54 protein-coding genes (1 of these 54 only partly in view) are annotated in these 57,176 nt (G+C 68.3%); 29 read left to right on the forward strand and 25 right to left on the reverse strand.

From position 1 onward, the window contains the following. Window positions 1-204: 204 nt before the first annotated feature. Entirely contained in the window at window positions 205-399 is a 195-nt protein-coding gene (locus tag ACFYY8_RS38455; RefSeq protein WP_352015137.1) for a ferredoxin, read from the forward strand. Window positions 400-412: 13 nt separating this feature from the next. Then, window positions 413-1,498, forward strand: coding sequence for an alcohol dehydrogenase catalytic domain-containing protein (locus tag ACFYY8_RS38460; RefSeq protein ID WP_390049865.1), 1,086 nt, complete (start codon window positions 413-415; stop codon window positions 1,496-1,498). Window positions 1,499-2,146: 648 nt separating this feature from the next. Here ACFYY8_RS38460 and ACFYY8_RS38465 read toward each other — a convergent pair. Next, on the reverse strand, window positions 2,147-3,136 hold the full coding sequence (locus tag ACFYY8_RS38465) for a helix-turn-helix domain-containing protein (RefSeq protein WP_390049867.1): 990 nt from the start codon (window positions 3,134-3,136) through the stop codon (window positions 2,147-2,149). Between the two features lie 218 nt (window positions 3,137-3,354). On the opposite strand from ACFYY8_RS38465, the gene ACFYY8_RS38470 reads away from it, so the two are divergent. Beyond that, window positions 3,355-3,996: a dioxygenase gene (locus ACFYY8_RS38470; protein WP_362780464.1), complete on the forward strand. Its 642-nt coding sequence runs from the start codon at window positions 3,355-3,357 to the stop codon at window positions 3,994-3,996. A 469-nt stretch (window positions 3,997-4,465) separates the two neighbouring features. Continuing rightward, the gene (locus ACFYY8_RS38475) at window positions 4,466-5,524 is read left to right on the forward strand and encodes a dihydrodipicolinate reductase (RefSeq protein ID WP_390049869.1); all 1,059 of its coding nucleotides are present in this window, start codon (window positions 4,466-4,468) and stop codon (window positions 5,522-5,524) included. Between the two features lie 37 nt (window positions 5,525-5,561). Here ACFYY8_RS38475 and ACFYY8_RS38480 read toward each other — a convergent pair whose 3' ends face one another. From ACFYY8_RS38480 to ACFYY8_RS38505, 6 genes are all read right to left on the reverse strand, one after another. Beyond that, a complete protein-coding gene (locus ACFYY8_RS38480) occupies window positions 5,562-6,068 on the reverse strand; it encodes a flavin reductase family protein (protein ID WP_390049871.1) in 507 nt (168 codons plus the stop codon). Window positions 6,069-6,245: 177 nt separating this feature from the next. Continuing rightward, entirely contained in the window at window positions 6,246-6,800 is a 555-nt protein-coding gene (locus ACFYY8_RS38485) for an NADPH-dependent FMN reductase (RefSeq protein WP_390049873.1), read from the reverse strand. Next, entirely contained in the window at window positions 6,797-8,134 is a 1,338-nt protein-coding gene (locus ACFYY8_RS38490; protein WP_390049875.1) for an LLM class flavin-dependent oxidoreductase, read from the reverse strand. The genes ACFYY8_RS38485 and ACFYY8_RS38490 overlap by 4 nt, the downstream gene beginning before the upstream one ends. Continuing rightward, window positions 8,131-9,021: an ABC transporter permease gene (locus ACFYY8_RS38495; protein ID WP_390049877.1), complete on the reverse strand. Its 891-nt coding sequence runs from the start codon at window positions 9,019-9,021 to the stop codon at window positions 8,131-8,133. The genes ACFYY8_RS38490 and ACFYY8_RS38495 overlap by 4 nt, the downstream gene beginning before the upstream one ends. Beyond that, window positions 9,014-9,823: an ABC transporter ATP-binding protein gene (locus ACFYY8_RS38500; protein WP_390049879.1), complete on the reverse strand. Its 810-nt coding sequence runs from the start codon at window positions 9,821-9,823 to the stop codon at window positions 9,014-9,016. The genes ACFYY8_RS38495 and ACFYY8_RS38500 overlap by 8 nt, the downstream gene beginning before the upstream one ends. Beyond that, entirely contained in the window at window positions 9,820-10,830 is a 1,011-nt protein-coding gene (locus ACFYY8_RS38505; protein WP_390049881.1) for an ABC transporter substrate-binding protein, read from the reverse strand. Before ACFYY8_RS38505 ends, ACFYY8_RS38500 begins: the two co-directional genes overlap by 4 nt. A 224-nt stretch (window positions 10,831-11,054) precedes the next feature. Here ACFYY8_RS38505 and ACFYY8_RS38510 point away from each other — a divergent pair, with 224 nt between their 5' ends. The 5 genes from ACFYY8_RS38510 to ACFYY8_RS38530 all read left to right on the forward strand — a co-directional run bounded on the left by ACFYY8_RS38510 (window position 11,055) and on the right by ACFYY8_RS38530 (window position 17,415). Then, window positions 11,055-11,720, forward strand: coding sequence for a B3/4 domain-containing protein (locus ACFYY8_RS38510; protein ID WP_390049883.1), 666 nt, complete (start codon window positions 11,055-11,057; stop codon window positions 11,718-11,720). A gap of 170 nt (window positions 11,721-11,890) precedes the next feature. Beyond that, window positions 11,891-15,559 carry a multifunctional oxoglutarate decarboxylase/oxoglutarate dehydrogenase thiamine pyrophosphate-binding subunit/dihydrolipoyllysine-residue succinyltransferase subunit gene (locus tag ACFYY8_RS38515; RefSeq protein ID WP_390049885.1) on the forward strand — a complete coding sequence of 1,223 codons (3,669 nt, stop codon included), beginning with the start codon at window positions 11,891-11,893 and terminating at the stop codon, window positions 15,557-15,559. Between the two features lie 99 nt (window positions 15,560-15,658). Then, window positions 15,659-15,841, forward strand: a complete 183-nt coding sequence (locus ACFYY8_RS38520; RefSeq protein ID WP_390049887.1) for a DUF6104 family protein — start codon at window positions 15,659-15,661, stop codon at window positions 15,839-15,841. Between the two features lie 69 nt (window positions 15,842-15,910). After that, window positions 15,911-16,708, forward strand: a complete 798-nt coding sequence (locus ACFYY8_RS38525) for a DUF4097 domain-containing protein (RefSeq protein WP_390049889.1) — start codon at window positions 15,911-15,913, stop codon at window positions 16,706-16,708. Continuing rightward, entirely contained in the window at window positions 16,705-17,415 is a 711-nt protein-coding gene (locus ACFYY8_RS38530; RefSeq protein ID WP_390049890.1) for a helix-turn-helix transcriptional regulator, read from the forward strand. Before ACFYY8_RS38525 ends, ACFYY8_RS38530 begins: the two co-directional genes overlap by 4 nt. A gap of 50 nt (window positions 17,416-17,465) precedes the next feature. On the opposite strand, the gene ACFYY8_RS38535 is transcribed toward ACFYY8_RS38530, so the two are convergent. The 3 genes from ACFYY8_RS38535 to ACFYY8_RS38545 all read right to left on the reverse strand — a co-directional run bounded on the left by ACFYY8_RS38535 (window position 17,466) and on the right by ACFYY8_RS38545 (window position 20,245). Next, window positions 17,466-18,428, reverse strand: coding sequence for a zinc-binding dehydrogenase (locus ACFYY8_RS38535; protein WP_390049892.1), 963 nt, complete (start codon window positions 18,426-18,428; stop codon window positions 17,466-17,468). Window positions 18,429-18,437: 9 nt separating this feature from the next. After that, a complete protein-coding gene (locus ACFYY8_RS38540) occupies window positions 18,438-19,331 on the reverse strand; it encodes a hypothetical protein (protein ID WP_390049894.1) in 894 nt (297 codons plus the stop codon). A 380-nt stretch (window positions 19,332-19,711) separates the two neighbouring features. Then, window positions 19,712-20,245 (reverse strand): SSI family serine proteinase inhibitor, encoded by a 534-nt coding sequence (locus tag ACFYY8_RS38545; protein WP_390049896.1) that lies wholly within the window; start codon window positions 20,243-20,245, stop codon window positions 19,712-19,714. Between the two features lie 318 nt (window positions 20,246-20,563). Here ACFYY8_RS38545 and ACFYY8_RS38550 point away from each other — a divergent pair, with 318 nt between their 5' ends. The 5 genes from ACFYY8_RS38550 to ACFYY8_RS38570 all read left to right on the forward strand — a co-directional run bounded on the left by ACFYY8_RS38550 (window position 20,564) and on the right by ACFYY8_RS38570 (window position 29,070). Beyond that, window positions 20,564-22,144, forward strand: a complete 1,581-nt coding sequence (locus ACFYY8_RS38550) for a hypothetical protein (RefSeq protein ID WP_390049898.1) — start codon at window positions 20,564-20,566, stop codon at window positions 22,142-22,144. 245 nt (window positions 22,145-22,389) lie between these two features. Continuing rightward, the gene (locus ACFYY8_RS38555) at window positions 22,390-23,526 is read left to right on the forward strand and encodes a trypsin-like serine peptidase (RefSeq protein ID WP_390049900.1); all 1,137 of its coding nucleotides are present in this window, start codon (window positions 22,390-22,392) and stop codon (window positions 23,524-23,526) included. 135 nt (window positions 23,527-23,661) lie between these two features. After that, window positions 23,662-24,831 carry a trypsin-like serine peptidase gene (locus ACFYY8_RS38560; protein WP_390049902.1) on the forward strand — a complete coding sequence of 390 codons (1,170 nt, stop codon included), beginning with the start codon at window positions 23,662-23,664 and terminating at the stop codon, window positions 24,829-24,831. Window positions 24,832-25,280: 449 nt separating this feature from the next. Further along, window positions 25,281-26,900, forward strand: coding sequence for a trypsin-like serine peptidase (locus ACFYY8_RS38565; protein WP_390049904.1), 1,620 nt, complete (start codon window positions 25,281-25,283; stop codon window positions 26,898-26,900). A 559-nt stretch (window positions 26,901-27,459) separates the two neighbouring features. After that, on the forward strand, window positions 27,460-29,070 hold the full coding sequence (locus ACFYY8_RS38570; protein ID WP_390049906.1) for a trypsin-like serine peptidase: 1,611 nt from the start codon (window positions 27,460-27,462) through the stop codon (window positions 29,068-29,070). A 171-nt stretch (window positions 29,071-29,241) separates the two neighbouring features. Here the strand turns inward: ACFYY8_RS38570 and ACFYY8_RS38575 are convergent, their stop codons facing one another. Beyond that, on the reverse strand, window positions 29,242-30,603 hold the full coding sequence (locus ACFYY8_RS38575) for a hypothetical protein (RefSeq protein ID WP_390049908.1): 1,362 nt from the start codon (window positions 30,601-30,603) through the stop codon (window positions 29,242-29,244). Between the two features lie 297 nt (window positions 30,604-30,900). Continuing rightward, window positions 30,901-32,091 carry an NADP-dependent malic enzyme gene (locus ACFYY8_RS38580; protein WP_390049910.1) on the reverse strand — a complete coding sequence of 397 codons (1,191 nt, stop codon included), beginning with the start codon at window positions 32,089-32,091 and terminating at the stop codon, window positions 30,901-30,903. Window positions 32,092-32,401: 310 nt separating this feature from the next. On the opposite strand from ACFYY8_RS38580, the gene ACFYY8_RS38585 reads away from it, so the two are divergent. Continuing rightward, window positions 32,402-32,935, forward strand: a complete 534-nt coding sequence (locus ACFYY8_RS38585) for a CGNR zinc finger domain-containing protein (RefSeq protein WP_390049912.1) — start codon at window positions 32,402-32,404, stop codon at window positions 32,933-32,935. Here the strand turns inward: ACFYY8_RS38585 and ACFYY8_RS38590 are convergent. Further along, entirely contained in the window at window positions 32,902-33,234 is a 333-nt protein-coding gene (locus tag ACFYY8_RS38590; protein ID WP_390049914.1) for a S24 family peptidase, read from the reverse strand. The two genes, ACFYY8_RS38585 and ACFYY8_RS38590, sit on opposite strands and share 34 nt — an antisense overlap. Before the next feature lie 62 nt (window positions 33,235-33,296). On the opposite strand from ACFYY8_RS38590, the gene sodN reads away from it, so the two are divergent. The 3 genes from sodN to ACFYY8_RS38605 all read left to right on the forward strand — a co-directional run bounded on the left by sodN (window position 33,297) and on the right by ACFYY8_RS38605 (window position 35,113). Beyond that, window positions 33,297-33,698 (forward strand): superoxide dismutase, Ni, encoded by a 402-nt coding sequence (sodN, locus tag ACFYY8_RS38595; RefSeq protein WP_390049916.1) that lies wholly within the window; start codon window positions 33,297-33,299, stop codon window positions 33,696-33,698. A 192-nt stretch (window positions 33,699-33,890) separates the two neighbouring features. Beyond that, window positions 33,891-34,316: an anti-sigma factor gene (locus ACFYY8_RS38600; RefSeq protein ID WP_386192473.1), complete on the forward strand. Its 426-nt coding sequence runs from the start codon at window positions 33,891-33,893 to the stop codon at window positions 34,314-34,316. Window positions 34,317-34,333: 17 nt separating this feature from the next. After that, entirely contained in the window at window positions 34,334-35,113 is a 780-nt protein-coding gene (locus ACFYY8_RS38605; protein WP_352015107.1) for an RNA polymerase sigma factor SigF, read from the forward strand. Here ACFYY8_RS38605 and ACFYY8_RS38610 read toward each other — a convergent pair. Further along, window positions 35,110-35,517 carry a hypothetical protein gene (locus ACFYY8_RS38610; protein ID WP_390049918.1) on the reverse strand — a complete coding sequence of 136 codons (408 nt, stop codon included), beginning with the start codon at window positions 35,515-35,517 and terminating at the stop codon, window positions 35,110-35,112. The two genes, ACFYY8_RS38605 and ACFYY8_RS38610, sit on opposite strands and share 4 nt — an antisense overlap. A gap of 75 nt (window positions 35,518-35,592) precedes the next feature. Here ACFYY8_RS38610 and ACFYY8_RS38615 point away from each other — a divergent pair, with 75 nt between their 5' ends. Both ACFYY8_RS38615 and ACFYY8_RS38620 read left to right on the forward strand, forming a co-directional pair. Continuing rightward, window positions 35,593-36,624 carry a diacylglycerol/lipid kinase family protein gene (locus ACFYY8_RS38615; RefSeq protein ID WP_390049920.1) on the forward strand — a complete coding sequence of 344 codons (1,032 nt, stop codon included), beginning with the start codon at window positions 35,593-35,595 and terminating at the stop codon, window positions 36,622-36,624. A gap of 281 nt (window positions 36,625-36,905) precedes the next feature. Then, the gene (locus ACFYY8_RS38620; protein ID WP_352015104.1) at window positions 36,906-37,160 is read left to right on the forward strand and encodes a WhiB family transcriptional regulator; all 255 of its coding nucleotides are present in this window, start codon (window positions 36,906-36,908) and stop codon (window positions 37,158-37,160) included. A 92-nt stretch (window positions 37,161-37,252) separates the two neighbouring features. Here ACFYY8_RS38620 and ACFYY8_RS38625 read toward each other — a convergent pair whose 3' ends face one another. Next, window positions 37,253-38,716 (reverse strand): sensor histidine kinase, encoded by a 1,464-nt coding sequence (locus ACFYY8_RS38625; protein WP_390049923.1) that lies wholly within the window; start codon window positions 38,714-38,716, stop codon window positions 37,253-37,255. A 67-nt stretch (window positions 38,717-38,783) separates the two neighbouring features. Between ACFYY8_RS38625 and ACFYY8_RS38630 the strand changes: the two genes are divergently transcribed. From ACFYY8_RS38630 to ACFYY8_RS38650, 5 genes are all read left to right on the forward strand, one after another. Further along, entirely contained in the window at window positions 38,784-39,941 is a 1,158-nt protein-coding gene (locus ACFYY8_RS38630) for an 8-amino-7-oxononanoate synthase (RefSeq protein WP_390049925.1), read from the forward strand. A 73-nt stretch (window positions 39,942-40,014) separates the two neighbouring features. Beyond that, window positions 40,015-40,734, forward strand: coding sequence for a GntR family transcriptional regulator (locus tag ACFYY8_RS38635; RefSeq protein ID WP_352015101.1), 720 nt, complete (start codon window positions 40,015-40,017; stop codon window positions 40,732-40,734). Window positions 40,735-40,753: 19 nt separating this feature from the next. After that, the gene (gene bioD, locus ACFYY8_RS38640; protein ID WP_390049927.1) at window positions 40,754-41,470 is read left to right on the forward strand and encodes a dethiobiotin synthase; all 717 of its coding nucleotides are present in this window, start codon (window positions 40,754-40,756) and stop codon (window positions 41,468-41,470) included. Between the two features lie 31 nt (window positions 41,471-41,501). Then, window positions 41,502-42,497 (forward strand): biotin synthase BioB, encoded by a 996-nt coding sequence (gene bioB, locus ACFYY8_RS38645; RefSeq protein WP_390049930.1) that lies wholly within the window; start codon window positions 41,502-41,504, stop codon window positions 42,495-42,497. Window positions 42,498-42,635: 138 nt separating this feature from the next. Next, entirely contained in the window at window positions 42,636-44,288 is a 1,653-nt protein-coding gene (locus ACFYY8_RS38650) for an acetolactate synthase (RefSeq protein ID WP_390049932.1), read from the forward strand. A 29-nt stretch (window positions 44,289-44,317) separates the two neighbouring features. Here the strand turns inward: ACFYY8_RS38650 and ACFYY8_RS38655 are convergent, their stop codons facing one another. Continuing rightward, window positions 44,318-45,964 carry a protein kinase gene (locus tag ACFYY8_RS38655; protein WP_390049934.1) on the reverse strand — a complete coding sequence of 549 codons (1,647 nt, stop codon included), beginning with the start codon at window positions 45,962-45,964 and terminating at the stop codon, window positions 44,318-44,320. A 455-nt stretch (window positions 45,965-46,419) separates the two neighbouring features. On the opposite strand from ACFYY8_RS38655, the gene ACFYY8_RS38660 reads away from it, so the two are divergent. Then, on the forward strand, window positions 46,420-46,800 hold the full coding sequence (locus tag ACFYY8_RS38660; protein ID WP_390049936.1) for a thioesterase family protein: 381 nt from the start codon (window positions 46,420-46,422) through the stop codon (window positions 46,798-46,800). A 29-nt stretch (window positions 46,801-46,829) separates the two neighbouring features. Here the strand turns inward: ACFYY8_RS38660 and ACFYY8_RS38665 are convergent, their stop codons facing one another. The 7 genes from ACFYY8_RS38665 to ACFYY8_RS38695 form a co-directional block, all read right to left on the reverse strand. Further along, entirely contained in the window at window positions 46,830-47,042 is a 213-nt protein-coding gene (locus ACFYY8_RS38665) for a biotin/lipoyl-binding carrier protein (RefSeq protein WP_352015095.1), read from the reverse strand. A gap of 49 nt (window positions 47,043-47,091) precedes the next feature. Next, window positions 47,092-48,423: an acetyl/propionyl/methylcrotonyl-CoA carboxylase subunit alpha gene (locus ACFYY8_RS38670; RefSeq protein ID WP_390049938.1), complete on the reverse strand. Its 1,332-nt coding sequence runs from the start codon at window positions 48,421-48,423 to the stop codon at window positions 47,092-47,094. 126 nt (window positions 48,424-48,549) lie between these two features. Continuing rightward, a complete protein-coding gene (locus tag ACFYY8_RS38675; RefSeq protein ID WP_352015093.1) occupies window positions 48,550-49,842 on the reverse strand; it encodes an HD domain-containing phosphohydrolase in 1,293 nt (430 codons plus the stop codon). Beyond that, window positions 49,839-51,146 (reverse strand): HD-GYP domain-containing protein, encoded by a 1,308-nt coding sequence (locus ACFYY8_RS38680; RefSeq protein ID WP_352015092.1) that lies wholly within the window; start codon window positions 51,144-51,146, stop codon window positions 49,839-49,841. The genes ACFYY8_RS38675 and ACFYY8_RS38680 overlap by 4 nt, the downstream gene beginning before the upstream one ends. Before the next feature lie 265 nt (window positions 51,147-51,411). Then, window positions 51,412-52,356 (reverse strand): NAD-dependent epimerase/dehydratase family protein, encoded by a 945-nt coding sequence (locus tag ACFYY8_RS38685; protein ID WP_390049941.1) that lies wholly within the window; start codon window positions 52,354-52,356, stop codon window positions 51,412-51,414. Between the two features lie 53 nt (window positions 52,357-52,409). Next, the gene (rsrA, locus tag ACFYY8_RS38690; RefSeq protein WP_352015090.1) at window positions 52,410-52,676 is read right to left on the reverse strand and encodes a mycothiol system anti-sigma-R factor; all 267 of its coding nucleotides are present in this window, start codon (window positions 52,674-52,676) and stop codon (window positions 52,410-52,412) included. 34 nt (window positions 52,677-52,710) lie between these two features. Continuing rightward, window positions 52,711-53,316: a sigma-70 family RNA polymerase sigma factor gene (locus tag ACFYY8_RS38695; protein WP_184720417.1), complete on the reverse strand. Its 606-nt coding sequence runs from the start codon at window positions 53,314-53,316 to the stop codon at window positions 52,711-52,713. A 280-nt stretch (window positions 53,317-53,596) separates the two neighbouring features. On the opposite strand from ACFYY8_RS38695, the gene ACFYY8_RS38700 reads away from it, so the two are divergent. Next, complete coding sequence (locus ACFYY8_RS38700; RefSeq protein WP_390049943.1) at window positions 53,597-54,334, forward strand: class I SAM-dependent methyltransferase; 738 nt, start codon at window positions 53,597-53,599, stop codon at window positions 54,332-54,334. A 7-nt stretch (window positions 54,335-54,341) separates the two neighbouring features. Here the strand turns inward: ACFYY8_RS38700 and ACFYY8_RS38705 are convergent, their stop codons facing one another. Further along, window positions 54,342-54,674, reverse strand: coding sequence for a TraR/DksA family transcriptional regulator (locus ACFYY8_RS38705; protein ID WP_390049945.1), 333 nt, complete (start codon window positions 54,672-54,674; stop codon window positions 54,342-54,344). 191 nt (window positions 54,675-54,865) lie between these two features. Further along, window positions 54,866-55,627 (reverse strand): SOS response-associated peptidase, encoded by a 762-nt coding sequence (locus ACFYY8_RS38710; protein ID WP_390049947.1) that lies wholly within the window; start codon window positions 55,625-55,627, stop codon window positions 54,866-54,868. 60 nt (window positions 55,628-55,687) lie between these two features. Here ACFYY8_RS38710 and aroA point away from each other — a divergent pair, with 60 nt between their 5' ends. Both aroA and rsgA read left to right on the forward strand, forming a co-directional pair. Further along, window positions 55,688-56,965 (forward strand): 3-phosphoshikimate 1-carboxyvinyltransferase, encoded by a 1,278-nt coding sequence (gene aroA / locus ACFYY8_RS38715; RefSeq protein WP_390049949.1) that lies wholly within the window; start codon window positions 55,688-55,690, stop codon window positions 56,963-56,965. A gap of 49 nt (window positions 56,966-57,014) precedes the next feature. Then, window positions 57,015-57,176, forward strand: partial view of a ribosome small subunit-dependent GTPase A gene (rsgA, locus tag ACFYY8_RS38720; RefSeq protein ID WP_390049976.1) — the 5' portion only. The gene runs 846 nt beyond the window's last position; 162 of the gene's 1,008 nt are visible here — the first part of the coding sequence; the start codon lies at window positions 57,015-57,017; its stop codon lies beyond the right edge, outside the window.

The raw sequence follows: 57,176 nt of genomic DNA on the forward strand, positions 1-57,176 counted from the left end.
GGGGACCGATCAGCGTTCCGCACGGTCCTTGCCCCGTTATGCAACGTGTTCCACTTCCCCCGCGAACCGGCGCGCCCGCCGTCACGCCCAGGAACGAGCCGCGAAGAACCCCCCTGCGGCAGACCACACGCGACGTCCGTGCCCTACGGTCTGACCCAGGGGCGGGTTCCCTCATCTGACCTGTCCCCCGCGTAGGAGGTTCACATGAAGGTCAAAGTCGACCACATGGTGTGCGAGGCCAACGCCGTCTGCACCGGACTCGCCCCCGAGGTCTTCGAACTCGACGACGACGACCAGCTCCACGTGCTGCTGCCCGAACCGCCGCCGGAGGCACAGGACCGCGTCCGGCACGCCGTACGGTCCTGCCCGAAGGCCGCCCTCTCCATCGAGGGCAACTAGGAAGGCTTCCCCCATGCGTGGTGCGTTGCTGCACGCCGTCGGCGACGACCGTCTCGACATCCGTGACGACCTCACCCTCGCCCCCGTCGGGCCCGCCGACGTCCGCATCAGAATCAGGGCGACCGGCGTCTGCCACTCCGACCTCTCGGCGATCAGCGGAGTGCTGCCCATGCCGCTGCCGGTCGTACTGGGGCACGAGGGCGCGGGCGTGGTCGTCGAGACCGGGGAGCGCGTGACCTCGGTCTCCCCCGGCGACCACGTGGTCGTCAACTGGACCCCGGCCTGTGACACCTGCTCGAACTGCCTGGCGGGCCAGCCCTTCCTGTGCATGAAGTACATGAAGGACGCCTTCGTCAACGCCCGTTTCCGCTACGACGGCGGGACCCCGGCGTACGGCATGGCCGGGTGCGGCACCTGGGCGGAGGAGATCGTCGTCCCCTGGCAGGGCGCGGTCAGGATAGACCCCGAGCTGCCCTTCGAGATCGCGGCGCTGATCGGCTGCGGCGTCACGACAGGTGTCGGCGCGGCGCTCAACACCGCCCGCGTCAGGCCCGGCTCGACCGTGGCCGTGGTCGGTTGCGGCGGCGTCGGGCTGTCCGTGGTGCAGGGCGCCCGTGTCTGCGGGGCCACGACGATCCTGGCGATCGACCCCCTGGAGTCCAAGCACGAACCGGCCCTCAAGCTCGGCGCCACCCACGCCGTCACCCCCGACCGGCTCTCCGACGCCGTCCGCACGATCACCGGAGGACGGGGCTTCGACTACGGCTTCGAGGCCGTGGGCGGCTCCGCGACCATCATGACCGCCTGGAAGGCGACCCGCCGCGGCGGCGACGTCATCGTGGTCGGCGCGGGCGCCTCCGACGACCTCGTCCCGCTGAGCGCCTTCAACCTGCTGTTCGAGGGCAAGAACATCCTCAGTTCCCTGTACGGCGGCGCGGACGTCCGCAGGGACTTCCCGCTCCTCGCCGAGCTCTACAAAGCAGGCAAACTTGACTTGGAAAGCATGATTACCACTCGCCTTCCACTCTCAAACCTTAATGGAGCCATAAATGCACTGAAAACCGGCGAACCCCTCCGCCAGATCATTCTCATGGACTGACTCACCCCGCCCCAGAAAACCTCCTGATTCGGCCTCTCCCCACCCCGGTTTTTGCCGTGGCCCCCGACACCAAGCGTGAAGGATTTCGGCTCGCGCCTTACCAAGGCCAAACGCGAGGAGCGTCGGCTCATGCCTTACCGGCACCAAGTGCGAAGAGTGTCCGAATCACGCTTTATCGGCCCTCAGCATGAGGAGTGTCCGGCTTGGGCGCGTCGGTGCTTGGACTGAGGAACGCAGGAGCGCAGCGACGGAGAGACGAGGGAAAGCACCGACCCGAAAGCGCCCAAGCCCGCGACGCCGCAGGCGGAGCAAAGAGACACAGAGACGAGGGAAGACACCGACCCGAAGGCGCCCAAGCCCGCGACGCCGCAGGCGGAGCAAAGAGACCCGGCTTGGACGCGTCGGTGTCTGGACTGAGGAACGCAGGAGCGAAGCGACGGAGTGACGAGGGAAGACACCGACTCAGGGCGCCCAAGCCCGCGACGCCGAAGGCGTCGCAAAGAGACAGGGCACGGCCTGCGTTCACTCTCAGGTGAACGCAGGCCGTACCGTCGCATCCGCCCCCCACCGGGTGGATGCGGGTTCTCGGGCCACCGGCCGCCCGCCTTGTGGGCGGGGGCGCCGGTGCCCGAGTGGTCGTGCCGCCGGTCAGGCGGGCTGTCGATGTGCCGTACCGTCCTCGACGTCCTCGTCGGCGAGGGCGGCGCGGTAGTCGCTGGGCGCGCAGCCGTAGATCCGCCGGAAGGCCCGGCTGAAGGAGGCCGCGTCGGAGAAACCCCAGCGCGCCGCGATGGAGCTGACCCGGTCGGCGCGCAGGTGGGCCGTGGACAGTTCCCTGCGGCAGCGGTCCATTCTGCGGGTTCGCACGTGGGCGGCGACGGTCATGCCGGCCGCGTGGAAGATCCGGTGAAGCTGGCGCACCGAGACGTGGTGGGCGTGCGCGATGACGGCGGGCGACAGGTCCGGGCGGTGCAGGTTGCGCTCGATCCAGTCGGTGATGCACTGCAGCAGCTCGGCGCCGGCGCCGGGTACCGGCGATTCGCCGCTGAGCCGCTCGCTCAGGGCGGAGGTCACCATGTTGACGATGGCCTCCCCGAGATACTGGCCGTGTGGCCCGTCGACGGCGTCTCCCTCGGCGGCCAGGGAGGTCAGGAAGGAGACGGTCAGTCTCCCCGGTCCCTGCCTGCTGGCCAGCAAGGTGCCCGCCAGGTCGGCCACGTGGGCCGCGGGCAGCGGGATGGCCGAGCGCGGCACCGTGAGGGCGAGCAGGTGGTGGGCGTCGAGGACGAGCTCCATCGGACGGCTGAGGTCGTAGAAGACCAGGTCTCCGGCGCTTGCCACGACGCGGCGCCCCGCCTGCTCGATGACTCCGGAGCCCCGCAACAGCAGGCAGAACTTGTAGTTCTCCCTGCCTCCCCTGGTGGTCATGTGCCGTGCGGCACGGCTGACCACATGCGCGGGGGCGCGTACGTCGCTGACTTGGACGGGGCCGAGGGTACGGCTCGCGATGCGGCCGGCGAACCCCCCGGTGTCCCCGGCCCGCAGCTGTAGCGGGCCGAAGGCGTCCGACACGACATTACGCCAGAACTCGACCTGCTCCCTTGGGGGCAGGCCGGCCGTACTGACGAGTGTGGGCATGACGCTCTCCTCGGCGTTAATGAGGCGATGACCCTAGCTTCACCCCTGGTTTCTACTTGGCGGCAATCCCATTCAGATCCAACATCGCGTTATGCCCGGCACGCCCTGACAACAGACTGGCACTTAGAGTCAACCTTGCAAGTCAGGTGAATGGATATACACATCTGGAGCCGTGCGCACCCCCAGCACGGCCACCACCTCGCTGAAGGAGAACCTCGATGTCCGAGATTCCTCTCACCCCAGAAGAGGAAATGGAGTCCGGCCTGAGCCGCAAGCAGTTCGTCGCGGCGGTTGGCCTGGGCGCGATCGCGGCCCCGGTGGTCGCGGGCGCGATTGCGGGTCCCGCCTCCGCGCTTCAGGGACAGGACCTGCCCCTGGCCTGCACCCCCGGCGGCTCGACCACCATCGCGCAGACGGAGGGGCCGTACTTCAAGCCCAACTCCCCGCTGACCGGCAACATCGTCCCGGCGGGAGCCGGCGGCACCAAGCTGACGGTGACCGGCCGTGTTTACAGCCGTTCGTGCAAGCCGCTGGCGAACGTGCTGCTGGACTTCTGGCAGGCGGACAACGCCGGCAACTACGACAACTACGGCTTCAGGTTCCGTGGCCACCAGTTCACCGACGCCAACGGCGCCTTCTCCCTGACCACGATCGTCCCGGGCCTCTACCCGGGGCGGACCCGGCACATCCACGTCAAGCTGCAGGCGCCCAACAGGCCGATCCTGACCACGCAGCTCTACTTCCCGGGTGAGCCGCGCAACCAGACCGACACGATCTACGACCGGCGCCTGCTCATGACCGTGCAGTCCGTGCCCGGCGGGCGTGCCGCCTCCTACGAGTTCGTGCTCAACGTCCCCTGACGGGCCGCCTGATCTCCTGACGGCCTCCTTGGACCGGCCGGGCCGTCGTTCCGCCTATCCCGTAGCCAGGCGGAGCGGCGGCCCGGCCTCCTCTTCTCCGCCATAACTCCGGCGTTCACCGACCATGACTTCGGGCCGTTCCAAAACGACCTGACACATCTTCTGTCAAGGCCGTTGTCAAGCATGACGTTTGTCGCAAATGTCGCATCAAGGGTGTTTTGTCGGGCATCACAGCACTTCACAGAGTATGTCGCTGCCCTTCCGGGGTGTCTTCCCGGGCGCCCGGTGAGCCATGATGTTCACATCCGCGCCCTCCCGAACACGGAGGAAACGACAGGATGTCAGACCGTCGCGGATAGTGATCGAGCGTGTGAATTTCTGCTAAAGTTTCTGCACTTACCGGGCGAGGGTAATCAATGCAACTCCTCCCAGTACGGCCTTGCCCAAAGACCCCGGGCTGGAGGCCCCCATGCCCCCACCGCCGCCCCTCCGCGTGGTCCAGTGGGCCACGGGCGCCGTTGGCAGATACTCCCTGCGCACCCTGATCCGCCGTCCCGAGTTCGAACTCGCCGGAGTGTTCGTCTACGACCCCGGCAAAGTCGGTCTCGACGCCGGTCCGCTCGTCGGACTGCCGGAGACCGGCGTCCTGTGCACCGACGACGTCGAGCGCATCCTCGCCCTCGACGCCGACTGCGTGCTGCACATGCCGTTGCCCTCGGCCGCCTTCGACGGGGATCCGACACCCGACGTGGAGACGTTCTGCGCCCTGCTCGCCTCGGGCAAGAACGTCGTCACCACGACGGGGTTCGTCTACCCGTGGTGTTACGGCCCGGCGGTCGTCGGACGGATCGAGGCCGCCTGCGCGGCGGGCGGTTCCTCCCTGCACGGCACCGGCATCAACCCGGGCTTCGTGAGCGACATGCTCCCGCTCGCGCTGAGTGGCCTGTCCAGCAGGATCGACCACGTCTACGTCCGTGAGTGCTCCGACTTCAAGGGGCATCCGTCCCGCAGGCTGGTGGTCGACCTGTTCGGCTTCACCCGCTCGGCCAGGGACTACGCGACCGCGGTGCGCCCGTTCCGTGCGTACCAGCGCGGCCTGTTCGCCGAGAGTGTCCAGCTCGTGGCGAGCACCCTCGGCGTGGCCCTCGACGAGGTCGACGAGAGCGACGAGTTCGACCTGGCCTCGGAGGAGTTCGAGATCGCCGCCGGCCTGGTCAGGAAGGGCACGGTCTGCGCCTCCCGCTGGACGTTCAGCGGGCTGGTCAGAGGCCGTCCCTTCATGACCGTCGAGTGCGTCTACAAGGCGGACGCCAACAGGGTCGACCGCTGGTCGGCCCCCGGTTTCGTCGTCCACATCGAGGGTGTGCCGCAGATGACGGTCTCCCTCGACGCGATCTCCCACGGCCTGGCCGGGGCCGCGGCCCACGCGGTCAACTCGGTGGCCGCCCTGTGCGCGGCGCCGCCCGGCATCCGCACCCTCCTCGACCTGCCTCCCCCCACCGGGCGGGGCACCGTACGGCTGGCCTGACCTGCGGGGACGTCCTTCGGGCGTCCCCTCAGGACGGTCAGGTGTGCGGGGTGAAGCGGCCGAACCTGCCCCGGTGATAGAGCAGGGGGCGGTCGTCGGAGACGAGGTTGGTCTCGGTGACCAGGCCGACGACGAGGACGTGGTCGCCGATGTCGACGGTCGAGTGGGGGACGCACACCAGCTGGGCGGAGACACCTCCGAGGATCGGGACTCCCTGAGGGCCCGGCCACCACTCGGTCGGGGCGGCGAAGCGGTCGACGCCTTTGCGGGCGAACCTTGAGGCCAGTTCCGCCTGGTCGCTGGCCAGGACGTTCACCGCGAAGTGCTCCGCGAGCCTGAGCGAGGGCCAGGTGGTCGAGGACTGGTCGACGTAGAAGGAGACCAGCGGGGGTGTGAGGCTGACCGAGGAGAACGATGTGGCCGTCAGACCGACGGGAACCCCGCGCGCCTGCGCGGTGATCACCACGACACCGGCCGCGTGTACGGCCAGCGCCTGCCGGAAACGGTCGGCGTCCACGGCCCGGCCGGAGAGGGTCTCGGTCACGAGTCCTCCCCCGCGAGCCGTTCCACGCCGGGAAGGCCGGAGAGGATCTCGGAACCGGTTGCGTCGTTCCGCTCGGTCACTTCTCCTCCTCCAGGGCGTAAACCACGCTTATGATTCGCAACCTATTCATAACGCCTTCTCTTCCCGATCTCATCGGGGGCTCCCTCCTTGCCGCGTTCACGCCCGGGTCACCGAGTCCACCGAGTGCTTCGCCGTGAGCGCCGCCCTGACCTGAGGGGCGACCCTGTCGGCCCAGGGACCGAGGACCTCGTCCAGGGTGGGGATCTGCGACTCGACCACCGCCAGGCCGGGGGTCGGTACGCTCGCGCCCAGCTCGACCAGGAGAGGACGCAGGTGGACCTCCACGGCCAGGGCGTGCCTGGCGTCGCCCAGCACCAGCAGCGGGAGCGCGACGACCGAGGCGAGCGCACCTCCGGGAAGACGGTCCAGGAAGACCTTGAGCAGGCCGGTGTAGGTCCCCTTGTAGGTCGGGCTCGCGACCACCAGTACGTCGGCCCGCCGTACCAGGTCGAGGGCCGCCTCCACCTCGGGTGAGGCCTGGGGGGAGAGCAGCGAGGGGGCCAGGACCGACAGGTCGACGACCTCCTCCTCGGCCTCCCGCCCCGACCACTCGTCGCCGAGCCGCCCGGCCACGGCCCGCGCCGCCTGGACGGCCACTGTGTACGTGCGCGACCCGGTCCGCGGGTTGCCCACCACTGTCACGATGCTCATGAGGCCACCGACACCTTCTGCTCAAACTGCTCAAAACTGGACACCGGTCGCGCCAACCCGTAGTTCTGGCGCAGGGTGCGGCCTTCGTACTCGGTTCTGAACAGGCCACGGGCCTGCAGCTCGGGTACGACGTGATCGACGAAGTCCGCCAGGCCGCTCGGCAGGACAGGCGGCATGATGTTGAAGCCGTCCGCCGCGCCGCTGGTGAACCACTCCTGGATCTGGTCGGCGATCAGTTCCGGGGTACCGGCGACCACCCGGTGTCCCCTACCCCCCGCGAGCCGGCCGATCAGCTGACGCAGGGTCAGCCGCTCACGCCTGGCGAGATCGGTGACGAGTTTGAACCTGCTCTGCTGACCGTCGCTCGGCTCGGGAAGCTCGGGCAGCGGCGCGTCCAGCGGGTGGCCGGTCAGGTCGGCGCCGAGCATGGTGGACAGCTGCTGCACGCCGTACTCGGGGATGATCAGGTCCTGGAGCTCCCGTTCCAGCCTGAGGGCCTCCTCCTGGGTCGAGCCGATGATCGGTGAGATGCCGGGCAGGACCAGCAGCTCGTCGGGGCGCCTGCCGTACCGGGCGAGGCGGGACTTGAGGTCGGTGTAGAACCCCTGTCCCTCGGCGAGGGTCTGCTGGGCGGTGAACACGGCCTCGGCGAACCGGGCGGCGAACTCCTTGCCGTCCTCCGAGGAGCCCGCCTGCACCAGCAGGGGATGGCCCTGCGGGGGACGGGAGGTGTTCAGCGGGCCCCTGACCCTGAAGTGGGTCCCGACGTGGTCGAGGGCGTGGATCCTGCCGGTGTCGGCGTAGCGGCCCGCGGCGCGGTCGTTGAGGATCGCCCCGTCCTCCCAGCTGTCCCAGAGCTTGGTGACGACCTCGAGGAACTCCGTGGCGCGGGCGTAGCGGTCACCGTGGGAGGGGCGTTCGATCCCGAAGTTGTGCGCCTCCGCCTCGGTCGCGGAGGTGACGATGTTCCACCCCGCCCTGCCGCCGCTGATGTGGTCGAGCGAGGCGAACTTGCGCGCCACGTGGAACGGCTCGTTGTAGGTGGTCGAGACGGTCGCGATCAGGCCGACGTGTTCGGTGACCGCGGCCAGCGCGGCCAGCAGCGTGAGCGGTTCGAGCCCGCCGAGGGCGTTGTGCCGGACGTTTCCCCACAGGGCCAGCCCGTCGGCCAGGAAGACCGAGTCGAGCCTGCCCCGTTCGGCGATCCTGGCCAGCTCCTGGTAGTGCCGTACGTCGGCGATCAGGCCGGGGTCGGTTTCCGGGTGCCGCCAGGCCGCCTCGTGGTGGCCGACGCCCATCAGGAACGCGTTGAGATGGAGCCTGCGTTCGGTCATCGGGAGGTCCTCCACGTCGAGAAACGGCGCTCCAGACGGACGAGGAGCTGGTTGATGAGCAGTCCGAGCACCGAGATGGTGAGGATGCCCGCGTACATCTCGGGCACCCGGAAGTTGAACTGCGCGTAGTTGATCAGGTAGCCGAGGCCGGCCTTGGCTCCGACCATCTCCGCGGCGATCAGCACGAGGATCGAGTAGGCCCCCGCCAGCCTGATGCCGGTGAAGATCGTCGGTACCGCCGCGGGAAGGATCACCTTCTGGAACAGCCGGAACGGCCCGAGCCCCATCGACCTGGCCGACTTGACCAGCAGCGGATCGACCCCGCGCACCGCCGCGATCGTGTTGAGCAGGATCGGCCAGGCGCAGGCGTACAGGATGATCGAGATCTTGGACGTCTCGCCGAGCCCCAGGATCAGCACGAACACCGGGAGCACGGCCAGCGCCGCGGTGTTGCGGAACAGTTCGAGCAGCGGGTTGAGGAACTCGGCGACCGGCCGGTACCAGCCGATCAGCAGGCCGAGCGGGATGGCCACCACGATGGCCAGGACGCATCCCGCCAGGGACCTGACCAGGCTGGCCTGGGTGTGGTCGAGCAGCTCACCTGAGACGAGCAGGTCCCACCACGCCGTGAGGACCTGCGAGAGCGGCGGCAGGAAGGTGGGGTCGACCACGTCGAGGCGGGGCAGGATCTCCCAGATCGCGGCCAGCACGGCGATCGCGGCCGTGCGCCTGCCCACCGCGACGGCGGCGCGCGCCGTACCGCGCAGCAGACGGGTACCGGCTCCCGGGGTGGCGCCCGCCGTACGGGACGCCTCCTGGAGCGCCTCCCTGGCGAGACCCCGCGTGGTGACCTCGGTGGAGACCGTCCTGGTCGAGACGCTAGCCAACGGGGACCGCCTCCTCGGCCCTCGCCTCGATCTTGGCGGCCCCGGCGGCCTCGTCGCGCAGCAGCGTCCACACCTCGTGGCGGTACGCGCCGAAGCGGGCGTCGGCCCGCAGGTCGCCCTCGCGGCTGTCGAACTCGATGTCGAGGATCTGCTTGATCCGGCCGGGACGGGAGGTCATGACAGCGACCCGCTGGCCGAGGTAGACGGCCTCGTCGATGCCGTGGGTGATGAAGACCACCGTCTTGCCGGTCCGCTGCCAGATCCGCAGCAGCTCCTCCTGGAGCGACTCGCGGGTCTGGGCGTCCAGCGCGGCGAACGGCTCGTCCATCAGCAGCACGTCCGGGTCGAAGGCGAGGCTCCTGGCGATGGCCACCCGCTGGCGCATGCCCCCGGAGAGCTCGTGCGGGTAGCGCTCCTCGAATCCGCGCAGCCCGACCAGCTCCAGGTGCGCCCTGGCCCGTTCGGCGCGCTCCCGCTTCGGTACGGCCTTGGCCTCAAGCCCGAACTCGACGTTCGACAGCGCCGTGCGCCAGGGGAAGAGCGCGTACTGCTGGAAGACGACTCCCCGGTCGAGACCCGGCCCCTCGACCGGGGTCCCGTCGAGGAGGATGCGGCCCCTGCTCGGCACGGCCAGTCCGGCGAGCAGGTCGAGAAGGGTGGACTTGCCGCAGCCGCTCGGCCCGACCAGGGTGAGGAACTCCCCCTCCCGCACGTCCAGGTCGACGTCGTCGAGGGCGGTGAAGGGCCGGTCGGCGCCGCGGACGGCGAACTCCTTGCCGACGCCCTGGATCTGGAGCTTCATCCCTTGCCTCCGAACGGGTTGTAGGCGTTGGTGAAGAGGTCCTCGGTCTTGACCTGGCCGGGCTTGATCTCACCGGCGCGCTGCAGCCAGTCGACCCAGATCTGGAACTCCCTGGGGTCGATCACGCCGCCCTTGCCCGCGACCCCGCTGCTCTTCCAGAGCTTGATGGTGGCGGTGTCCTCGTTGCGGTGCCGTTTGGCGATGATCGCCTCCGCCCTGGCGACGTACTCCTCCCGGGAGTGGGTCTGGGTCCACTCGACGGCCTTGGCGACCGCCTCGACGAACTTCTTCGTGGTGTTGGGGTTGCGGGCGATGAACCTGTCGGTGAGCACGTAGCTGCCCGCGGTGAAGGGGCCGAACAGGTCGATGTCCTTGAACAGGGCGCGGACGCCGCCGCGTTGCAGGGCCGTGTCGCGCAGGACGCCGTTCAGCGCGGCCACGTCGATCTGGCCCTGGCGCAGCGCCTGCTCGGTGCTGATCGGGGGCACGACGACCAGCTCGACCTGCTTGATCTCCTCGGGGGTCAGGCCGCCGCGCTTGAGGTACTCCTTGAGCACGGCCTCCAGGTGCGCCCCGAGGGTGTTGACGCCGATCTTCTTGCCGATCAGGTCGCGGGGGCCCTTGATCGGCGAGCCGTCGGGGACGAAGTAGCCGACGTAGCTGTCGGCGTCACTGCCGTAGTAGCCGACGACCGCCTTGATGGGAGCCTTGGCGGCGGCCAGTTTGATGATGGCGCCGTTGAACGCGCCGCCGAAGTCGGTCTGCCCGGTCGCGGCGGCCTGGATGTCCTGCGGCCCCGAGATCGTGTTGCCGATCCACTTGAGCTTCACAGGGGCGAGGTAGCCGAGATCCTCGGCGAGCTCGGGGAAGGTCACGGCGCCGACGTTGCCCTGGTAGCGCAGCTCCAGGGTCTCCGGCGCACCGGGTTTGGCCGCGGCCTCCGCGCCGCAGCCCGCGAGGCCGAGTGCGAGCAGCACAAGGAACGGGACGTTTCTGAACTTGATCACGAACGTTTCCTGAGGGACGAAGGAGGGAGGACGGAGGTCGGTTCGTGATCACGGACACAGAGCACTGAACACGCGGCAGAAGTCGACATGTGCGCACCGGGTCAGATAGAGGCCCATACCGGAGAAGCTACGCACGACTCCACGCTTAGTCAATATTTCCTACTTGTTTTGCATGAAATCGTAGGTGAGAAGTATGTGACAGGGGACGACCTAGACTGAGGTCCGTGATTGAGGACATCCGGGTCGACCCCGCCGTCAGCGCGCTGCGGCCGGACTTCGCCGTCCTGGCCATGGCCGTGTACGGCCTGCGCAACGGCCCGACCGACGACAGGTCGAGGGCCTGGCTGACGACGGCGGCCCAGGAGGCCGTCTCCGTGGACGACCCGAAGGTCGAGGCCTGGCGGGAGGCCTACCGGGCATTCGGCGCCAAACCCCAGCGGACCAGGCCGTCCGTCGACGCGTTGGTCAGGCGCATGCCGCTGCCGGAGATCAACCTGGTGGTCGACGCCTACAACACGGTCAGCGTCAGACACGGGCTCCCCATCGGCGGAGAGGACCTCGGCCGCTACGCCGGGGCGGCCAGGCTGGTCAGGGCCACGGGCGACGAGCCGTTCGAGGTGATCGAAAAGGGCGAGGCCGTGATCGACACCCCCGAGATCGGCGAGGTGGTCTGGCGCGACGACCTGGGTGTCACCTGCAGGCGATGGAACTGGCGGCAGTGCGTGCGGACCCGGATCACCGAGGAGACGACCGACGCGCTGTTCCTGCTGGAGCGCCTGACCCCCATGTCCCTCGACGAACTGCACGCCGCGGGCGAGGAGCTGAAGGTCCTGCTCGAGGCCGTGACGCCGGGCGTCAAGATCGAGTCCAGGCTCGTCGAGCATGAATGACCAGACCGGTACCACCCAGATGGACCCCCCGGGGATGACCGTTTTGAGCTGTCCTGAGAGGATCAGGCGGAGAGCTGCGGTCAGACTGGCGCAGGTCCGGGTCCAGGCGAGTAGCCTTGGACAGGTTCTCTATCATCAACGCCGATCTGCGGAAGAGGGCGATTTCCGCCGTGTCGTCTGAGTCGTCGCGGACAAACCCGCTGGCAGCCTTTGGTCAAAACGAATGGCTGGTCGACGAGCTATATCAGAAGTACCTCCAGGATCCCGAGTCTGTGGACCGTGCCTGGTGGAACTTCTTCGCTGATTACAGCCCTGACTCCGGGGCGGGCAGAGCCGCGCCCCCCGGGACGGCTCAGGCCGTTCCCGTTCCCCCGACCTCCGCTGCGGCGCCGGTGACCCCGGCGGCCACTCCGGCACCCCCCGCGCCGAAGCCCACCTCGGCGCCGGCTGCCCGACCCAAGCAGGAGACCCCGTTGCCCGCCGGTACCGAGGAAGTCAGACTCCGTGGCGCGGCCGCCCGTACGGCCGCCAACATGGAGGCCAGCCTCGAAGTACCGACGGCGACCAGCGTGCGTGCCGTACCGGCGAAGCTGCTGATCGACAACCGCATCGTGATCAACAATCACCTGTCGCGGGGTCGCGGCGGCAAGGTGTCGTTCACGCACCTGATCGGTTACGCGGTCATCAAGGCCCTCAAGGTCCTGCCGGAGATGAACCACTCCTACACGGAGGTGGACGGCAAGCCGGTGCTGGTCAAGCCCGAGCACGTCAACCTGGGCCTGGCCATCGACGTCGCCAAGAGCGACGGCACCCGCCAGCTCCTGGTGCCCTCGATCAAGGCCTCCGAGGGCATGGACTTCCGCCAGTTCTGGGTCGCCTACGAGGACATCGTGCGCAAGGCCAGGTCCGGCAAGCTGGGCGTGGAGGACTTCGCGGGCACCACGATCTCGCTGACCAACCCGGGCACGATCGGCACCGTCCACTCGGTGCCGCGTCTGATGCCCGGTCAGGGCACGATCATCGGTGTCGGCGCGATGGAGTACCCCGCCGAGTACCAGGGCGCCTCCCCGGAGACGCTCTCCCGCCTGGCGGTGAGCAAGGTCATGACGCTCACCAGCACCTACGACCACCGGATCATCCAGGGCGCCCAGTCGGGTGACTTCCTGCGCCAGATCCACCGGCTGCTCCTCGGCGAGGACGGCTTCTACGACGAGATCTTCGAGGCCCTGCGGATTCCGTACGAGCCGATCCGCTGGGTCCAGGACATCTCGGCCACCCACGACGACGACGTCGCCAAGTCGGCCCGTGTCATAGAGCTGATCCACGCCTTCCGGGTCCGCGGTCACCTGATGGCCGACACCGACCCGCTCGAGTACAAGCAGCGCAAGCACCCCGACCTCGACATCAAGTCGCACGGGCTGACCCTGTGGGACCTGGAGCGCGAGTTCGCCACCGGCGGCTTCGGCGGCCGTGCCCTGATGAAGCTGCGCGAGATCCTCGGCGTGCTGCGTGACTCCTACTGCCGCACCATCGGCGTGGAGTACATGCACATGCAGAACCCCGAGGAGCGCGCCTGGATCCAGGCCCGGGTCGAGCGTCCGCACGCCAAGCCCGACCGCACCGAGCAGCTTCGCATCCTGGAGCGGCTCAACACCGCCGAGGCGTTCGAGACGTTCCTGCAGACGAAGTTCGTCGGCCAGAAGCGCTTCTCGCTGGAGGGCGGCGAGTCCCTGATCCCGCTGCTCGACTCGGTGCTGTCGGCCGCCGCCGAGGAGGACCTCGACGAGGCCGTCATCGGCATGGCCCACCGTGGTCGCCTCAACGTGCTGGCCAACATCGTCGGCAAGTCCTACGGCCAGATCTTCGGTGAGTTCGAGGGCAACATCGACCCGCGCAGCGCCCACGGCTCCGGCGACGTGAAGTACCACCTGGGCGCCAGCGGCGACTTCGTCTCGCCCGACGGCTCCAAGCTCAAGGCCTCCGTCGTGGCCAACCCCTCCCACCTGGAGACGGTCGACCCGGTCCTTGAGGGCGTGGTCCGCGCCAAGCAGGACCTGCTCGAACGCGGCGAGGAGGGCTTCAGTGTCCTTCCCGTGCTCGTCCACGGTGACGCGGCCTTCGCGGGCCAGGGTGTGGTCGCGGAGACGCTGAACCTGTCGCAGCTGCGCGGCTACCGCACCGGCGGCACCGTGCACATCGTGGTCAACAACCAGGTCGGCTTCACCACGAGCCCGGCCAGCTCGCGTTCCAGCGTGTACGCCACCGACGTGGCCCGGATGATCCAGGCGCCGATCTTCCACGTCAACGGCGACGACCCCGAGGCCGTGGTCCGGGTCGGCAAGCTGGCCTTCGAGTACCGCCAGACGTTCCGCAAGGACGTCGTGATCGACCTGATCTGCTACCGCCGCCGCGGCCACAACGAGTCCGACAACCCGGGCTTCACCCAGCCGCTGATGTACGACCTGATCGACGCCAAGCGCTCGACCCGCAAGCTCTACACCGAGGCGCTGATCGGCCGGGGCGACATCACGGTCGAGGAGGCCGAGAGCGCGCTGCGCGACTACCAGGCCAAGCTGGAGAACGCCTTCGCCGAGACCCGCGAGGCGGTCAAGCAGCCGACCGGTGAGTTCGCCCGTCCCGACACCATGGAGACCATCCCCTGGTCCCACGAGGACACCCCGACGGGCATCTCCGAGGAGACGGTCAAGCGGATCATCGACACGCAGCTCAACCTGCCGGATGGTTTCACCGTCCATCCGCGTCTGCTGCCGGTGCTCCAGCGCCGGGGTCAGATGGTCGCCGAGGACCGCATCGACTGGAGCACGGGCGAGACCCTGGCCTTCGGCTCGCTGCTGATCGACGGCCACCCGGTCCGTCTCGTCGGCCAGGACTCCCGGCGTGGCACCTTCACCCAGCGGCACGCCGTGCTGGTCGACCGGGTCACCGGCGCCGAGCACACCCCGCTGAAGGCGTTCAACCAGGGCACCACGAAGCTCTACATCTACGACTCGCTGCTCAGCGAGTACGCCGCGCTCGGCTTCGAGTACGGCTACAGCGTGGAGCGCCCCGAGGCCCTGGTCGCCTGGGAGGCCCAGTTCGGTGACTTCGTCAACGGCGCCCAGTCCGTCATCGACGAGTACATCACCGCGGGTGAGCAGAAGTGGGGTCAGCGTTCCAGCGTCACGCTGCTGCTCCCGCACGGCTACGAGGGTCAGGGTCCCGACCACTCCTCGGCCCGCATCGAGCGCTTCCTGCAGATGTGCGCCCAGGACAACATGACGGTGGCCCAGCCGACGCTGCCGGCCAACTACTTCCACCTGCTGCGCTGGCAGACGATGTCGAACCGGCGCCGTCCGCTGGTGGTGTTCACGCCCAAGTCGCTGCTGCGGCACAAGGCCGCGGTCTCGGCGGTCAGCGAGTTCACCTCGGGGTCGTTCAGGCCCGTGCTCGGCGACACCACGGTCAACCCGGCGCAGGTCCGCAGGGTCGTCCTGTGCTCCGGCAAGATCTACTACGACCTGGCCGCGGCCAGGGAGAAGCAGGGCAGGAACGATGTGGCGATCGTCCGTCTGGAGCGGCTCTACCCGTTCCCGGCGAACCCGCTGCAGGCCGAGCTGTCCCGTTACGGCGACGACGTCGAGGTGGTCTGGGCGCAGGACGAGCCCGCCAACATGGGCCCGTGGCCGTTCCTGACGCTGAAGATGGTCGAGCACCCCGACGCGTTCGGCGGCCGCAGGCTCAGGAGGATCTCCCGCAAGGCGAACTCCTCCCCCGCGACCGGCTCGCACTCCGCGCATGAGACGGAGCTGCAGCAGATCCTGGACGAGATCTTCGGCTAGGCCGGGCACGAAGCACACCGAGGAAGTCCCCCACAGGCGATCCTGTGGGGGACTTTCCCCTTTGAGACCTGCCGAAAGACCTGTTGAGAGAGGACGACGATGTACTTCACCGACCGGGGCATCGAGGAGCTCGTCACGCGCCGCGGCGAGGAGGAGGTCAGCCTGACCTGGCTCGCCGAGCGACTGCGCGAGTTCGTCGACCTGAACCCCGAGTTCGAGACCCCGGTCGAACGGCTGGCGACCTGGCTGGCCCGGCTGGACGACGAGGACGAGGACGAGTAGTAAAACACGATATATCTTGACCACTGCCTATAACGCGACATATCGTGTCTCCATAAGGAGGTCACGAACATGCGGCAGTGGACGATCGAGAAACCCGAGCAGCTCACCTTTGACACCGTGCGCAAGCTCAATGTGCGGATAGTGGCGGGGAGGCTGGCGGTGCTGGCCAGCGAGGGGCCGCCCACCCTTGAGGTCACCGACATCGGCACCCCGCCGTTGCTCGTCACCCACGACGACGACGGCACGCTCGTCGTCACCTACAAGGATCTGACGTGGGAGGGCGTGCTCGGCTGGCTGCAGCCGGGGCGCAGGGAGGCCACCCTGACCCTGACCGTGCCGAAGGACTGCCCGGTCAGCGCGGGAGTGGTCTCCGCCTCGGCCGTCGTCGCCGGTTTCGAGAACCGCACCTCGGTCAAGAGCGTGAACGGCGAGATCGTGCTCGACGGGGTGAGCGGCGAGATCACCGCCGACACCGTCTCAGGGACCGTGGAGAGCCGTGGCCTGGTCGGCGACCTGTCCTTCAAGAGTGTCTCGGGTGAGCTGACCGTGGCCCAGGGCACACCCCGCCGGTTGAGCGCGACCACCGTCTCCGGCCGGATCACCGCCGACCTGGAGCTTCCGCCGACCGGTCACGTGACGCTGAACAGCGTCTCCGGCGAGATCGTGCTCAGGCTTCCGTCCACGGTCGAGACCGACGTCACCATCCGTTCGACCTCGGGCAGGATCAACACCGCCTTCGCCGAGCTGCGCCACACCAGCCAGCCGGGCGCGAAGACGCTGAGCGGCCGCATCGGCGGGGGCATGGCCTCGCTGGCCGCGACCACCCTCTCCGCGGACGTCACCCTGCTGAAGGGAGCACTGGCATGAGCCCGGTCTTCGGCCACGGGCGGCTGCGTCTCTACCTCCTCAAGCTGCTCCAGGAGAGCCCGCGCCACGGTTACGAGGTGATCAGACTGCTCCAGGACCGCTTCCTCGGCGTCTACTCGCCCTCGCCCGGCACGATCTACCCGCGCCTGGCCCGTCTGGAGGAGGAGGGCCTGGTCACCCACGAGGTGGTGAACGGCAAGAAGGTCTTCACCCTCACCGAACAGGGTCAGGAGGAGCTGAAGGCCAGGGGCGACGAACTCGCCGACCTTGAGCAGGAGATCTCCGAGTCCGTCCGTGACATCGCCCGCGAGGTCAAGGAGGACGTGCGCGACACGGTCAGGTCACTGCGCGACGAGCTGACCCAGATGGCGCGTGAGGTGCGTCAGGGGGTCAGGCACGAGGAACAGCGGGTCAAGCAGGAGCAGCGCGAGTCCTGGCGGGAGCAGAAGGCCGAGTGGCGACGGCAGAAGCATGAGTGGAAGCGCCAGGCCCACGAGTGGAAACACGAGTGGAAGCAGCACTGGGCGGAGAGCTTCACCGGCCACGGCCCCGCCGAGGCCGACGACCAGCTCGGGCAGATGCTGGCCGAGTTCGTCCAGGAGGTCCGTCAGGACACGGCGGCGGGACGGGTGACCGAGGAGACACTGGCCACCGCGCAGGACGCGCTCTACGACGCGGCCCGTCGTATCCGCGACGCCCTGCGCTGACCCGTGTGGTCCGACCGGGTACGGCCCGGCGGACCTCGGTCCGGCGGGCTTCAGCCCGGCAGGGTGAAGACGATCTTTCCGAAGACGTCGCCGTCCCGCAGGGCCGCGAAACCCGCACGGGCCTCGGTCAACGGGAGCACCCGGTCGATCGTCGGCCGGACACCGGTCTGCTCCAGGAGGCGGGCCAGCCTGCCCAACTGGTCACGGGTGCCCATGGTGGAACCGGCCACGGAAAGCTGCAGGAAGAAGACCCGGTTGAGGTCGGCGGGCGGTACGGCTCCGCTGGTGGCCCCCGAGACGACGATCCGGCCACCCGGGCGCAGCGCCTTGAGCGAGTGCGCCCAGGTGGCCTGGCCGACGGTCTCCATCACCGCGTCCACCCGCTCCGGCAGCCGGGCGCCGCTCTCGAAGACCTGGTCGGCGCCGAGAGCGAGGGCGTGCAGCCGTTTCTTCTCCGACCGGCTGGTGGCCCAGACCCGGTAGCCGCCCGCCCGGCCCAGCACGATCAGGGCGGTCGCGACACCGCCGCCGGCTCCCTGGACCAGCACCGTCGAACCGGGTTCCAGCCCCGCCCTCTCGAACAGCATCCGGTAGGCGGTCAGCCACGCGGTCGGCAGGCAGGCGGCCTCCTCGAAGCTGAGCGCGGCGGGTTTGGGCACCAGGTTCCGCCGGGGTACGGCCACCCTCTCGGCGAAGGTGCCGTCGTGGACCTCGGAGAGCAGCGACCTTCCGGGGTCGAGTGTCTCGTCGGCTCCCTCGCCGATCACCGCGTGCACGATGACCTCGTTGCCGTCCTCGTCGACACCCGCGGCGTCGCAGCCGAGGACGATCGGCAGCCTCTCCTGACGGATACCCACGCCTTTGAGCGTCCACAGGTCGTGGTGGTTGAGCGCGGCGGCCCGCACCGTGACGACGGTCCAGCCGTCCGGCGTCTCGGGGTCGGGGCGCTGCCCGAGTGTGAGCCCGGCGAGCGGGTCCTCCGGGTCGATCCGGGTGGCGGTTACGGCGAACATGGCCGCACCCTACCGAACCGGTTTGCCCCTGACTCCGGCGATCACCCGCTCCACGAGGTCGCGTTCCCCGGAGGCCGCGACGTATATCCCGTTCTTACAGACGCTCTCCGAGACACCCTGCCCCGCTTCGATCGGGCCGATCCCGGCGGTGTCGCAGTCCGGCATGGGCGCGACCACGACCAGTGGCCCGCCGAATCCGCCGAACCACAGCCGCGGCCCGGCGAGTCCTCCCCTGAAGATCTGCCCGGGCTTGCCCAGCCGTACGGGGGAGGAGGCCTTCAGCACGAGGTAGCCGTCCTTCGTCACCTCACCGTGCAGGTTCTTGGCCCAGAGCTGCCGCTGTTCGAAGGTCATCCCGTTCCTCTGGTCGCGCAAGGCGACGTACCAGGGAGTGAAGTCGAACAGCATGATCTGCCCCTCGGTGGGACTCGCCGACTGCCAGAGGGTGCTCTGGCCGGCCAACTCACGGATCATGGGGCCGCCCTGGGCGATCTCGTCGCGCCCTCCCGGGGGAACGGTCAGCTCCCGGTACAGGCTGAAGTAGCCGTCGAGCCAGCCGCCGAGGGCGGGCCGTACGCCCAGTTCGGCCAGGCCGAGCTCCGCGGGATAGCCGATCTCGGCCTTCGTGCCGTCGGGGAAGACGACGTCCAGGATCTCCTTGCCGCCCTTGCGGCGTGGCTTGGGGTGGAGCACGTTGGTGGGGGCCGACGCGGCCACCGGCGCCGAGACGGCGCCCGAGGTGGTGGCCCCCGTGTCGGGGACGGGTGGGAGCCCGGGATCCCTGCTGGCCAGCAGGCTGACGACCGGGACGACCACGAGCGCGGCCAGCACCGCGATCCCGATCCAGCGTCTGGGGCCCGCGGGGCCCTTGGACTCGATGACGTCGTTCGGATCCCCGGCCACGTTCAGACTGCCTTCACGAAATTACGGCTTTCGTCCATCTTCGATGGCGTTTGACGCCCACGCCTAGATCATCTCGATCACGAATCGGAACCGATGTGTCACCGCTTCATGACACCGGGGGGCCGGCGATTCCAGTGCCCCACCGTTCTCATGGATACCGGAGAAACGGTGGAGGACCACTGTTACCGGAGTTTCCCCTGGTGTTCCGGACAGGCCCGGGACAGGCTCTCACCTGCGGATCCACCCGTCACGCGGCCGTGCCGAATTGTTCTACGTCAACCGCCCGGTAAGGCCGCTCCTTTTCTTTTCAGGGCAGCGGAACGGCCTTTTCCGAGCCAGGACTTTCCATACGGGGTCCGGCCGGGAGAGCCGGGTCGTGTTCAGGACTTGGAGCGCTCCCCGAAGGAGAAGACCGCACCGGTCGCGGCGTACAGCGAGCAGCTGTTGCCGTAGGTCTTAACAAATCGGACAAACCTTCCATCCCAGGTCCCAGTGGCGGTCACCGTGACCGGGTCGTACCGCGTCGTACAGACCACGCCGGACAGGGGTGTGAGCGCACCCGGGTCCCCCTTGGCCGCGACCAGCGCGCCGCACGCCGCCACCGGATCGGGGTGTGTGCCCCGCGGCGGGTCGCACATGAGCAGGACGTGCCGGAGGACCGGCGTCGGGCTCTGGCCATGGGCGAAGGTGAGCACGAACGTCCTGACCCGGTTCGGCGGCCGGTCCCCGCCCGGCCTGACCGGCCCGGGGACGATCGGCACGATCTCCCCCGGGTACGGCGGGCCGGACCCGACCGGCGCGTTCGCCGTCCGGCCGGACCCATGAGGCGGCGAGGCGGCGGCCGTACCGAACAGGGACCCGGACAAGGGCAGGGCCAGGAACCCGGCAACCGCCAGGCCGATGAGACGTCGCAAGGATTCCCCCGAATGTCGCGTGACGCCAGGTGCGGCTCAGCCTCCCGCACCCGTCCCGCCCCGGCAACGACCAACTCTCACGTTTTCGCAGCTCACAGCCTGGCATAGGCACCGGCTTCCGACACATTCAAAGCGGGAGAGATCAGACGCCGATCTTGCGAATTCGGTTCCATCCGTTTGGTAACGAAAACATAACGGTACCCTGTGATGTTCGTTTTGTAGTCTTTTAACCGTTCTTTGCCTAGTACGGTCAGCACTTGTCTCTTTACGCATGCGTGGGTTGCGTCCCGAGCGACCCATGACAAAGAAGGAGCTAGATTGAACTTCCGAGCAAAGCACCTGATCCTCCCCCTTGGCGGTGCCGTCGTGGCCACCTCCATGGTCAGTGCGACCCTCGCGTCCTCAGCTCAGGCCGCTCCGGACCGCAAGACGATCACCTTGGCCGCTTCCGCCAACGCGAAGGCCATCGCGGGCTACTGGACCCCCTCCAAGCTGAAGTCGGCCAAGACGTACACCTCCGAGGGCACCGTCTCCGCCAAGCTCAAGACCGGCGCCTCGCGCGCCTCCGCCGACGGCAAGGCCGGAAACGTCGCCCCCACCGGTGAGAGTGGCAAGAGCGCGGGCAGGTCCAAGAACCTGAACCTTCCCATCACCGTCGGCAAGGTCTTCTTCCTCGACGACAAGGGCCAGGAGCGTTGGTGCTCCGGCACCTCGGTGCAGTCGAAGTACCGCAACCTGGTCGCCACCGCGGGCCACTGCGTCTACGACACCGACACGAACAAGCCTTACAGCAACTTCGTGTTCATCCCCGGCTACTACCAGGGCAAGGCTCCCTGGGGCATCTACGTCGGCTCCAAGGTCAACGTCCACTACGACTTCGACGTCTACGAGGACTACGACTACGACTACGCGTTCGTCAACGTCTACAACGGCGTCAAGCAGACCGGGGTCAAGGAGGTCACGACCTCGGAGTACGAGGCCGCCAAGGGCTTCAAGTACACCGAGGACAAGCCGATCTCCAAGGACGAGTACGAGGCCGGGTACTCCAAGTACGGCGAGAAGGGCCCGTTCTGGAAGAAGTCGGCCGACCCCGAGGTCGAGACCGTCGGCAAGCCCAGCGACGCCTCCAAGTACATCGAGGACTACGTCAAGGACGGCCGGGGCGGCGTGAAGCTGACCGCGGTCGAGGTCGACGCCTACACCTACGGCAAGGCTCCCTCCGGGCTGGACAACGGCGCCAAGTTCGAGCGCCTCAGCGACGAGAAGGGCAAGACCGCCATCAGCCAGGAGCAGTACAACAAGCTGCTCAAGGACAAGGCCAACGGCAACTTCCTCGGCAAGCTTGAGGCGACCAAGGACGTCAACGGCACCGAGATCGCCTGGTACAAGACCCAGTACTTCGTGAAGAAGTGGGTCAAGACCACGGTCAAGGAGCTCTACTTCCACACGAAGTTCTACGTGGTGCTCCTGGCTGACGCGGGCCGTCTCGGCGACAACGTCGGCGGCCAGGGCTTCTCCTGGAACCAGCGGACCGGCAAGAAGGTCTTCACGTTCGGCTACCCGGCCGCGGCCCACCTCGACGGTGACAAGCCCTACAGCGGTCACACCATGAAGTGGTGCTACGGCACGACCGGCGCGGCTCCGGTCGTGGCGCAGTTCAAGGCCGAGGAGCAGCAGGCCATCAAGTGCGCCTTCACCCCCGGCGCCAGCGGCGGCCCGTTCCTGCTGCAGTACAAGAGCAGCAAGCGGACCGGTTACCTCAACGGCGTCGTGAGCCTGACGCTCGACAGTGACAAGAACGGCCGTTACGACCGGGTCACCACCCCGTACTTCAACGGTGAGACCTACGGCATCTACAAGTACGCGGCCAACCTCTGGACCGGGAAGCTTCCCGTCTGAGGACAGACACCGTGAACGGGAAGACCCGCCGATGGCGGGTCTTCCCCCCGTCTGACGGGGGGTTTATGTCCGAAGATGCATACTCTTTCAAGGAGGACTGCAAAACCCTACGCCCAAGGCCCCAAAGCGGATCGCTCCACCGAACTGCCCAAAACCAAATCGATCTGGAAAAATCACCCCTTACGACCAACTTTTCCCCTTGATCCCAGAAGGGAACACCCGCCATGTCCCCCCGCGTGAGGCGGATGACGACCACCCTGAGGGCCTTCCTGGCCTCCGGCGTGCTCGTCGTGTCCGCGTTCACCGGGAGCGCGGGCGCCGTGAGCGCCCAGGCCGAGAAGGCGGCGGCGGGCAGCATCACCTCCATCACGCTGACCAAGACCAACGCTGATGTGAAGCGGATCGCGGAGTACTGGAGCCCGGCCAAGCTCAAGCAGGCCCAGAACAACAACCCCGCCACCCCCGAGGTCAAGCCCAGTGACGGCAGCAAGGCCTCCTCCGCCCCGGTCTCCCCGACCCCCACCGGTACGGCCAGCGGCGGTACTGCGGTGAAAGCCGTCACCTACAGCGGTTCCAAGGCCTCCTCGCCGGTCGTCAGCCCCGTCCTGCCGACGAAGAAGCAGCCGTCGAACAGCAACCTCCCCCGCACCGTGGGCAAGGTCTTCTTCAAGATCGGCGACAAGGAGTACTGGTGCTCCGCCTCGGCCGTCGCCTCGAAGAACCGCCACCTGGTCGCCACGGCCGGGCACTGCGCCTTCGACCCCAAGCGGAACAGGAACGCCGACTACTGGATCTTCATCCCGGGCTACGACCAGGGCAAAACGCCCTACGGCATCTACGTCGGCCACTCGCTCAACCTGCACGAGAACTTCACCGCCCAGGGTGACTACGACTACGACTACGCCTTCGTGACGGTGCACGACGGGTTCGTGTGGAAGCCCGGCAAGTCGCCGAACACCTACCAGATGGAGCCGGTCGGCAGTCTGGAGGACAACGTCGGCGGCCAGGGTCTGATGGTCAACCGCGGCGTCGGGCTGTCCGTCTTCGCCTTCGGCTATCCGGCCGCCCCCAACATCGACGGCAGCAAGCCGTACGACGGGCAGCGGATGCTCTGGTGTGACGGGCGCACCTACCAGACCAAGGCCCCGACCCGCCTGGTCGAGATGGGCATCTCGCTGGGCTGCACGTTCACCGGCGGAGCGAGTGGCGGGCCCTGGTTGATCTACTACGATCCTCGGCAGGGCGTCGGTTATCTCAACGGTGTCAACAGCTTCGCCTGGGACACCGACACCGACAAGAAGTACGACCGAATCTCCTCTCCGTACTTCATCCAGTCGACCTACGTGGTCTACGAGTACGCCGACCGCCAGCGCGCCTTCTGACCTTATAGGAACCTTATGGCTACCTTAAAAGGGACTTAAGGCAGCCTTATATCAACCTTTGCCCTTACCTGTCTGCATAGGTTTCTGTCGTCCCCTGATTCCGATGCCTGCACTCAAGCAGCGCAAGGAGCAGTCTTGAAGCGCATCCTCCTTCCCGTCGCCGGCACAGTCGTCTCCGCTGGTCTGCTGGCCGCCGGCCTGGCCGGTACCGCCCAGGCCGCCCCGGACTGGGCCACCGACCCGATGGCTGTCAACAACGCCGCGGCGGTCTCCGTCGTCGATTTCTGGACCGCGTCGAACAACGCCGCCCTGAAGAGCGCGACGGCCTACTACCACGACAGCACCCCGCCCTCCTGGAAGTCCGGCGGCGGCTACTCGCCCGACGGCAAGCCCGGCTCCGTGCTCCCCATCGGCGAGGAGAAGGCCGCCCCCGCCATCGTCAAGAACATCAACCTGCCCAGGACCATCGGCAAGGTGTTCTGGGTCGACGCCGGCGGCCGTCCGAAGTGGGCCTCGGCCACCTCGGTGCAGTCGAAGTACCGCAACCTGGTCGTCACCGCCGCCCACAACGTCTACGACACCGCCGGTGTCGGCGACCCCAAGGTCCTCGACCGGTGGGTCTTCGTCCCGGGCTACTACCAGGGCAAGGCTCCCTACGGTCTTTACGTCGGTAAGACCGCCTGGACGCACTACGACTTCGACGTCTACGAGGACTACGACCGCGACTACGCGTTCGTCACCGTCTACAACGGCGTCCTCGCCAACGGCGAGAAGAAGGTCACCAAGGCCGAGTACGACAAGTTCACCGGTCCCAAGTGGACCAAGGGCGGCGACTACCTCATCGGCCTGTCCAGGGACGCCGGTCGCCTCGGCGACAACGTCGGCGGCCAGGGCTTCACCTGGAACCAGCGGACCGGCCAGGGCGTGTACGTCTTCGGCTACCCCCAGGCCCCGCACCCCGACGGTGACAAGCCCTACACCGGCATCACGCCGAAGTGGGTGTACGGCAAGACCACCGGCAAGGTCTACGTCTCGCCCGCCGAGAAGGTCGAGGAGCACATGGGCCTCAAGGCCGCCCTCACCCCCGGCGCCGACGGTGGCCCCTGGCTCGTCAGGTACAGCAACGCCAAGCGCCTCGGCTACGTCAACGGCGTCACCAGCCTCTTCGGCGACCAGGACAAGAACGGCCGCTACGACCTGATCACCTCGCCGTACTTCGACGGCGAGACCGCCGACATCTACAAGAAGGCCTCCAACGTCTGGTCCGGCAAGATCGTCGGCCCCAACGGGGAGCTCTACCGCTAGAACCCGAGGGTTTTTCTCTCCTCACACAACGCGAGGCCCGGCATCCGCCGGGCCTCGCGTCCTTTTTGTCCGAGTTTCCGGTAAGTGATGATTCCACGACAGGTTGACTACGGGCGCGTTAGACGTAGTTCGGGCCGATTTGGTGCCATCGAAAAGTGTGATCTGCATCACAGGATATCCCGGCCGGCTAAGCGGAGGATTCTCCGCAGATGATCTTGTTTCTCAACATCAACATTTCGCTGATCTGCCGAAATAAGCAATATGCCCCACATGGGCCACAGAGGCCCCACCTTCACCAGGCCGCTTTGGACCGGTCCGGGAGGGGTTGACCGGCGACTTTACTTAGCGGAAGAGCTTCCGCTTACGAAGATCGCCCCTGTATGTTTCTGGCTATCCCTTTACTGACGCTTGGGACGCAAGAGCGTTCCACATCAGACCAAGGAGTTCCCTTGAAGCGCATCCTCCTCCCGGCCGGTGGCGCCGTTCTCGCCTCCGGTCTGCTGGCCGCTGGCCTGGCTGGCACCGCCCAGGCCGCCCCGACCTCGGCGACCGACCCGCTGGCGAACAACACCGCCGCCGCTCAGTCGGTTGCTCAGTACTGGAGCGCGTCGAACAACGCCGCGCTGAAGAGCGCGACCGCGTACTACCACGACGCCTCCGCGACGGGCTGGAAGTCCGGTGGCGGTTACTCCCCCGATGGCAAGCCGGGCGCCGTGCTGCCGACGGGTGAGGAGAAGGTCGTCCCCACCAAGGTCAAGAACATCAACCTGCCGAAGAACATCGGCAAGGTGTTCTGGACTGACAAGCAGGGCAAGAACCGCTGGGCCTCCGGCGCTTCGATCCAGTCGAAGTACCGCAACCTGGTCGTCACCGCCGCCCACAACGTCTACGACACCGCTGGTGTCGGCGACGCTGACGTGCTGAAGAACTGGGTGTTCGTCCCGGGTTACTACCAGGGCAAGACCCCCTACGGCATCTACGTCGGTAAGACCGCCTGGACGCACTACGACTTCGACGTCTACGAGGACTACGACCGCGACTACGCGTTCGTGACCGTCTACAACGGTGTCTTCTACGGCGGCGACAAGGTCGTCACGGCTGCTGAGTACGACAAGTTCGTCGGGCCGAAGTACGTCGACGTCAAGGAAGTCTCGGCTGAGGAAGGCGCCGCTGGCCTCTCCAAGTACGGCCCCGAGGGCCCGTACTACAAGGAGGACACGGTTGCGACCAACGTCGAGACCGTCAACCCGCCCCAGAAGTTCTTCAGCTGGGAGTCGGTCAAGCCTTACCTCTCCAAGGACGGCAAGGACGGCGTCAAGCTGCTGACCGTCGAGGTCAGCTCGTACGACTACGAGAAGGCCCCGCACCACACGCCGAAGTTCGACAACGGCGAGAAGGCCTACGCTGACAAGGACTCCATCAGCCAGGAGACCTACAAGCAGCTCCTCGCGGAGAAGGCCGCCGGCAAGTTCCTCGGCGAGCTCACCGCCAAGAAGGACAAGAACGGCACCGAGATCGAGTGGTACAAGACCCAGTACTTCATCAAGAAGTGGGTCAAGTCCACCACCGCCACCACCACCAAGTGGTTCGTGAAGTCCTTCCACATCGAGCTGTCCAAGGACGCTGGCCGTCTCGGCGACAACGTCGGTGGCCAGGGCTTCGCGTGGAACCAGAAGACCGGCCAGCCCGTCTTCATCTTCGGCTACCCCGAGGGCCCGCACCCCGACGGTGACAAGCCCTACACCGGCATCACGCCGAAGTGGGTGTACGGCAAGACCTCCGGCAAGGTGTACGTCTCGGCCGCGCAGAAGATCGAGGAGCACATCGGTGTCAAGGGTGCTCTCACCCCCGGCGCCGACGGTGGCCCCTGGGTCCTGAAGTACAACAACAACAAGCGTCTTGGCTACGTCAACGGCGTCACCAGCCAGTTCGGTGACCAGGACGGCAACGGTCGCTACGACCTGATCACCTCGGCCTACTTCGACGGCGAGACCGCCGACATCTACAAGAAGGCCGCGAACGTCTGGTCCGGCAAGATCGTTGGCCCGAACGGCGAGCTCTACAAGTAAGCCGCTAGGGACCTGACGGTCTCCGAGTCAGGGGGTCCAAACCCCTGACTCACCCCAGCTCCACCACAGAGGGGCCCGGTGTGCGCACACCGGGCCCCTTTGTCATGCCCGGAAACCCTCGCACCGAAGGGGCCGAAGAGGCGCCGGGTCTCCAGGGCGGTGAGAACGCGCTCCCGGGATCTCAGGCGCCGGGTCCCAGGCGACCCAGACCTTCGAACTGAGGCTGATTAGACGTGGATCACCCAGATTCGGTGCCATCAGATTGTTGTGATCTATGTCACATCAGGCATCGTAACCCAAAGTATTGGGACGAACACGCCACTTCAGACACTCCAACAACTTAGTTAAGTTGATCTGCAAAAACGCCGTAGATCACTTGCAATCGTTAGAGAGACGGCACGGCTCCATAAAGGTAACAGAATGATATCGGGAGGTTTGGGCGCTTCGCGGCTTCGCCAAGCGGCTTCCGCTCTTCAAGATCAGCACTGTATGTTCCTGGCTATCCCTTTACTGACGCATGGGACGCAAGATGCGTTCCACATCAGACCAAGGAGTTCCCTTGAAGCGCATCCTCCTCCCTGCCGGTGGCGCCGTTCTCGCCTCCGGTCTGCTGGCCGCCGGCCTGGCCGGCACCGCCCAGGCCGCCCCGGACTGGGCGACCGACCCGCTGGCCACCAACAACGCCGACGCGATCTCGGTCGTCGACTACTGGACGGACTCCAACAACGCCGCGCTGAAGAGCGCGACCGCGTACTACCACGACGCCGCCCCCACCTCCTGGAAGTCCGGTGGCGGTTACTCCCCCGATGGCAAGCCGGGCGCCGTGCTGCCGACGGGTGAGGAGAAGGTCGTCCCCACCAAGGTCAAGAACATCAACCTGCCGAAGAACATCGGCAAGGTGTTCTGGACTGACAAGCAGGGCAAGAACCGCTGGGCCTCCGGCGCTTCGATCCAGTCGAAGTACCGCAACCTGGTCGTCACCGCCGCCCACAACGTCTACGACACCGCCGGTGTCGGCGACGCTGACGTGCTGAAGAACTGGGTGTTCGTCCCGGGTTACTACCAGGGCAAGACCCCCTACGGCATCTACGTCGGTAAGACCGCCTGGACGCACTACGACTTCGACGTCTACGAGGACTACGACCGCGACTACGCGTTCGTCACCGTCTACAACGGTGTCTTCTACGGCGGCGACAAGGTCGTCACCCCTGCCGAGTACAAGCAGTTCACCGGGCCGAAGTACGTCGAGGCCAAGACGATCTCGGCCGACGAGTACGCGGCTGGCCTTGCCAAGTACGGCCCCAACGGTCCTTACAAGCGCGACGACACGGTCTCCAACAGCGTTGAGACCGTCAACCCGCCGGCCGACCCCTCGAACAGCGCCTACCAGACCGAGGCCGGTCACAAGGGCATCAAGCTGCTCAAGGTCGAGACCACCTCGTACGACCACGAGAAGGCCCCGGCGCACGACAAGTGGAACAACGGCGAGCGCTGGCAGACCGGCGAGCTCAAGAACGCCATCAGCCAGGAGGAGTACAAGCGCCTCCAGGGTGAGAAGGCCGCCGGCAAGTTCCTCGGCGAGCTGAGCGTCGTGAAGGACAAGAACGGCACCGAGATCGAGTGGTACTCGCAGCAGTTCTTCGTCAAGAAGTGGGTCAAGGCCAGCACCCAGACCACGACCAAGTACTGGGTCGAGGTTTACCACATCGAGCTGTCCAAGGACGCCGGTCGCCTCGGTGACAACGTCGGTGGCCAGGGCTTCGCGTGGAACCAGAAGACCGGCCAGCCCGTCTTCATCTTCGGTTACCCCGAGGGCCCGCACCCCGACGGTGACAAGCCCTTCACCGGCATCACGCCGAAGTGGGTGTACGGCAAGACCACCGGCAAGGTGTACGTCTCGGCCGCGCAGAAGATCGAGGAGCACATCGGTGTCAAGGGTGCTCTCACCCCCGGCGCCGACGGTGGCCCCTGGGTCCTGAAGTACAACAACAACAAGCGTCTTGGCTACGTCAACGGCGTCACCAGCCAGTTCGGCGACCAGGACAAGAACGGTCGCTACGACCTGATCACCTCGGCCTACTTCGACGGCGAGACCGCCGACATCTACAAGAAGGCCGCGGCTGTCTGGTCCGGCAAGATCGTTGGCCCGAACGGCGAGCTCTACAAGTAAGCCGTAAGGATCCGATGATCCACTGAGCCGGAGGGTCCAGGCCCTCCGGCTCACCCCGTTCCACCACAGGGAGACCCGGTGATGCGCACGCCGGGTCTCTTTGTCATGTCCGTTGTAAAGTCCACACGAGTTCGCCGGCCGTACCCTGTCAGGGCTCCTGTCAGGTTCGGCTCACGTGACGGAGACGAGATCTCCCGCCCGCACGTCCAGTTCGGCGACCGTCCTGTTCCCGGCGAAGGGGGCCAGCCTGCGGCGCAGGTCGGCCACGTAGGACCGGGTCCGGGCCGACTGCAGCCCCGTCGCGAGGTCCAGCGCCTCGGCCGCCGCGACGCAGGCGTGTTCCAGTTCCCCGCGCTGCAGCAGTCCCGCCGCCAGCAACGCCAGGTTGAACATCCGGCCCCTGACGTAGCGGCCGTCCATGTCCAGTGACCGTCGCGCGTGCCGTACGGCCGCCGCGCCGTCGCCCAGGTCGCGGAAGCAGTGGGCGAACTTGGCCGACAGGTAGGCCTCGTCGAAGTAGGCGATCCAGTCGGGCCGCTCCCCTGTCTCACGCCTGTCGAAGGCCAGTTCCGCCTCGTGCAGAGCGGCCCCGCACGCCGGGCGATCCTCAAGGAGGGCGTGGGCGTGGGCCTCGACCACGTGGGCCTCGGCCAGCAGGGCGTAGATCCCGGCGCGGCGGGCCGAGAGCTGGGCGGCCCTGGCCAGGTCGAGGGCGTGGGCGGGCTGGCCGATGTACAGGGCCTGGTGGCTCATTCCCGCGAGAATCTCTCCGCCGAGCCCGTGGTCGCCGGACCCCTTGGCCAGCCGCAACGCCTGGATCAGGTAGCGCTGGGCCAGGCCGTGCTGTTCCAGGTCGTAGGCCATCCACCCGGCGAGCCTGGTCAGTTCGGCCGCGGCCGACGCCAGCGCCCTGCCGGTCGTCTCGGCGTAGGAGCCCTCGCCGAGCAGTGGGGCGACGGCGGTGTCGAGATATTTCACGACCGCCGATCTGACCCTGCCGCCGCCGAACCTGTTGTCGAGTTCGCCGAACGACCGGGTGACCTCCTTGATCGCGGCGATGTCGGCCATGCCGACCCGGCGGGGGCCGTTGGCCGTGGGGTGCCCCTCGACGGGCAGGGTCAACCAGCGCAGGGCCCCGGTCGAACCCGCACCGATCGCGAAGGTGGAATCGAGCAGGAACCTGCGTCTTTCTACGTCCCCGCGCCACAGTGCTGTCACGGTCGCGATCCCTTCCTGCCACGTGTGAGTGAACTCCTGCCCCAGGTCTGTGGGGGTGGAGACGGCGGGCAGGCCGAGGTCTTCGACGCCGACCGCCCTGCCAAGCCGGAGGGAGAAGATCTCCGCGAGCAGCATGGGGACGGGGCCTCTGGGTCGTTGGCCACCGATCCAGCGCAGCACGGAGCTGTGGTCGTACTTCAGGCCGGAAAGACCGCGGGTCACCCCGAGATCGTTGAGCCTGCGGGCCAGCCCCTTATGGGTGAAGCCCGACTCGATGATGAGCCGCTGAAGTGCGCGGTTCGGCTCGCGTTCCATTGCTCTCCTCACCGTGAGAACCGTCTGAGCATGGGAGACACGGCCGTCTGTGACGGCCACCGGCAACCGCCCCGCATGCCTCTCACCTGAGCAGGTAACGGAACGCCATTTTTATAGCACATTCCGTGAACATCGCTCATGGATTCGCAAACCAAAAGACGCCCCTCGCCGATCGGGCGAGAGGCGTCCCCACGAGGGTGTTCCGCCGGTGGATCTGGAAGGGGGTGACCTGTGCAGACCTCAGCCGACGGGCATGGAAGGACTGACCCGGGCGAAACGGGCCTGAAACCGAAAACGCTACCTGCGGGCCACTCCGTCGAGACGGGCCTGCTCGGAGACCGCGGCGATGACCGCGGGGGCCACCCGCTCGTCGAACGGGCTCGGGATCACATAGTCGGCGGACAGGTCGTCACCGACGACGGAGGCCAGCGCCTCGGCGGCGGCCACCTTCATGTTCTCGGTGATGGCCGTGGCGCGGACGTCGAGCGCCCCGCGGAAGACGCCGGGGAAGGCGAGCACGTTGTTGATCTGGTTGGGGAAGTCGGAGCGGCCGGTCGCCACCACGTGGGCGTGCCTCCTGGCGACCTCCGGGTGGACCTCCGGGGTCGGGTTGGACAGCGCGAAGACGATGGAGTCCTTCGCCATCGAGGCGACGGCCTCCTCGGAGACGGTCGACCCGGAGAGCCCGACGAACACGTCGGCCCCGGCCAGCGCGGACTCGGTCGAGCCGCGCAGGCCCGCCCTGTTGGTGCCACGCGCCAGGGCCTCCTTGACCGGGTTGAGCCCCTCGCGGCCCTCGTGGATGAGGCCCTTGGAGTCGGCCACCGCGATGTCCCCGATGCCGGCGTTGAGGAGGATGCGGCTCACGGCGATCCCCGAGGCGCCCGCTCCCGCGACCACGGCCCGCAGGTCTCCCAGCGAGCGCCCGGTCAGCCGCGCGGCGTTCTTCAGCGCCGCGAGCACGACGATCGCGGTGCCGTGCTGGTCGTCGTGGAAGACGGGGATGTCCAGCAGTTCGCGCAGCCGGTCCTCGACCTCGAAGCACCTGGGGGCGCTGATGTCCTCCAGGTTGACGCCTCCGAAGGAGGGGGCGAGGCGGGCGACGGTCTCGACGATCTCGTCGACACCGGTGCAGCTGATGCAGATCGGCACCGCGTCGACCCCGGCGAACTGCTTGAACAGCAGGGCCTTGCCCTCCATGACCGGCATGGCGGCCGCGGGCCCGATGTCTCCGAGGCCGAGCACGGCGGTGCCGTCGGAGACGACGGCGACCACGTTGGAGACCCAGGTGTAGTCGTTGACGAGGTCGGGCTCGTCGGCGATCGCGCTGCAGACCTTCGCGACTCCAGGTGTGTAGGCCAGGGCCAGGTCACCGGCGTCGCGGACGGGAACGGTCGAGCGGACCTCCAGCTTGCCCCCGCGGTGCAGGGCGAAGGCCGGATCGAGATCGAGGGATTCTAGAGAGATGGAAGATGGCGTGACAGCCACAGCGACCCCTGTGTTCAGTCAGACTCAGACGGATTGGTCCTTCGTAGACGCGCCGCCGCGGGCCTGGCCCGGCTTCGGTAGTCGCTCGGGGCCTGCTCGTGGGGCCGTCGGAGGGGTACGGGGGTCACCCGTTGCTCGATTCTGCCACAGGGAGGCCTCCCACCAGGGGACAGGGGCCACTCACTTTCGTTACATGACGAGGGGCCTCTTTCGTTACATGGTGACGGTCCGGCCACACCTGTAAGATGCGGCTCCGATCGTCGTCGCTCACCACGACTGTCGTCACCGCCCACCACGACGGAACAGTCCGATGGATCTGACCTCCTACGCCGAGCTGGCCGTACTGCTGATCAACAACCCGGACCGGCTGACCGGTCTGGAGGGCCTGCGCGCGCTGCTGGAGGAGAGCGGGCGTCACCGGCCCGGCTGCCGCCTCACCCGCGGCGACCTCGACGCCCTGCGAGACCTGCGCGCGGAGCTGACCGCCGTCTTCGAGTCCGCGCAGGCCGGTGACGAGACCGACGTGGTCGGACGGCTCAACTCCCTGCTGATCCGGCATCCCGTACAGCCGCAGATCTCCGGGCACGACGGCCAGCACTGGCACATGCACCTCACCGAGAGCGGCCGGGCGGCCGACCAGTACGCCGCCGGGGCCGTGATGGGCCTGGCAACCCTGGTGACCGACCTGGGGGTGAGCAGGCTGGGGCTCTGTCAGGCGGCCCCCTGCAGACGGGCCTTCCTGGACACCTCCTCGAACCGGTCGAGGCGTTACTGCTCCGAGCGCTGTGCCAGCAGGGCGAACGTCGCCGCCTACCGGGCCCGCAGGAAGGGCGGCGGCCAGTAGCGCAGCACCACCCGGCCGACCAGTGACGAGGGGGGCACCGCGCCGAAGTCCCAGCTGTCCCTGCGGCCGGAGGCGCGCTGGTTCTCGCTCTCCAGCCACCAGTCCTCCCCCTCGCGCCAGGCGGCCCGTTTGACGATGAGCAGCGACGGGTCCGAGGGGAGTCTGGCCACCACCAGATTCCCGGCGCTGACGGGAGCGCCACGCCGTACCCACAGCCAGTCGCCGGGGCGCAGCACGGGCAGCATGGAATCTCCCTCGACACGCACTCTCACGGATCTCAACCCCATCCCATACGGCATTTGAAGGCGAGTAAGGTCGGTAACGGACCATGTTGATCTCAGCATCAAGGAAGGACTTTCCGATGCTTGCACGACTTCTGCGGCCCAGGCTCGTCGCGTCCGCGCACTGCGACCTGCCGTGCGGCGTGTACGACCCGGCTCAGGCCCGCATCGAGGCCGAGTCAGTCAAAGCCGTCATCGAGAAGTACAACGCGAACGAGGACCCGGTCTTCCGCACTCGCGCGCTGATCATCAAGGAGCAGCGGGCCGAGCTGGTCAAGCACCACCTGTGGGTGCTGTGGACCGACTACTTCAAGCCCCCGCACCTGGAGGCCTACCCCCAGCTGCACCAGCTGTTCTGGGAGGCCACCAAGCTCGCGGGCGCCGCGGGCGGCAAGGGCACCGTCGACGTGGCCCAGGCGGACGAGCTCCTGGCCAAGATCGATGAGATCTCCAAGATCTTCTGGGCGACCAAGGCCGCCTGAGCCGAAAGCCCGGTGATCGGCACGTCCAGGCCTCGTGTGGGGTGCGACCACACGGGGCCTGACCTGTTCTTAGAGCCCATTCGGTGTCTTAAAGTGTTCTTGAGGTGCTAAATCACCCGGATCGCGAGTCCAAGCGGGCCAACCACCGCCGCGGGGCTGTAAGTTGCAGTCAGCGACTCTGCGAGGAGGAACGTGACCGAACACACCGAGACACCCGCGGTCGACATGGGCGGAATCCGTGACGTGGTCAGCGTCCGGCTGCCGGCCGCGAGTGCCTATCTGTCCGTGCTGCGTACGGCGACCGCCGGACTGGCCGCGCGGCTGGACTTCACGCTTGACGAGATCGAGGACCTTCGGATCGCGGTCGACGAGGCGTGCGCGATGCTGCTGACCCAGGCCGTTCCCGGCACCGACCTGACGGCCGAGTTCGAGCTGACCGGGCAGCTGATGCAGGTCAGCGTCGAGGTCAGCACGGTCGGCAGCGCCGCGCCGAAACGTGATGACTTCGCCTGGATGGTGCTCACCGCGCTTGCCGACGACGTGGATGCCGTGACCGACTCCCCCGACCGTATGGCGATCGTGCTACGCAAGCGCCGGGGCGCGGCGAGGCCGGCGTGACGGAAAGGACTCGTGCCATGGCCGCCAGCGACCACGCGGTGCCCGACCGGGTGCGCGCGCGCCTGCTTTTCGCGGAACTGGCGGAGTTGACCCCCGACGACTCACGGCGCCAGCGCATCCGTGACGAGCTCGTCGAGCTCCACCTGCCTCTCGTGGAGTACCTCGCCCGCCGGTTCCGCAACCGGGGTGAGTGGCTCGACGACCTCACCCAGGTCGCGACCATCGGTCTGATCAAGTCGATCGACCGCTTCGACCTCGCCCGTGGGGTGGAGTTCTCCACCTACGCCACCCCGACGATCGTGGGCGAGATCAAACGTCACTTCCGTGACAAGGGCTGGGCGGTCCGTGTGCCGCGCCGTCTGCAGGAGCTGAAGCTCTCGCTCACCAAGGCGATCAGCGAGCTGTCCCAGCGCGAGGGGCGTGCCCCGACCGTCGGAGAGCTGGCCTCGTTCCTGAAGATGACCGAGGAGGAGGTGCTCGAGGGACTTGAGTCGGCCAACGCCTACTCCACGGTCTCCCTCGACGCGCCCGACTCCGGTGACGACGACGCGCCCGCGGTCGCCGACTCCCTCGGCATCGTGGACGACTCCCTTGAGGGCGTCGAGTACCGCGAGTCGCTCAAGCCTCTTCTCGAACGGCTGCCGCCCCGCGAGAAGCGCATCCTTCTGCTGCGTTTCTTCGGCAACATGACGCAGTCGCAGATCGCCACCGAGCTGGGCATCTCCCAGATGCACGTGTCCCGGCTGCTGGCCAGGACCCTGGCTCAGCTCCGCGAGGGACTGACGGCGGAGGACTAGACGCCGTCCCGGTGCTTTCCGTAGAGCGCCTGGGTCGTCGGGGGTGACAGCAGCGCGACCAGTCCGATCACTGCCACGGTGATCAGCGGGATGCCGATCGTCCGCTGGTCGGACTGGATCAGCGTGACGCCCACGACGACGGCGAAGATCTGGGCGAGCACTCCGGGGCTCCTGGACCATCGCTCGGTCCTCAGCATGCCCAGGGCGACCCAGAGCAGCGCGGCCCCGAGCAGGATGCCGAAACCGGCGACGAAGGCCGAGCTCACCACGTCAGAGGGCTGCCCGATGACCGTCTCGACTCCGACGTAACCGCCGAGCAGCACGGTGACGACGCCTTCGAGCGCCATGACGACGGCTGCGACGGTGAGGGTGAGCGGGCGCTGGTTCGACACGGGGTTCGACACAGCCAAAGCCTATCGCCGGGACATCTCGCCCTTCTCTGCCGCCGTGGCCGTGGTCGCGGCGGATACGCTGGCGTTATGCGAGCGATGCTCCTGGTGAACCCCAAGGCCACCACGACGAACCAGCGGACGCGGGACGTGCTGATCAGGGCGCTGGGCACGACGGTGGATCTGACCGTCGAGGAGACCCAGTACCGGGGGCACGCGGCCCATCTGTCCCGCGAGGCCCATGGCTCCGGTTTCGACGTGGTCGCCGTGCTCGGCGGCGACGGGACCGTCAACGAGGCCGTCAACGGCCTGCTCGACGCCCCTGGCATCGCTGACATCGCCGTGGAGGACGGCGACGCCGGGACGGCCAGTCGGGAAGATTCGTCCGATGACGGTGCCGTGGACGACGATGCGAGCGGGGGCGCGGCGAACCGTCCCGCGCTGCTGACGATCCCCGGCGGCAGTGCCAACGTCTTCGCGCGGGCGCTGGGGCTGCCCAACGATCCGGTCGAGGCGGTCGGCGCGATCCTTGAGGCCCTGCGTGACGACAGGCGCAGGACCGTCGGACTGGGCCAGGCCATCTGGAACGGCCGGCGCAGATACTTCACCTTCTGCAGCGGGCTCGGGTACGACGCCGAGGTGATCAGGGCCGTCGAGGGGCTGCGTGGCGCGGGGCGCAAGGCCACGCCCGCCCGCTATGTGAACACGGCTCTGCACCACTATCTGTCGACGGACAGGCGGCACGCGCCCATGAGTGTCGAGGGGCCCGAGGTGCCTCCCGCGGACGACCTCTTCATGGCGATCGTCTCCAACACCTCGCCCTGGACCTATGTGGGCTCCCGTCCGGTCTGCCCGACGCCGTGGGCGAGTTTCGAGACCGGCCTGGACCTGCTGGGGTTGCAGCGGCTCGGCCCCGTCGCGATGTGCCAGCTGATGCCCCAGATCATCGGGGTGCGTGAGACCCTGCCCACCGGCCGCCACCTGGTACAACTCCATGACGAACGGGAGTTCACGGTGAGCGCCCTGCGCCCCGTGGCCTTTCAGCTTGATGGTGACTATCTGGGAGAGGTTGAGCGGGTAACGTTCCGCTCCATCCCGAAGGCGTTACAAGTGGTGGTATGACCAGTTACATCCGGTCATCGTGTGACGCATCCGACATGCATATCAGGCAAAACCTTCTCCCAAACCTCTTGCATGTACTGAGCGTGGCTGACAATCTCAACATTGACGTCGGAACGTAGGACCTTTGAGCGGAGACATCGCTCTTGGGCCACCGGCGATCTAGTGAACGGAACCCCGAACCGAACCAGGCTCGGGCGATCGTTCGCGCTGGTTAGTGAAAGTCTTCACAAAGTACACCGCCGGAGCCGAAGCAAGGGCTCCTCATCCGAAGGAGTGGACGCATGGACTGGCGCCACCGAGCCGCCTGCCGTGACGTGGACCCCGAGCTTTTCTTCCCGATCGGCAACACCGGCCCCGCCCTGATGCAGATCGAAGAGGCCAAGCAGGTCTGCCGCACTTGTAACGTCAGCGAGGCCTGCCTGAAGTGGGCGCTGGAGTCCGGTCAGGACGCCGGTGTCTGGGGCGGCATGAGCGAGGACGAACGCCGCGCCCTCAAGCGTCGCACGGCACGCGTCCGCACCCGTGTCAGCGCCTGAATCTCAGCGATCCGACAGAACCTTAGCAAACCAGGCGACGGCTCCCGCGCACCCCTCCCCCCGGGCTCGAACCGTGACCTCGTGCCACGGTCTCAGGCCATGGGGAGGGGGATGCTCAGCGTGACCTCGGTGCCACCACCCTGACGAGGTTCGATCGCCAGCCTGCCCGACAGTTCGCCGACGACGAGCGTCCGTACGATCTGCAGGCCGAGGCTGGTCGACGACTCCAGGTCGAAGTTCTCCGGCAGGCCGTTGCCGTCGTCGGAGACGATCACGTCGAGCCGGTCGGCGCCTCGCTCGACGATCACCTGAAGCTTCCCGGGACGCTGGGCGAGACCGTGCTGGACCGCGTTCTGCAGCAGCTCGGTGAGAACCATCGCCAGCGGCGTCGCGATCTCCGAACGCAGTACCCCGAACGTCCCGATCCGGCGTGGCACCACCTGCGCCTCGGGCGCGGCGACCTCTCCTGTCATCGCGATCACCCGGTCGGCGATGTCGTCGAAGTCGACCTGTTCCTCGGGCGTGTGGGACAGCGTCTCGTGCACGATCGCGATCGAGCCGACCCTGCGCACCGCCTCCTCCAGCGCCTCCCGCCCCTCCGGCAGTTGCAGCCGCCTGGCTTGAAGCCGCAGCAGCGCGGCCACCGTCTGCAGGTTGTTCTTGACCCGGTGGTGGATCTCCCTGATGGTCGCGTCCTTGGTCATCAGCTCCCGCTCGCGGCGACGCAGCTCCGTCACGTCGCGGATGAGCACCAGCGCGCCGATGCGCCCGCCCCCCACGACCAGCGGGATCGCCCGTAGTTGCACGACCGTCCCACCCGACTCGACCTCGGTCTCCCTCGGCTCCCGTCCGCTGGCCACGATCATCAGATTCTCGTTGATGGGCTCGTCGGAATAGCACAGGTTCGCCGTGGTACGGCCGAGCTCGGCACCGACCAGGTCCGCGTTGAGCCCCAGTCTGCGGTAGGCGGACAGGGCGTTGGGCGAGGCGTAGGTGACCCGCCCCGCGCGGTCGAGCCTGAGCAGCCCGTCGCCGACGCGCGGGGAGCGGACCAGGATCGGTTCGGCGCCGGAGAAGGGGAAACGCCCCTCGGCGACCATCTGGGCCAGGTCGGAGGCGCTCTGCAGGTAGGTGAGTTCGAGCCGCGAGGGGGTGCGCGCGGAGGAGAGGTTCGTCGAGCGCTGGATCACGCCGATGAAGTGGTCGGCGCGCCGTACCGGGATGGTCTCCTCGCGCACCGGCACTCCGCTCGACCAGTCGGGGTCGCCCTCCCGGCAGATGCGCCTCTCGTTCCAGGCGGTGTCGATGAGCGCCCGCTCGCCCTTGGCCGCCGTCATCCCCACGATGTCGTCGTGATAGACGGTCGGGCCCGTGGTAGGCCGCATCTGGGCGACCGCGATCCAGCCGGTGCCCTCCCTGAGGGGGATCCACAGGATGAGGTCGGCGAACGACAGGTCGGCCAGAAGCTGCCAGTCGGAGACCAGTGAGTGCATCCACTCAAGGTCCGCGTCGTCGAGCGCGGTGTGACGAACCGCCAGGTCGCTTAGAGTCGGCACTCGTGCATCATGCGTGGTTTGAGGGGCCGAACGCGAATCGGGCACACCACATTGGGAAAATGCCCCCATGACACATGGGCCCGATCCGCTGGCGCGCTTCCGAACCGCCGCGGTGGCACGGGAGGCCGCGGGGCTCAGACGGGTCCTGCGTGCCCGGGCCTCCGACGACGACCTGGTCGATCTGGCTTCGAACGACTATCTCGGGCTCGCCAGGAACCGGCGGCTCGCCGAGGCCGCCTCCGCGGCGGCCTTCGAATGGGGAACGGGCGCGACCGGCTCCCGCCTGGTGACCGGTTCGACCGCGCTGCACGCCCGCCTTGAGGAACGGCTGGCCGCCTTCGCCGGCGCGGAGGGCGCCCTGGTGTTCTCCTCGGGATACCTGGCCAACCTGGCGGCCGTCACGGCGCTCGGCCGCGACGCCCTGGTGGTCTCGGACGCGGGCAACCACGCCTCGATCGTGGACGCCTGCCGTCTGTCGCGCTCCCCCGTGACGGTCACCCCGCACCGGGACGTGACGGCCGTGGAGAAGGCGCTCGCCGACCGGGACACCGAGCACGCGATCGTGGTCACCGACGCGCTCTTCTCCGTCGACGGGGACCTGGCCCCGCTGGCCGAACTGCACGCGGCGGCCGTACGGCAGGGCGCGCTGCTGGTGGTCGACGAGGCGCACTCCCTGGGGGTTCTCGGATTCGGAGGACGGGGGGCGGCGCACGCGGCGGGCCTGGCCGGGGAGCGGACCCTTGTGAGAACGGTCACACTCTCCAAATCCCTCGGTTCCCAGGGCGGGGCCGTCCTCGGCGCCCCCGAGGTCATCGAAACCCTGATAAACACGGGCCGTTCCTTCATCTTCGACACCGCTCTCGCTCCGGGGAGCGTGGCCGCCGCACTCGCCGCGCTAGATATCCTTCACAATCAGCCCGAACTGCCCGGACACGTGCTCACCAGAGCGAAGGAGCTGGCCTCCCTGGCCCGCGACCTCGGCCTGGAGACCAACGATCCGGCGGGTGCGGTCGTCCCGATCGTGCTCGGCCAACCCGAGACGGCGCTTCGGGCCGCCGTCATCTGTGCGGAACACGGGGTGCGGGTCGGATGCTTCCGGCCGCCCTCGGTACCGGCCGGCCGCTCTTGCCTGCGGTTGACCGCGCGGGCCAATCTGAGTTCCGACGATCTAGCGGTGATCAAGGGTGCGCTCACCGCCGTGGCCGAGATGAAGGTGACCATGTGAGTGAGCGAAACGAGCGGACCTGTGGGTGGGACACGGGTCCCGTCGCCCTCGAACCTCCGGACGAGGTGCGGGCGTGACGGAGGAATCCCCCAGAATCCCGAAGTACTACGACGTCAAGCGCAGCCTGCTCGCGCTCACCAAGAGCCTGGCCGCCGGCAGCGCCCTGCCCCCCGAGCGGACGCTCGCGGTGCGTTTCGAGACGTCGCGCACCACCGTGCGCCAAGCCCTGTCCGAGCTCGTGGTCGAGGGACGGCTGGTGCGCATCCAGGGCAAGGGGACGTTCGTCGCGCACCCCAAGGTCGCCCAGGTGCTGCAGCTCACCTCCTACACCGGTGACCTCAGGACCGTCGGCCTCGAACCCGACACCAAGATCCTCGACATCAGCTACATCACCGCGGACGAGCCGCTGGCCCGGCGCCTGGCGATCAACCCCGGCGGCCGGGTGCTTCGGATCCACCGGCTCCGGCTGGCCAACGGAGAGCCGATGTCCATCGACACCACCCACCTGTCCGCCCGCCGCTTCCCCCGGCTCAGGCGCGAGCTTGAGGTGCACTCCTCGCTGTACGAGACACTGCACAACGCCTACAACGTACGGCTGACGGACGCCGAGGAGATCATCGAGACCGTGCTGGCCACGCCGTACGACGCCCAGGTGCTGAGCGTGGACGTGGGTCTGCCGATGCTGCTGCTCACCCGGCACGCCTTCGACGCCGACGGCAACCCGGTCGAATGGGCCCAGTCCCTCTACCGGGGAGACCGCTACAAGTTCGTCACCCGCCTGCGCCGCCCCTGACGTCCGTAAGGTGTGGAGGATGAGCATCCTCGTGATCACCGGGACCGACACGGGAGTCGGCAAGACGATCGTCACCGCCGCGGTCGCCGCGCTCGCCAAGGAGCGGGGCTCCTCGGTCGCGGTGGTGAAACCGGCGCAGACCGGGGTCGGCACGCTCGACCCCGGCGACCTGGACGACGTCATCCGGCTGACCGGGGTGACCACCACCTTCGAACTGTCCAGGTTCCCCGACCCCCTGGCCCCCGCCGCGGCGGCCAGGGTCGCGGGCCTGCCCCCGGTCTCCCTCGACCACGCCGCCGCCCGCATCGCCGACCTGGCCTCCTCCCACCGCCTGGTGCTCGTCGAGGGCGCGGGCGGGCTCCTGGTCCGCTTCGACGAGGAGGGGGCGACCCTGGCCGACCTGGCCAGGGCGTTGTCGGCTCCGGTGCTGCTGGTGACACGGGCGTCCCTGGGCACGCTCAACCACACCGCGCTGACGCTGGAGGCCATGGCGGGACGCGGTCTCGACCTGGCGGGCGTGATCATCGGTTCCTGGCCCGCCGAACCCGGCCTCGCCGAACGGTGCAACGTCGCCGATCTGGAGATGCTCGCCGCCAGGCCGCTGGCGGGTGCGCTGCCCGAGGGCGCCGGGTCCCTCGGCCGGGAGGCCTTCGCCCGTACGGCCCGCATGGGCCTGGCCCCCGTGCTGGGAGGGGGCTTCGACTCCTCAGCCTTCAGATCCACATTTAGGCTCTAGCCGTAGACGACGGCCTTCAGAGTGGAGCAGCATGAGCGACATACTCGACATCGCCCGCGTCCAGGTGCTTGAGGAAGGCAGAGGACTCGACGCCGGGCAGGCCCTGCGGTGTCTGGAGTTACCCGAAGAGCGAGTTTCCGACCTGCTGGCGCTCGCGCACGAGGTACGTGTGAAGTGGTGCGGCCCCGAAGTCGAGGTCGAGGGGATCATCTCCCTCAAGACGGGTGGCTGCCCGGAGGACTGCCATTTCTGCTCCCAGTCCGGGCAGTTCAGCTCACCGGTCCGCGCGGCGTGGCTGGACATCCCGTCCCTGGTCCGGGCGGCCAAGGAGACCGCGGCGACGGGCGCGACGGAGTTCTGCATCGTGGCCGCGGTGCGCGGTCCCGACCGGCGGCTGATGGACCAGGTCCGCGAGGGGGTCGAGGCGATCAGGCAGGCCGTCGACATCAACGTCGCCTGCTCCCTGGGCATGCTCACCCAGGAGCAGGTCGACGAGCTGGCCGGGATGGGCGTGCACCGTTACAACCACAACCTGGAGACCGCCAGGTCGCACTTCGACAAGGTCGTCACCACCCACAGCTGGCAGGAACGCTGGGACACCTGCCTGATGGTGCGCGAGGCCGGGATGGAGCTGTGCTGCGGCGGCATCGTCGGCATGGGCGAGACGCTGGAGCAGCGGGCCGAGTTCGCCGGGCAGCTCGGCGAACTCCAGCCCGACGAGGTTCCGCTGAACTTCCTCAACCCCCGTCCCGGCACGCCCTTCGAGTCGTTCCCGCTGCTGACGGGCACCGAGGCGCTCAGGACGATCGCGACCTTCAGACTGGCGCTGCCGCGCACGATCCTGCGCTACGCGGGCGGCAGGGAGCTGACGCTGGGCGACCTGGGCACCCGTGACGGCATGCTCGGCGGGATCAACGCGATCATCGTCGGCAACTACCTCACCACGCTCGGCCGTACCCCCGAGGCGGACCTCAACCTGCTGGCCGACCTGAGGATGCCGATCAAGGCGCTCTCCGAGACCCTGTGAGCCGAGGAACCCGCTCCCGGTGCCGTCCGAGGAGCGGGTTCCCCCATGTGACAGGTGGTCAGGGCGTTAGCCGGGGGGAATCTGGGCAGGGTTTCCAATCACTGTCCGGCTAAGTGACTGACTGGTAGGTTGCGCGATATGGAGTCTCCAAAGCACGCGGGCGACATCGCGGTCGCCGTCTCCAAGGCCTACGGGATCGAGACCATGTTCACCCTGTCCGGCGGGCACGTCTTCCCGCTGTACGACGGGGCGGTCCACGAGGGCGTGCCGATCCTCGACGTACGGCACGAGCAGAGCGCGGTCTTCGCGGCCGAGGCGACGGCAAGGCTGACCCGCAGGCCGGGTCTGGCCGTGCTCACCGCGGGCCCCGGCGTCACCAACGGCGTCAGCGGCGTGGCGACCGCGCACGCCAACGGCTCCCCCGTCGTGATCATGGGAGGCAGGGCGCCGAGGTCGCGCTGGGGCTCCGGCGCGCTGCAGGAGATGGACCACCCGCCGCTGCTGGCTCCGATCACCAAACTGGCCTTCACCGGCTCAGGCCCCGAGTCCGTCGGCGAGGACGTGGAGATGGCCTTCAGGACCGCCCTCGCCCCGCACCGGGGGCCGGTCTTCCTCGACTTCCACATGGACGACCTGTTCTCCCAGGCTCCCCCGCTCGAACACGAGACCAGGACCCTGACCCCTTCACCGCTCGAACCCGACCCCGACGCGCTCGCCGGTATCGCCGCTCTGCTCGCCGAGGCCGAACGCCCGGTGCTGGTGCTCGGCTCCGACGTGTGGATGGACCGGGCGGAGGAGGTCGCCAGGGGCTTCGCCGAGGAGTTCCGCCTGCCGGTCATCCCCAACGGGCAGGGCCGTGGCATCCTTCCCGCGGGCCACGAACTCCTGGTCACCCGTGCCCGCGGCCTGGCCTTCTCCCAGGCCGACCTGGTGATCGTCGCGGGCGCGCCGTTGGACTTCCGGCTCGCCTACGGCTGGTTCGGCGGCAAGAACGGCACCCCGCTCGCCAGGGTCGTGCACCTGACCGACGCGCCGTCACAGCTGACCACTCACGTGCCGCCCTCCGGTGCCGCCGCGGGCGACCTGTCGCTGGTCTTCTGGGGTCTCGGTACGGCCTGCGGTGAGGCGGGCGTCTCCCCCAAGGCGTACGCGCCGTGGCTGTCGAGGCTGAGGGAGGCCGCCGACGCCGCGGTCGCCGGGGACGCCGAACTCCTGGCCTCCGACGCCGACCCGATCCACCCGATGCGGATCTACGGCGAGCTCAACAAGATCCTCGCCGACGACGCCGTGGTGATCGGCGACGGCGGCGACTTCGTCTCCTACGCGGGCAAGTACGTCGAGCCGAGGCAGCCGGGCAACTGGCTCGACCCCGGCCCCTACGGCTGTCTGGGCACCGGCCTCGGCTACTCCATCGCCGCCCGTCTGGCCAGGCCGTCCTCCCAGGTGGCGCTGCTGCTCGGTGACGGCGCCGCCGGGTTCTCGCTGATGGACGTGGACACGCTCGTCCGGCATCGCCTGCCGGTCGTGATGATCTGCGGCAACAACGGCATCTGGGGCCTGGAGAAGCACCCCATGCGGTTGCTGTACGGCTACGACGTGGCGGCCGAGTTGCAGCCGCAATGCCGATACGACGAGGTGGTGACGGCGCTCGGCGGGGGTGGCGAGCTGGTCACCGACCCGGCGGAGATCGGTCCCGCGCTGCGCCGGGCCTTCGACTCCGGAGTGCCGTACATGGTGAACATCGCCACCGATCCGGCGATCGCCTACCCCCGCAACACGACCGGTGTCTGAACGGCCCCGGATCGCCGGGGCCGTTCAGATCAGGAGACCGTCGGGCTCGGGCTCGGGCTCGACGGGCAGGTGTCGTTGACCAGGGTGATGTCCACCGGCCGCTTCACATCCCACATGGTGCCCGCGCCGGGCCGCTGCTCGACCACCTTCATGCACTGGGTGACGTCGACGTCGGGACCGATGCTTGGGGCCGTCTTGAAACCGGCCTTCTTGAGCACCGCCTTGGCCGCCTCCTCGTTGAGACCCATCACGCTCGGCACCTTCTTCTTCACCACCGGTGTCGCGGTCGTGCTCGGCGAGTGCGTGGGGGACGAGGATGGTTTCGGGTCGTTAGCCGTCTTCGTCGGCTTTGCCGTTGGCTCCTCCGGCTCATCGGATTCGGTCTCCGTCGGAGTGGGAGTCCGCGTCGGGGTGGCCTTCGGCTCGTCGTCCTGAGTCGGCCTCACCGTTGGGGCGGTCGTCTTGGGCGGCCTGTGGGCGGACGAGGTCTTCGTGGCGGAGGTGCTCACGGTCGGAACCACCATGCCCTGGGTGTCCTTGGTGGGGCCGGTCTCCCCCGCGGCCATCGCGTTGATCGCGATCCCGACGAGCCCGGCGCACGCCACGCCCGCGACGGCGAGCACCGCGATCGTCCCACCCTTACGCCGTGGCTTGCGTAAGGCCCGGCGACCACGTCCGGGGACGGAGACGGCGACCTCGGTGGCCGGGCTCCGTGGCGAACCCTCCTGGGGAGGCGTGGTCGCGGGCCCCGTCATCGGCGGGCCCGGCTGCGGCGTGGGCGCGGGCTGCCAGGCGGTCTCCTGCGCCACCGGGGGCGGGGTGCCCGCCATACCACCCTGCTGGCCGGGGACCGCCGTGGCCTGCCTGGCGGCGGTGCTCATCGCGGCGCCGCTCGGGAAACGCCGGGCCGGGTCCTTGGACAGCGCCCGCTCGACCAGTGCCCGCACCCCGGGCGGGATGTGCGACGGCAGCGGAGGAGGCTCCTCGCGGATGTGTTTGAGCGCGATGGTGACCGGTGTGTCACCGTCGAAGGGCCGCTGCCCCGCCAGGCACTCGTAGGCGACCACCCCGAGCGCGTAGATGTCCACCGCCGGTGTGACGGGTGCGCCCTCCGCCTGTTCCGGGGCGCAGTAGGCGGCGGTGCCCAGCACCATGCCCGCGTCGGTGAGCCTGCTTGCGGCGTCCGACCTGGCGATGCCGAAGTCGGTGAGCACGAGAGTGCCGTCCGAGCGGACCAGCAGGTTTCCCGGCTTGATGTCGCGGTGGACGATGCCCTGCTCGTGTACGGCCTGCAGGGCCGAGGCCGCCTGGGCGATGAGCTCCATCGCCGCCCCCGGCGCGATGCTCCCCAGACGCGCGAGCAGCCGGTCGAGCGGCTCCCCGTCAACGAACTTCATCACCAGGTATGCCGTCGCCCCCGCGCCGGGCACCTCGTGAACCCCGTAGTCATATACCTCGACCACTCCGGGGTGGTTGATCGTCGCCATCGCCCGGGCCTCGCCCTGGAACCGCACCAGGAAGCCCGGATCGTCGGTACGGCCGGGCAACAGCACCTTGACGGCGACCGTCCTGGCCAGGACGATGTCCTCGCCGCGCCAGACCTCGCCCATACCGCCGGCGCCGATGCGGGTATCCAGGCGATACCGCCCCGCCAGCGTCGTGCCTTGGGCCACCATGAAAATCCCCCGTAACCCTCTCCGCTCCCGCCTCAGGGCTCTCCAACAAAGCGGATTTGTATCGCGGCAACGTCACGGCGAAGTCACGAAACCCTGTGGGCCGGACAGCTTGTTAAAGGCGCGTGCCGTAGCATGGCACAAATCTCAAAATCTTTGCGGTAATTGTACAGATTGTGGCTTTACCTGCCCGGGGGCGAAGCCACTTTGGCGGTCACGACCAGAAAACGGCAGGTCAGGACAGTCACGATCAGCCGCTCAGCGAGCCGTGTTCCGAACAACGCGCCGACCAGCCACGCACAGTCACCTGAACCACCATCCGGCGGCGGCAGCGGGCGCAGTAGCGTGGCGGCTCGAAGGCACGGGCGGCGAGACAGGCCGCGTGGTCTCCCTCATCCGAAGGACGACCGCAGTGATCGCAGTAGGGGGTCACAGGATCAGACCCTATGCTGGCCCGCATGACGCTCGCTCCCGGTATGCACGCCCGGCTGCTCATCATGGTCGAGAGGAGCGACACCGCGATGAAGGTCGGCAGCGGGGACGTCCCCGTGCTGGCCACCCCGCGGCTGCTCGCCTTCGCCGAACGCGCGACCGTCCAGGCGATCGGGGACGCCCTCGGGCCCGGTCAGACCTCCGTGGGGACGAAGGTCACGCTGGAGCACCTGGCCGCGAGCCCGGTCGGCGCCCACGTCGAGATCAGCGCCGAGCTCACCGCGGTCGAGGGCCGTCGCCTGTCGTTCGTCTTCACCGCCCGCGACCGCGAATCCGTCGTCGCGACGGGCACGGTGGAGCGGGTGATCGTCGACCGCGAGCGTTTCCTCGCCGGTCTCACCCGCTGACCCCCGGCCGCGCCGTCCATCCGGCGGGTCTACTCGATGACGGCGATGAGGTCGCCCTCCTGGATGACGTCGCCCTCGGCCACCTTGAGCTGGGCGATGACCCCCTCGTCCTCGGCGATGACGGGGATCTCCATCTTCATGGACTCAAGGATGACCAGGGTGTCACCGTCCTCGACGGTGTCGCCCTCGGAGACGAGGACCTTCCAGACGTTGGCCACCATCTCAGCGTGTACTTCAGCCACCGGAAACTCCTATCAATCACTGTGATTCAACTGTGCCAGACGGGATGACTCAGGCCCTCATCCGGGACACCAGCCCGGTGTCGTAGCTCCCGTCCACGAACTCGGGGTGTTCCAGCAGCTCCGCGCAGAACGGCAGGTTGTTCTTCGGTCCCTCGACCTTGAAGTCCGCCACGGCCTCGCGGGCGCGCTCCAGGGCCTCGGCCCGGGTCTGGCCGTACACGCACAGCTTGGCCATCAGCGGGTCGTAGAACGGGGTGACCGTGTTGCCCTCGGTGTAGCCCGAGTCGACCCTGACGCCCTCGCCGGACGGCTCCGACCAGACGGCGATCTTGCCGGGGCCGGGGAAGAACCGCTTGGGGTCCTCGGCGTAGACCCGGAACTCGATCGCGTGGCCGCGCGGGGTGGCGTCGAGGTCGGTCCGCTCACCCGCGGCGATCCGCAGCTGCTGCTCGACCAGGTCGATCCCGGTGACGAGTTCGGTCACCGGATGCTCGACCTGGAGCCTGGTGTTCATCTCCAGGAACACGAAGTCCTGCTTGTCGGCGTCGACCAGGCACTCGACGGTGCCCGCGCCGAGGTAGCCGACCGCCTCGCCGGCCCTGACCGCGGCGGCCAGCATGCGCTCGCGCAGCTCCTGGGTGATGCCGGGGGACGGGCTCTCCTCGACGACCTTCTGGTGGCGGCGCTGCACCGAGCAGTCACGCTCGCCCAGAGCGAGGACGGTGCCGTCGGTCAGGCCGAGGATCTGCACCTCGACGTGGCGGGCCCGTTCGATGTAGTGCTCAAGCAGGATGGCGGGTGTCCCGCCGAAGCGGGCCGCCGCCCTCGACGCCTGTTCGAACGCCTTGGCCAGTCCCTCTGCGTCATGGGCGACGCCCATGCCGATGCCGCCGCCGCCCCCGGCCGTCTTCACCATCAGGGGGTAGCCGATCTCCTCGGCCGCCGCGACCGCCTGCTCCAGGTCGGTGACCGGGGTACGGGTTCCCGCGGCGACGGGCACGCCCGCCTCCTCCATGAGGTTCCTGGCGTTGATCTTGTCGCCCATCCGCTCGATCGCCTCGGGAGAGGGGCCGATCCAGACGATTCCCGCCTCGGCCACGGCCTTGGCGAACGCGGCGTTCTCCGAGAAGAAGCCGTACCCGGGGTGGATCGCCTGCGCGCCCGACTCACGGGCGGCCCGCAGGACCTTCTCCGCGTCGAGGTAGCTCTGCGCCGGGTTCGCGGGCCCCAGGAGGATCGCCTCGTCGGCCTCCCTGACGAACGGCAGATCCGCGTCTGCCTCGGAATACACCGCGATGGCCCGCAGGCCCATGCGCTGGACCGTACGGATGATCCGTCGTGCGATTTCGCCGCGGTTGGCGACCAGAACGGACTCGAACACTGTGGTGGACCCCTTTCGACCGCTCCACCTTATGACCGGCTTCCTCGCTCGACCCTTCGTCTGAGCCACCGATCACGGCAACGCGATCTGTAGGAAACCCACAACAGTGCGAGGAAACCGTACGGCTCAAAGTCTGTTGAGGCAGGCTAGTCTGCCGACGACACGGGTCATGGCCTCGACGACCTCGGGGTCGTACTCCTCTCCCGCACCGAGATGGAGCCGTTCGAGCGCGGCCCCGGCCCGGTCGCGGTCGACGGAACCGCCGACCAGGTCGTCGTAGGCGTTGGCCGCCTTGATGACACGGCTGGCCACCGGCGGGTTCTCCGCGCAGCCGTCGCACTGACGCCGGACGATCTCGGCGACGCGGTCGAGCACCCCGGTCTGGCGGATCACCTCCGCCCCGAGTTCGGCGATGCGCCTGGCCTGCTCGGGCTCGGTGAGGACCGTGGCTCCGCCGGGGATCGGGTCGCGCAGGGACAACTGCCCGATGTCGTGCATGAGCGCGGCGTACTCCAGGTCGAGCAGCTCGGGCTCGGCCATGCCCAGCTCACGGCCGGTCGCCACGGCCAGGCGGCTGACCCGGTGGGAGTGCCCCGGCTCGACGTAACCGCCGACCTCGGTCACCCGTGCCAGCGCCCTGACCGTCTGCAGGTAGGTCGCCCTGATCCCGGCGTACTTACGGAAGGCCACCTGGGTGACCAGCAGGGGCGCGGCGAAGACCAGCAACGCGGCCATGTCCATGCTGTGCGAGGCCAGCGCGAGCAGGATGCCAGAGGCCGCGACCGCCGCCCACAGCGGAGCCGCCATCCGCAGCTCGTCCTGTACGGCGACGCCGAAGGCCGCCCGCACCTGCTCGGCCCGCAGTACGGCGGCCAACAGCACGTCGACCAGCACCATCACCAGGACGAGCAGGCCCATCACCCCGAGGGCGGGCCACCAGCCCCCCTCCGGACGTTTGGCCAGTTCGAACAGCGGACCGGCCAGCGGCCGGTAGGCCAGGGCGAGCAGGGCGCCGGTGAACAGCCTGCGCGCCATGGCGTCCGGGCTCGGCGGCCTGCCGACCGCCAGGTGCGGCAGCGCACCGGCGATCATGCCGACCGTCAGTACCGCGATGACCTGCAGGGCCGTGTGCCGGGCCGGGACGCCTCCCAGGTCCAGCAGCAGCGTGTAGCCCAGGGCGGCGGCGGCGCCGATCGGCGCGACCTCCCTGTTGCCCGGCATCGTGAGCCTGGCCAGCTCACCCGCCGCGATCAGCGCGCCGAACCCGACGGCGACGCTGGGAGCGGTCAGGCCGGTCGCGGCCGTGTGCGCGACCCCGGCGACCGCCAGCAGGCCGGCCGCGCAGATCAGCAGGAGCTGACCGGAGTCGAGCCGCCGGAACGTCCTGGTGGCCAGGGTTGTCGTGGTGGTGCTGCTCACCGTTCGGGCACCACCTGGATGGGCATCGTCGGATCGTCGTGGTCCTTGGCGGTCGTCTCCGCCGTGTCCTCGGGGGGAGCGACGACCTTGCGCGGCGCCTCCCAGCCGTGACGGTCGACGGCCTTGGTGAAGGCGACGACCATCTCCGGGTCGAACTGGGTGCCCGCTCCCTTGCGCAGCTCGGCCATGGCCACCTCCACGGGACGGGCGCCCCGGTAGGAGCGGTCGGAGGTCATCGAGTCGAAGGCGTCGGCGACCGCGATGATCCGGGCGAACTCCGGTATCTCCTCCCCGGCCAGACCCATCGGGTACCCCTTTCCGTCCTGCCGCTCATGGTGGTGCATGATCCCGGCGAACGCCTCGTCGAGGAAGTCGATGCCTCGCACGATCTCCAGTCCGCGCATCGGGTGCAACTGGATGGCGGCGTACTCCTCCTCGGTGAGCGGCCCGTCCTTCTGCAGCACCTTGGTCGGCACACCCAGTTTGCCCACGTCGTGCAGCATCCCGGCGTAGCGAATCGCCCGCAACCTCTCCGAGCCCATGCCGATCTCCTGGGCGATCATCCCGGAGGCCAGCGAGACCCGGGTGCAGTGGCCTCGGGTGTAGTAATCCTTGGTCTCCACCGCCTGACACAGCGCGGCGATCGTGGCGTCGTAGGAGCGTTGCTGGGCGAGGTACTGGCCGAAGGCCCAGCGGGCGACGAAGAGCGGCAGCAACACGAGCACCGCGGAGATCGAGTTGACCGTGGCCCACAGCCCGGCGATCAGCAGTCCGAAGGTGGCGTAACCCAGGTAGGAGACCATGAACTGGGCCAGTCCCCGCAGCGGAGGCACCTGGTCGGCCTGCCCGGTGACGACCAGGACGATCGCGATGAGGACGAAGTTGAGCGGCACGAAGACAGCCGCGGCCCCGGCGAACGGCACGATCAGGTCGTCGAACCCGGCGATGTCCGGCAGCCTGGCCCTGCCGCCGAGCCATTCGTAGGCACAGCCCGCGGCGTAACCGCAGATGGCGAACTGGGCGCCGTTGAACAGGCGCTTGACCAGCGGCAGCCCGGGACGCACGCTGAAGACGGCCGTCATGCCGACCAGTGCGGCACCCTGCGGCCCGACGAGCACCACGGCTGCGAGCGCGGCCGAGAAGCTGACCGAGACCGCCGCCTGCTTGACGTTGAGCAGGGTCGGCACCGACTCACACACCAGGAACAGCAGGGCCAGCACCAGGAGGTTCGACCAGTCGAGCCACTCCAGACGATCGCTTCCCGCCACGCTGTATCCGAGCAGCGCGCACGCCACTCCGATCACAGCGACCAAATAGACCTTGGCAAACCACGGCAGTCCACGCAAAGCGGCCACCCTTGGGGTCCTACGCGCGCGTGCTCAGGTCCAGGAGATCCCCAGTCGGATGGGGGTGACCGTTTCCTTCAACATGCGCTGCCTCCATGTCGATTTCCCACTCAGGCTACAGAAGCCGAACAGGCCAAGACCGGCAGACGTGGAATCGCAAGCAAAGCGTAACCAATCCATCACCCCACGCCATCACGGACCATCCCGTACGGCTCACACCCGGTTACGGCGTCGCACTCCTGGCCCTGGCCCAGTCGACGGTGACCTTCAGCCCCGCGGCCAGGTCCGTTCCCGGCCGCCAGCCGAGGCCCTCGAACGCCGGGGTGGGATCGACCGCCATCGCCGGCAGGTCGCCGAGCCTGGCCGGCGCGCTGTCCGGCGCGTCAGGGGCGCCCGCCGCGGCGGCGGCCAGGGAGTGCAGCGCCCGGTCCGTCGTCTCGACGCCCGTGCCCAGGTTGAACCTGCGGCCGTCGCCCGCCTGCCCGCAGGCCCGCGCGAAGCCGTCCACCACGTCGTCGACGAACACGTAGTCACGGGTCTGGGTGCCGTCGCCGTACACGACCGTGGGGGTGCCGTTGAGCAGGGCGTCGGTGAAGATGGCCACCACCCCCGCCTCCCCCTGCGGAGACTGGCGCGGGCCGTAGACGTTGGCGAGCACGAGCGTGGTGTACTCGATGCCGTACAGCGCCCTGAAGGTCGCCAGGTAGGTCTCCGCGCTGAGCTTGGACGCCGCGTACGGCGAGCGCGGGTCGGTGGCCGCGTCCCCGGGCACCGGGATGACGGCGGGCCTGCCGTACACGGCGACGGAGGAGGCGAAGACGACCTTCCTGGTGCCGCCGCGGTGGGCGGCGGTCAGCACCGAGGCGGTCCCCTCGACGTTCAGCCTGGCGTCGTGGACGGGGTCGGCCACGCTCTTGCGCACACTGATCTGCGCGGCCAGGTGACAGATCACCTCGGGCCTGACCTCGGCGGCCAGGCCGATCAGGGCCGGGTCGCGGATGTCCATCTCGTGCAGGGCGAAGCGCGGGCTCTCGGCCGCGGCGGCGAGGTTGCCCCGGTCTCCACCGGAGAGGTCGTCGACCGCGGTGACCTCGTGGCCGTCGGCCAGCAGCCGGTCGACCAGGGTGGAACCGATGAACCCGGCCCCACCGGTGACGAGTATCCGCATGCCCAACCCCCAGGTCTCTCGTGTGGCACAGCCGTACGAGAGATCCTAAGAGGTCAGCCCGTCAGTTCGGAGCGGACCTGCTCGATCCGGCCGAGCACCTTGGCGCGCAGGTCCTCGGAGGCCTTGTCGCAGCCGCAGTGCTTGGCGATCAGCTGCTTGACGACCTGTTCGAGGCCGTACTCCTCCAGGCAGGGACCACACTCGTCCAGGTGCACGCGGATGTCCGCGCAGTTGCCCTCGTCCAGCTCGCCGTCGAGGTAGGTGTAGACCTTCTCCAGGACGTCCCGGCAGTCGGTGGCGTGGGGCTTTCCACAGCTCATGCGATCACCTCGCCACAGAAGTCGCCGTGCTCGCTCACTTCGCACCCTCCGCGGGGACCAGACCACGCTCACGGGCGTAGTCCTCGAGTTGCGTCCGCAGCTGACGCCTGCCGCGGTGCAGCCTCGACATCACGGTCCCGATGGGCGTGCCCATGATGTCGGCGATTTCCTTGTAGGGGAAGCCCTCCACGTCGGCGAGGTAGACCGCGATGCGGAACTCCTCGGGCAGGGCGGCGAGCGCCTGCTTGACGTCACTGTCGGGGAGGTGTTCGAGCGCCTCGATCTCCGCCGACTTCAGGCCGCCGGAGGTGTGCGACTCGGCCCTGGCGAGCTGCCAGTCCTCGATCTCCTCGGCGCCCGACTGCTTGGGCTCCCGCTGCTTCTTGCGGTAGCTGTTGATGAAGGTGTTGGTCAGGATGCGGTACAGCCAGGCCTTGAGGTTCGTGCCTTCCTGGAACTGGTGGAAGGACGCGAAGGCCTTGGCGAAGGTCTCCTGGAGGAGGTCTTCGGCATCCGCCGGGTTCCGGGTCATCCGAAGGGCCGCGGAGTAAAGCTGGTCGAGATAGGGCATGACATCCCGTTCGAACCGCGCGCTCCGCTGCTCCAGAGTCTCCTCGTCTGTCGCAGGGACCGGACCCACCCCCTTAGTATCGCCGGAGTCCTGCTGACGCGGGACGCCGTACTGAGCGGAGAATACCCGCTCATCAGGGAATGACCGATCACCGGGGCGGACGACGGGTTCGATCAAGGCGAGCATTGGCTGGCCAACCTCCCGAAAGGATCTGTGTTGTCCGCTGCAACACCCCCGCCCGGCCATCTGTTCCCACAAGATAGAAGGTGACGAACACCCCGGTGTGGGGAAAACCATACGTACCGGTAGGTACTGGAGACCACCGGAAACCAGACGCCAGGAGCCGCTTGTGCTGCCCATCCCGGCCGAAGAGCTGAACGGCTCAGGAACGCTCGGGCCGTACTGGACCTTTTACCGAGCCGTCGCCGCCGAGCAACTGAGCCGCTGGCTGCCGGAGAGCCCCTCGACCGTCCTCGACCTGTCGGGAGGCAGGGGCCGCTGGTCCGCCCAGGCCGCCAGAGCCGGGCACCGGGTGCTGGAGGTCGTCGACTTCCGCAGGACCGTCGAGGGACAGGCGCTGCACGACGCCTCGAAGGTCCGCCAGGTCCGTGCCGACGACCTGCGCTTCCTGCCCGACGAGAGCATGGACGCCGTACTCGCCGAGGAACGCGCGATGTCGGTCGAGCTCATGGCCGAGTCCGCGATGGACGACGTCGCCAGGGTGCTGCGCCCCGGCGGGCGGGCGCTGGTCTGCGTCGACTCCCTGGTGCTGGGGATGGCGATCCTCGCCGAGCAGAACTACTGGGCCCACCTGCGCCAGACGGACGAGGTCATGCTCGTGCCCTGGCCGGACGGCAGCATCACCCGCTGCTTCAGCAGCGGCCAGCTCCGCGAGCTGCTCACCGGCGCGGGGCTGGAGGTCGAGTGGATACGGCCTCGCACGGTGCTGTCCCCCTCAACCGTCGACCACGTCCTGGCCTCCGACTCCAGGGCACTCACCTGGCTGGTCAACACCGAGCTTGAGGCGCACCCGGACGACGACGACACCGTCGGCATCCACCTGGTGGCCAGCGCCAGGCGGGTGTGAGGGGCGTTCAGCGGCGGCGTTCGCGCCGCGACTGACACTGGACGCAGCGCGCGGCCTCGGGACGCGCCTCAAGCCTGCCCTCCGGTACGGCCTGACCGCAGTCGGCGCAACGGCCGTAGACCCCCTCGTCCAGACGTCTGAGCGCGTCGGCGACCGCGCGGCGCTGCACGGTCGCCGCCTCCAGCATGGCCAGGGTCCGGTCGGCGTCCGTCAGGACGGACCCGGCGTCCGCGAGGGACCGTTCCCATCCGGCCAGCGGGTCCCCTCGCAGAACCCCGATGGACCGGTCGAGCTCGGCGAGCATGCTCTCCAGGCGCATGCGCGCGGTCGCGGCGTCCACGAATCCGCACCTCCGCAGGGTGGGGGCGGCCTGTGAAGGGATTTCCCCGACTTCTCCCGTCAGGCGGCAAGACGATGAGGTCTGTGGGCGAACACCCCACCGATGGCGCCGCGAGGCATCGCTCCCTCAGCGGATGCCCGCTACGGAGGGTTTCCACACCGTTTACCGAGAGGTTTCCTTTCCCGGCTGTTTCAGAACAGCGCCTGACCGTCTCCTTGGTCCTCGGGGAGCGGCTCCACGAGTTCGGGACCGTTGTTGCGCACCGAGTTCACCGCGCTCGAGACGGGATAGGCCGTCAGCCCCGCGGAGGCGGCGGGCACCAGGAACTCCTCCGCTTCGGGGACGCCGGGGTCGAGCCACTGCGCCCAGCGGTCCCGCTCGATCAGCATCGGCATCCGCTCGTGGATGGCGCCCAGCTCGTCACGGGCCGTGGTGGTGACGACCGCGCAGGTCGTCAGCCAGGCGAGCGGATCGTCCTCGGCCCTGCCCTTGTCGCGCCAGAACTCGTAGATCCCCGCCATCGCCATGACGTCGCCGTCGGCGGGATGGATGAAATAGGGCTGTTTCCTCGGCCTCTTGGCCGTCCCGCCCTCCTCGAGCACCGCCCACTCGTAGTAGCCGTCCGCGGGCAGCAGGCACCTGCGCTGGGCGAACGCCCTGCGGAAGGACGGCTTCTCCGCGATCGTCTCCACCCGCGCGTTGATCATCTTCGAGCCGATCGACGGGTCCTTCGCCCAGGCCGGGACCAGTCCCCATTTGACGATCCGCAGCTGCCGCACCGCCCGGTCGCCCGGGCCCTCCTTGGGCACGCGGCTGAGGACCGCGTAGACCGGCTTGGTCGGCGCGACGTTGTAGTCCGGCCCCAGGTCCTCCTCCGCGGCGCCGTCCAGTTCGACCTCGAACTCCTCGAGCAGCTCCTGCTTCGGTCGCGTGGACGCGTATCTCCCGCACATAACCCCCACCTTGCCACGCCTTCGAAGGCTCGGGCTCCTCATCCCGGTAGGCTTTTGCCCATGTCCGCTCCGCTGTGGCCCGCGCCTACCGCGACCTCTCCCGTCCACGCGACCGTCTCCCTTCCCGGGTCGAAGTCCGTGACCAACCGCGCGCTGCTGCTCGCCACGCTGGCAGAGGGCCCCGGCACCGTACGGCGGGCACTGCGCAGCCGTGACTCCGACCTCATGGCCCAGGCCCTGCGGGCGCTCGGCGCCACGATGACCCCGTCCGGCGAGAGCGCCTCAAGCTCCGACTGGGCCGTCACCCCCGGTCCTGTCGTCGGCGGGGCGCACATCGAGGTGGGGCTGGCGGGCACGGTGATGCGGTTCGTGCCGCCGGTGGCCGCGCTGGCCGACGGTGAGGTCTCCTTCGACGGCGACCCGCACGCGCGCAAACGTCCCATGGGGGTGATCCTGGACGCGCTGCGCGCCCTCGGCGCCCAGGTGCGCGGCGACGCGCTGCCGTTCACCGTTCGCGGCCCGCTGTCCGGCGGCGAGGTCACACTCGACGCCTCCGGCTCCTCGCAGTTCCTCTCCGGCCTGCTGCTGACCGGTGCCCGCTTCGACAAGGGCGTCACCGTACGGCACCAGGGCCCGCCCATCCCCTCGCAGCCGCACATCCTGATGACCGTCTCGATGCTGCGCGAGTACGGCGTCCGGGTCGACGACTCCGAGCCCGACGTCTGGCGGGTCGAGCCCGGGCCGATCACGGCCAGGGACTTCACCGTCGAACCCGACCTGTCGAACGCGGCGCCGTTCCTCGCCGCCGCGATGATCACGGGTGGCTCGGTCACCGTGCCGGACTGGCCGACGAACACGACACAGCCGGGTGACCAGCTCAGAAGCCTGCTGGCGGACATGGGCGCCTCGGTCGAGCACACTCCGCTCGGCCTGACGGTCACCGGCACCGGGAGCGTCCACGGCATCGAGGCCGACCTGCGTGACGTGGCCGAGCTGACCCCGACGATCGCCGCACTGGCCGCACTGGCCGACTCGCCCAGTCGCATCGGCGGCGTCGCCCACATCCGGGGACACGAGACCGACCGCCTGGCCGCCCTGGTCGCGGAGATCAACGGGCTCGGCGGCGACGCGAACGAGACGGCGGACGGCCTGGAGATCAGGCCGCGTCCGCTCAGAGGCGGCGTCTTCCACTCCTACGCCGACCACAGGATGGCGACCGCGGGCGCGGTGATCGGCCTGGCGGTGTCCGGTGTCGAGGTCGAGGACATCGCGACCACCGGCAAGACCCTCCCCGAGTTCGCCTCCATGTGGGCGGACATGCTGCGGGAGACGCGTTGAGGACCAGGTTCTGGGCTCTTGGGGTCATGGACAGATCGAGGCGGCGAAACTGAGAAAGCGGGAGTACGACGAGGACGACGTCAGGATCCGGCCGGGGAAGGGCTCCCGGCCCCGGACGCGGATTCGTCCTGCGCACGAGAACGCGGTCGAGGGCTTCGTGATCGCGGTCGACCGAGGCCGATACACCTGCCTGGTCGAGCCGCCGAAGAAG

The sequence above is a fragment of the Streptosporangium sp. NPDC001559 genome (assembly GCF_042893955.1).
In the GTDB taxonomy this organism is placed as follows: domain Bacteria; phylum Actinomycetota; class Actinomycetes; order Streptosporangiales; family Streptosporangiaceae; genus Streptosporangium.

Coding starts and splice junctions, on each gene's coding strand:
- ACFYY8_RS38455 (WP_352015137.1), top strand. CDS start 205: ATGAAGGTCAAAGTCGACCACATGGTGTGCGAGGCCAACGCCGTCTGC.
- ACFYY8_RS38460 (WP_390049865.1), top strand. CDS start 413: ATGCGTGGTGCGTTGCTGCACGCCGTCGGCGACGACCGTCTCGACATC.
- ACFYY8_RS38465 (WP_390049867.1), bottom strand. CDS start 3,136: ATGCCCACACTCGTCAGTACGGCCGGCCTGCCCCCAAGGGAGCAGGTC.
- ACFYY8_RS38470 (WP_362780464.1), top strand. CDS start 3,355: ATGTCCGAGATTCCTCTCACCCCAGAAGAGGAAATGGAGTCCGGCCTG.
- ACFYY8_RS38475 (WP_390049869.1), top strand. CDS start 4,466: ATGCCCCCACCGCCGCCCCTCCGCGTGGTCCAGTGGGCCACGGGCGCC.
- ACFYY8_RS38485 (WP_390049873.1), bottom strand. CDS start 6,800: ATGAGCATCGTGACAGTGGTGGGCAACCCGCGGACCGGGTCGCGCACG.
- ACFYY8_RS38490 (WP_390049875.1), bottom strand. CDS start 8,134: ATGACCGAACGCAGGCTCCATCTCAACGCGTTCCTGATGGGCGTCGGC.
- ACFYY8_RS38500 (WP_390049879.1), bottom strand. CDS start 9,823: ATGAAGCTCCAGATCCAGGGCGTCGGCAAGGAGTTCGCCGTCCGCGGC.
- ACFYY8_RS38520 (WP_390049887.1), top strand. CDS start 15,659: ATGTACTTCACCGACCGGGGCATCGAGGAGCTCGTCACGCGCCGCGGC.
- ACFYY8_RS38525 (WP_390049889.1), top strand. CDS start 15,911: ATGCGGCAGTGGACGATCGAGAAACCCGAGCAGCTCACCTTTGACACC.
- ACFYY8_RS38530 (WP_390049890.1), top strand. CDS start 16,705: ATGAGCCCGGTCTTCGGCCACGGGCGGCTGCGTCTCTACCTCCTCAAG.
- ACFYY8_RS38535 (WP_390049892.1), bottom strand. CDS start 18,428: ATGTTCGCCGTAACCGCCACCCGGATCGACCCGGAGGACCCGCTCGCC.
- ACFYY8_RS38555 (WP_390049900.1), top strand. CDS start 22,390: ATGACGACCACCCTGAGGGCCTTCCTGGCCTCCGGCGTGCTCGTCGTG.
- ACFYY8_RS38575 (WP_390049908.1), bottom strand. CDS start 30,603: ATGGAACGCGAGCCGAACCGCGCACTTCAGCGGCTCATCATCGAGTCG.
- ACFYY8_RS38585 (WP_390049912.1), top strand. CDS start 32,402: ATGGATCTGACCTCCTACGCCGAGCTGGCCGTACTGCTGATCAACAAC.
- ACFYY8_RS38590 (WP_390049914.1), bottom strand. CDS start 33,234: ATGCCGTATGGGATGGGGTTGAGATCCGTGAGAGTGCGTGTCGAGGGA.
- sodN (WP_390049916.1), top strand. CDS start 33,297: ATGCTTGCACGACTTCTGCGGCCCAGGCTCGTCGCGTCCGCGCACTGC.
- ACFYY8_RS38605 (WP_352015107.1), top strand. CDS start 34,334: ATGGCCGCCAGCGACCACGCGGTGCCCGACCGGGTGCGCGCGCGCCTG.
- ACFYY8_RS38615 (WP_390049920.1), top strand. CDS start 35,593: ATGCGAGCGATGCTCCTGGTGAACCCCAAGGCCACCACGACGAACCAG.
- ACFYY8_RS38620 (WP_352015104.1), top strand. CDS start 36,906: ATGGACTGGCGCCACCGAGCCGCCTGCCGTGACGTGGACCCCGAGCTT.
- ACFYY8_RS38630 (WP_390049925.1), top strand. CDS start 38,784: ATGACACATGGGCCCGATCCGCTGGCGCGCTTCCGAACCGCCGCGGTG.
- bioD (WP_390049927.1), top strand. CDS start 40,754: ATGAGCATCCTCGTGATCACCGGGACCGACACGGGAGTCGGCAAGACG.
- bioB (WP_390049930.1), top strand. CDS start 41,502: ATGAGCGACATACTCGACATCGCCCGCGTCCAGGTGCTTGAGGAAGGC.
- ACFYY8_RS38650 (WP_390049932.1), top strand. CDS start 42,636: ATGGAGTCTCCAAAGCACGCGGGCGACATCGCGGTCGCCGTCTCCAAG.
- ACFYY8_RS38655 (WP_390049934.1), bottom strand. CDS start 45,964: ATGGTGGCCCAAGGCACGACGCTGGCGGGGCGGTATCGCCTGGATACC.
- ACFYY8_RS38660 (WP_390049936.1), top strand. CDS start 46,420: ATGACGCTCGCTCCCGGTATGCACGCCCGGCTGCTCATCATGGTCGAG.
- ACFYY8_RS38685 (WP_390049941.1), bottom strand. CDS start 52,356: ATGCGGATACTCGTCACCGGTGGGGCCGGGTTCATCGGTTCCACCCTG.
- rsrA (WP_352015090.1), bottom strand. CDS start 52,676: ATGAGCTGTGGAAAGCCCCACGCCACCGACTGCCGGGACGTCCTGGAG.
- ACFYY8_RS38710 (WP_390049947.1), bottom strand. CDS start 55,627: ATGTGCGGGAGATACGCGTCCACGCGACCGAAGCAGGAGCTGCTCGAG.
- aroA (WP_390049949.1), top strand. CDS start 55,688: ATGTCCGCTCCGCTGTGGCCCGCGCCTACCGCGACCTCTCCCGTCCAC.